At 60.8% G+C, this 57,671-nt stretch carries 50 protein-coding genes (2 of these 50 cut by a window edge); 17 read left to right on the top strand and 33 right to left on the bottom strand.

Features of this window, described 5'->3' with window-relative positions:
* From V5B40_RS13310 to V5B40_RS13320, 3 genes are all read right to left on the bottom strand, one after another.
* Nucleotides 1-1,005 carry the 5' portion of a phage tail sheath family protein gene (locus V5B40_RS13310; protein ID WP_332354955.1) on the bottom strand. 645 nt of this gene lie to the left of the window's left edge, so only the first 1,005 of its 1,650 coding nucleotides appear in the window; it begins with the start codon at nt 1,003-1,005; its stop codon lies off the left edge, out of view.
* 24 nt (nt 1,006-1,029) lie between these two features.
* Nucleotides 1,030-1,974, bottom strand: a complete 945-nt coding sequence (locus V5B40_RS13315; protein ID WP_332354956.1) for a hypothetical protein — start codon at nt 1,972-1,974, stop codon at nt 1,030-1,032.
* 149 nt (nt 1,975-2,123) lie between these two features.
* Complete coding sequence (locus tag V5B40_RS13320; protein ID WP_332354957.1) at nt 2,124-2,765, bottom strand: DUF4255 domain-containing protein; 642 nt, start codon at nt 2,763-2,765, stop codon at nt 2,124-2,126.
* Nucleotides 2,766-3,125: 360 nt separating this feature from the next.
* Between V5B40_RS13320 and V5B40_RS13325 the strand changes: the two genes are divergently transcribed.
* From V5B40_RS13325 to V5B40_RS13340, 4 genes are all read left to right on the top strand, one after another.
* A complete protein-coding gene (locus V5B40_RS13325) occupies nt 3,126-3,716 on the top strand; it encodes a YiiX/YebB-like N1pC/P60 family cysteine hydrolase (protein WP_332354958.1) in 591 nt (196 codons plus the stop codon).
* A 59-nt stretch (nt 3,717-3,775) separates the two neighbouring features.
* Nucleotides 3,776-4,231, top strand: a complete 456-nt coding sequence (locus V5B40_RS13330; protein WP_332354959.1) for a peroxiredoxin — start codon at nt 3,776-3,778, stop codon at nt 4,229-4,231.
* A gap of 43 nt (nt 4,232-4,274) precedes the next feature.
* Complete coding sequence (locus V5B40_RS13335; protein ID WP_332354960.1) at nt 4,275-5,702, top strand: PhoH family protein; 1,428 nt, start codon at nt 4,275-4,277, stop codon at nt 5,700-5,702.
* A gap of 109 nt (nt 5,703-5,811) precedes the next feature.
* Nucleotides 5,812-7,032, top strand: a complete 1,221-nt coding sequence (locus V5B40_RS13340) for a transglutaminase-like domain-containing protein (RefSeq protein ID WP_332354961.1) — start codon at nt 5,812-5,814, stop codon at nt 7,030-7,032.
* Nucleotides 7,033-7,068: 36 nt separating this feature from the next.
* Here the strand turns inward: V5B40_RS13340 and dnaB are convergent, their stop codons facing one another.
* From dnaB to rpsF, 5 genes are all read right to left on the bottom strand, one after another.
* Nucleotides 7,069-8,535, bottom strand: a complete 1,467-nt coding sequence (dnaB, locus tag V5B40_RS13345; RefSeq protein ID WP_332354962.1) for a replicative DNA helicase — start codon at nt 8,533-8,535, stop codon at nt 7,069-7,071.
* Nucleotides 8,536-8,677: 142 nt separating this feature from the next.
* Nucleotides 8,678-9,136 (bottom strand): 50S ribosomal protein L9, encoded by a 459-nt coding sequence (gene rplI, locus V5B40_RS13350; protein WP_332354963.1) that lies wholly within the window; start codon nt 9,134-9,136, stop codon nt 8,678-8,680.
* A gap of 14 nt (nt 9,137-9,150) precedes the next feature.
* Complete coding sequence (gene rpsR / locus V5B40_RS13355) at nt 9,151-9,426, bottom strand: 30S ribosomal protein S18 (protein ID WP_046531352.1); 276 nt, start codon at nt 9,424-9,426, stop codon at nt 9,151-9,153.
* A complete protein-coding gene (gene priB, locus V5B40_RS13360) occupies nt 9,398-9,745 on the bottom strand; it encodes a primosomal replication protein N (protein ID WP_332355216.1) in 348 nt (115 codons plus the stop codon). The genes rpsR and priB overlap by 29 nt, the downstream gene beginning before the upstream one ends.
* Nucleotides 9,742-10,143, bottom strand: coding sequence for a 30S ribosomal protein S6 (gene rpsF, locus V5B40_RS13365; protein ID WP_332354964.1), 402 nt, complete (start codon nt 10,141-10,143; stop codon nt 9,742-9,744). The genes priB and rpsF overlap by 4 nt, the downstream gene beginning before the upstream one ends.
* Nucleotides 10,144-10,487: 344 nt before the next feature.
* On the opposite strand from rpsF, the gene V5B40_RS13370 reads away from it, so the two are divergent.
* The gene (locus tag V5B40_RS13370) at nt 10,488-10,946 is read left to right on the top strand and encodes a bacteriohemerythrin (protein ID WP_332354965.1); all 459 of its coding nucleotides are present in this window, start codon (nt 10,488-10,490) and stop codon (nt 10,944-10,946) included.
* Between the two features lie 96 nt (nt 10,947-11,042).
* Here V5B40_RS13370 and V5B40_RS13375 read toward each other — a convergent pair whose 3' ends face one another.
* Together V5B40_RS13375 and V5B40_RS13380 are read right to left on the bottom strand one after the other, a co-directional pair.
* The gene (locus tag V5B40_RS13375) at nt 11,043-12,086 is read right to left on the bottom strand and encodes a M14 family metallopeptidase (RefSeq protein ID WP_332354966.1); all 1,044 of its coding nucleotides are present in this window, start codon (nt 12,084-12,086) and stop codon (nt 11,043-11,045) included.
* Between the two features lie 10 nt (nt 12,087-12,096).
* Nucleotides 12,097-13,518 (bottom strand): glutamate-cysteine ligase family protein, encoded by a 1,422-nt coding sequence (locus V5B40_RS13380; protein ID WP_332354967.1) that lies wholly within the window; start codon nt 13,516-13,518, stop codon nt 12,097-12,099.
* Between the two features lie 615 nt (nt 13,519-14,133).
* Here V5B40_RS13380 and V5B40_RS13385 point away from each other — a divergent pair.
* Complete coding sequence (locus tag V5B40_RS13385) at nt 14,134-14,955, top strand: formylglycine-generating enzyme family protein (protein WP_332354968.1); 822 nt, start codon at nt 14,134-14,136, stop codon at nt 14,953-14,955.
* Between the two features lie 64 nt (nt 14,956-15,019).
* On the opposite strand, the gene V5B40_RS13390 is transcribed toward V5B40_RS13385, so the two are convergent.
* On the bottom strand, nt 15,020-15,550 hold the full coding sequence (locus V5B40_RS13390) for a low molecular weight protein-tyrosine-phosphatase (protein WP_332354969.1): 531 nt from the start codon (nt 15,548-15,550) through the stop codon (nt 15,020-15,022).
* 496 nt (nt 15,551-16,046) lie between these two features.
* Here V5B40_RS13390 and V5B40_RS13395 point away from each other — a divergent pair, with 496 nt between their 5' ends.
* On the top strand, nt 16,047-17,744 hold the full coding sequence (locus tag V5B40_RS13395) for a hypothetical protein (RefSeq protein ID WP_332354970.1): 1,698 nt from the start codon (nt 16,047-16,049) through the stop codon (nt 17,742-17,744).
* A 124-nt stretch (nt 17,745-17,868) separates the two neighbouring features.
* Here V5B40_RS13395 and der read toward each other — a convergent pair whose 3' ends face one another.
* The 10 genes from der to V5B40_RS13445 form a co-directional block, all read right to left on the bottom strand.
* Complete coding sequence (gene der / locus V5B40_RS13400; protein WP_332354971.1) at nt 17,869-19,326, bottom strand: ribosome biogenesis GTPase Der; 1,458 nt, start codon at nt 19,324-19,326, stop codon at nt 17,869-17,871.
* A gap of 61 nt (nt 19,327-19,387) precedes the next feature.
* A complete protein-coding gene (bamB, locus tag V5B40_RS13405) occupies nt 19,388-20,539 on the bottom strand; it encodes an outer membrane protein assembly factor BamB (RefSeq protein WP_332354972.1) in 1,152 nt (383 codons plus the stop codon).
* Nucleotides 20,539-21,222 carry a YfgM family protein gene (locus tag V5B40_RS13410; protein ID WP_332354973.1) on the bottom strand — a complete coding sequence of 228 codons (684 nt, stop codon included), beginning with the start codon at nt 21,220-21,222 and terminating at the stop codon, nt 20,539-20,541. The genes bamB and V5B40_RS13410 overlap by 1 nt, the downstream gene beginning before the upstream one ends.
* Complete coding sequence (gene hisS / locus V5B40_RS13415) at nt 21,222-22,517, bottom strand: histidine--tRNA ligase (RefSeq protein ID WP_332355217.1); 1,296 nt, start codon at nt 22,515-22,517, stop codon at nt 21,222-21,224. The genes V5B40_RS13410 and hisS overlap by 1 nt, the downstream gene beginning before the upstream one ends.
* The gene (gene ispG, locus V5B40_RS13420; RefSeq protein WP_332354974.1) at nt 22,517-23,761 is read right to left on the bottom strand and encodes a flavodoxin-dependent (E)-4-hydroxy-3-methylbut-2-enyl-diphosphate synthase; all 1,245 of its coding nucleotides are present in this window, start codon (nt 23,759-23,761) and stop codon (nt 22,517-22,519) included. The genes hisS and ispG overlap by 1 nt, the downstream gene beginning before the upstream one ends.
* A gap of 25 nt (nt 23,762-23,786) precedes the next feature.
* Nucleotides 23,787-24,818 (bottom strand): RodZ domain-containing protein, encoded by a 1,032-nt coding sequence (locus V5B40_RS13425; RefSeq protein ID WP_332354975.1) that lies wholly within the window; start codon nt 24,816-24,818, stop codon nt 23,787-23,789.
* Nucleotides 24,815-25,624: a type IV pilus biogenesis/stability protein PilW gene (gene pilW, locus V5B40_RS13430; RefSeq protein WP_332354976.1), complete on the bottom strand. Its 810-nt coding sequence runs from the start codon at nt 25,622-25,624 to the stop codon at nt 24,815-24,817. The genes V5B40_RS13425 and pilW overlap by 4 nt, the downstream gene beginning before the upstream one ends.
* Complete coding sequence (gene rlmN, locus V5B40_RS13435; protein WP_332354977.1) at nt 25,621-26,736, bottom strand: 23S rRNA (adenine(2503)-C(2))-methyltransferase RlmN; 1,116 nt, start codon at nt 26,734-26,736, stop codon at nt 25,621-25,623. The genes pilW and rlmN overlap by 4 nt, the downstream gene beginning before the upstream one ends.
* Nucleotides 26,737-26,758: 22 nt before the next feature.
* Nucleotides 26,759-27,187 (bottom strand): nucleoside-diphosphate kinase, encoded by a 429-nt coding sequence (gene ndk / locus V5B40_RS13440; RefSeq protein ID WP_332354978.1) that lies wholly within the window; start codon nt 27,185-27,187, stop codon nt 26,759-26,761.
* Between the two features lie 251 nt (nt 27,188-27,438).
* Complete coding sequence (locus V5B40_RS13445; protein WP_332354979.1) at nt 27,439-28,452, bottom strand: TRAP transporter substrate-binding protein; 1,014 nt, start codon at nt 28,450-28,452, stop codon at nt 27,439-27,441.
* 352 nt (nt 28,453-28,804) lie between these two features.
* Here V5B40_RS13445 and V5B40_RS13450 point away from each other — a divergent pair, with 352 nt between their 5' ends.
* Together V5B40_RS13450 and V5B40_RS13455 are read left to right on the top strand one after the other, a co-directional pair.
* On the top strand, nt 28,805-30,799 hold the full coding sequence (locus V5B40_RS13450; protein WP_332354980.1) for a sensor histidine kinase: 1,995 nt from the start codon (nt 28,805-28,807) through the stop codon (nt 30,797-30,799).
* Nucleotides 30,796-31,395 carry a response regulator transcription factor gene (locus V5B40_RS13455; RefSeq protein WP_332354981.1) on the top strand — a complete coding sequence of 200 codons (600 nt, stop codon included), beginning with the start codon at nt 30,796-30,798 and terminating at the stop codon, nt 31,393-31,395. The genes V5B40_RS13450 and V5B40_RS13455 overlap by 4 nt, the downstream gene beginning before the upstream one ends.
* Before the next feature lie 20 nt (nt 31,396-31,415).
* Here the strand turns inward: V5B40_RS13455 and tilS are convergent, their stop codons facing one another.
* The 9 genes from tilS to V5B40_RS13500 form a co-directional block, all read right to left on the bottom strand.
* A complete protein-coding gene (tilS, locus tag V5B40_RS13460; RefSeq protein WP_332354982.1) occupies nt 31,416-32,849 on the bottom strand; it encodes a tRNA lysidine(34) synthetase TilS in 1,434 nt (477 codons plus the stop codon).
* Nucleotides 32,818-33,786 carry an acetyl-CoA carboxylase carboxyltransferase subunit alpha gene (locus V5B40_RS13465; protein WP_332354983.1) on the bottom strand — a complete coding sequence of 323 codons (969 nt, stop codon included), beginning with the start codon at nt 33,784-33,786 and terminating at the stop codon, nt 32,818-32,820. The genes tilS and V5B40_RS13465 overlap by 32 nt, the downstream gene beginning before the upstream one ends.
* Before the next feature lie 272 nt (nt 33,787-34,058).
* Nucleotides 34,059-35,669: a TRAP transporter large permease gene (locus tag V5B40_RS13470; RefSeq protein ID WP_332354984.1), complete on the bottom strand. Its 1,611-nt coding sequence runs from the start codon at nt 35,667-35,669 to the stop codon at nt 34,059-34,061.
* Between the two features lie 18 nt (nt 35,670-35,687).
* Nucleotides 35,688-36,368, bottom strand: a complete 681-nt coding sequence (locus tag V5B40_RS13475) for a TRAP transporter small permease (protein ID WP_332354985.1) — start codon at nt 36,366-36,368, stop codon at nt 35,688-35,690.
* A 180-nt stretch (nt 36,369-36,548) separates the two neighbouring features.
* Entirely contained in the window at nt 36,549-37,538 is a 990-nt protein-coding gene (locus tag V5B40_RS13480; protein ID WP_332355218.1) for a DctP family TRAP transporter solute-binding subunit, read from the bottom strand.
* 780 nt (nt 37,539-38,318) lie between these two features.
* On the bottom strand, nt 38,319-38,780 hold the full coding sequence (locus V5B40_RS13485) for a cache domain-containing protein (RefSeq protein ID WP_332354986.1): 462 nt from the start codon (nt 38,778-38,780) through the stop codon (nt 38,319-38,321).
* Nucleotides 38,781-39,003: 223 nt separating this feature from the next.
* A complete protein-coding gene (locus tag V5B40_RS13490; RefSeq protein ID WP_332354987.1) occupies nt 39,004-39,534 on the bottom strand; it encodes a universal stress protein in 531 nt (176 codons plus the stop codon).
* Between the two features lie 241 nt (nt 39,535-39,775).
* A complete protein-coding gene (locus V5B40_RS13495; RefSeq protein ID WP_332354988.1) occupies nt 39,776-41,989 on the bottom strand; it encodes an SLC26A/SulP transporter family protein in 2,214 nt (737 codons plus the stop codon).
* A gap of 266 nt (nt 41,990-42,255) precedes the next feature.
* Entirely contained in the window at nt 42,256-42,534 is a 279-nt protein-coding gene (locus V5B40_RS13500; RefSeq protein ID WP_332354989.1) for a transposase family protein, read from the bottom strand.
* A 488-nt stretch (nt 42,535-43,022) separates the two neighbouring features.
* Between V5B40_RS13500 and V5B40_RS13505 the strand changes: the two genes are divergently transcribed.
* Nucleotides 43,023-43,172 (top strand): hypothetical protein, encoded by a 150-nt coding sequence (locus tag V5B40_RS13505; RefSeq protein WP_332354990.1) that lies wholly within the window; start codon nt 43,023-43,025, stop codon nt 43,170-43,172.
* 29 nt (nt 43,173-43,201) lie between these two features.
* Here V5B40_RS13505 and V5B40_RS13510 read toward each other — a convergent pair whose 3' ends face one another.
* Nucleotides 43,202-45,265 (bottom strand): putative transposase, encoded by a 2,064-nt coding sequence (locus V5B40_RS13510; protein WP_332353452.1) that lies wholly within the window; start codon nt 45,263-45,265, stop codon nt 43,202-43,204.
* A gap of 956 nt (nt 45,266-46,221) precedes the next feature.
* On the opposite strand from V5B40_RS13510, the gene pyk reads away from it, so the two are divergent.
* Entirely contained in the window at nt 46,222-47,634 is a 1,413-nt protein-coding gene (gene pyk / locus V5B40_RS13515) for a pyruvate kinase (RefSeq protein WP_332354991.1), read from the top strand.
* Nucleotides 47,635-47,823: 189 nt separating this feature from the next.
* Nucleotides 47,824-48,681 carry an alpha/beta fold hydrolase gene (locus V5B40_RS13520; RefSeq protein ID WP_332354992.1) on the top strand — a complete coding sequence of 286 codons (858 nt, stop codon included), beginning with the start codon at nt 47,824-47,826 and terminating at the stop codon, nt 48,679-48,681.
* Between the two features lie 256 nt (nt 48,682-48,937).
* Here the strand turns inward: V5B40_RS13520 and V5B40_RS13525 are convergent, their stop codons facing one another.
* On the bottom strand, nt 48,938-50,272 hold the full coding sequence (locus V5B40_RS13525; protein WP_332354993.1) for an alpha/beta hydrolase: 1,335 nt from the start codon (nt 50,270-50,272) through the stop codon (nt 48,938-48,940).
* A 35-nt stretch (nt 50,273-50,307) separates the two neighbouring features.
* Complete coding sequence (locus tag V5B40_RS13530) at nt 50,308-52,836, bottom strand: alpha/beta hydrolase (protein ID WP_332354994.1); 2,529 nt, start codon at nt 52,834-52,836, stop codon at nt 50,308-50,310.
* Between the two features lie 133 nt (nt 52,837-52,969).
* On the opposite strand from V5B40_RS13530, the gene V5B40_RS13535 reads away from it, so the two are divergent.
* From V5B40_RS13535 to V5B40_RS13555, 5 genes are all read left to right on the top strand, one after another.
* Entirely contained in the window at nt 52,970-54,028 is a 1,059-nt protein-coding gene (locus tag V5B40_RS13535; protein ID WP_332354995.1) for an alpha/beta fold hydrolase, read from the top strand.
* Entirely contained in the window at nt 54,025-54,639 is a 615-nt protein-coding gene (locus tag V5B40_RS13540; RefSeq protein WP_332354996.1) for a hypothetical protein, read from the top strand. Before V5B40_RS13535 ends, V5B40_RS13540 begins: the two co-directional genes overlap by 4 nt.
* 106 nt (nt 54,640-54,745) lie before the next feature.
* The gene (locus V5B40_RS13545; protein ID WP_332354997.1) at nt 54,746-55,930 is read left to right on the top strand and encodes a polyamine ABC transporter substrate-binding protein; all 1,185 of its coding nucleotides are present in this window, start codon (nt 54,746-54,748) and stop codon (nt 55,928-55,930) included.
* Nucleotides 55,931-56,037: 107 nt separating this feature from the next.
* Nucleotides 56,038-57,183: an ABC transporter ATP-binding protein gene (locus V5B40_RS13550; RefSeq protein WP_332354998.1), complete on the top strand. Its 1,146-nt coding sequence runs from the start codon at nt 56,038-56,040 to the stop codon at nt 57,181-57,183.
* 8 nt (nt 57,184-57,191) lie between these two features.
* Nucleotides 57,192-57,671, top strand: partial view of an ABC transporter permease subunit gene (locus V5B40_RS13555; protein WP_332354999.1) — the 5' portion only. The gene runs 534 nt beyond the window's last position; 480 of the gene's 1,014 nt are visible here — the first part of the coding sequence; it begins with the start codon at nt 57,192-57,194; its stop codon lies beyond the right edge, outside the window.

Below are 57,671 nucleotides of genomic sequence, written 5' to 3' on the forward strand. Positions count from 1 at the left end.
CGCCAGGGTCACGCCTGTGCTCTTTCCGACGACAACGATGGCGGTAATCGGCACATCGGCACTCGCGACCACCCCCGATCCGTCGCCACTGCTGACGACATCGAAGCCCAAAGCCTGGTTGGACTCCTTCCAGGTGCTCCACGCCGCGGCGATATCCGTCCCGGTCTTGTCCTTTGCGCCCTTGATGGTCAGCGTGCCATCGGTGATCGAGAAGCTCAGAGGGTCCCCTGCCGTGCTTACCCCTACCTTGGGCGTACTGCCGGGAGGACCGGTGAAGCTGACGGCTATTCCCTTGGCACCGCCCAGCTTGTGCGTTCCCTCAACCGCAACCTCGGCACGCGTGACGGAAACCCCGGTGTCGTCGTAATCGTAGTTGATCGATGTTTTCAGGTAGGGATGATAGGCGGCGCCGTACTTGAGATTGGCCGACAGCTTGCTGTCGTTTCTGAAGTCTTCCACCTGGCCGCCAATCACATCGAGGATGGTGAAGCGGTCACCCAGTTTGGCACACTGCTTCAAGGCCTGTCCGCACACGTCGTAGTAGTCGCTGGCCTTCAAGACGCACGCGGCATCGGTGAGCACGATCAGCGTCGGTTCGTCCTCTTTTTCCAGGGCATCAAGGCCCTTCGTGAAATGCGCAGAGCTTGGCGTCAAAGCGTAGTTGCCGACCGAAACGACATAGCACGGTCCACCCCCGTTACGAAAATAGAGGCTCAGCGCGTAATACAGCGAGAACGGATGGGTGGGAGGCGTCAGCTCGACCGCCACAGCGCTGGCAGGATCGGCCAGCTCGGTTACCTTAAACGTGGCCGGCTGCGCGCCGCCGAAAGCGGTGACGAATTCGAGCAGCGTCGCGATGCGCGCGACGCTCGGCGCGGCCGTGTCCGCCGGTCCGACACTCGTGTAGCCGATGAATGCCGGCACTGCGGTCGCCACCTCGGCGACCGACGGCGGCAATGTTGATTTCTCTTCGACATATACGCCGGGTGTTCTGTAAGTGGCCATGTGATGAGTCCCCTGGTTGAGTTCCTAGTGGGTTGGAAGGTACTTGACGACCTGGTGAAAGATGTCCTGCTCCTTAAATCCCGCTCCCGCCTTTTGTCTGATCCTCGACAGGTGTCGGAGCGGTGGATTGGGCAGCGGGCGGAGAAGCTTCTGGTTGCCGAGCCGCAGCTCGATTCCGTTGCGCGTCGCGAGCGAACACGGTACAGCCTCGTCGGACAGGAACCGGACGCGCTGCAAATCGGGGTACTGTCGCGACAGCTCGCTCGCCAGGGGATCGGGATCGGGATCGTCGGGCAAATCATTCAGCGTCGTCCGGTTGGCGGCGCTGAAGCTGATCGACGGGCTTGCCGCACTCGTGTCGACGATCGAAAAATCCCCTTTCTGGTTGGTGATCAGGTAGTAGGCCCAGCGCCCGGTTCGGACCTTGAAGGGAATCTCGAACGACGCGTCGCCTGCTCCCGGAGCAGGCATCGACTGGTCATAACGCAACTCGACGTCGGCGAGGAAGCGCCTGTCCCGATTCGGCCGCACGCGATAGCGGACCGTCAGATCGGGCTGCGCTGCGCCCAACTGCAGCGTGAGTATCTTGGTGGCGGCATCGTAGGCGGTGATTTGCGCCGCTCCAGCGGGCGGCTCGAGGCTGAAGTCAGCAGCCTGTGCTGTCTTGAGCGGATCGCCGTCCAGGGACAGCGGATTTCCGGCGAGGGAGAACTGTCGCTTGGTGTCTCCCTGTGTGGCGACGAAGCTTTCCATGTTCCACGACTGGCGCTCGGTCAGATCGAGCGTCCGACGATCGGATCCGGAGAGAGCTTCGTTCGAAAAGACCGGATCGGTCTTGCCGCTCAGTTCCTGAAGATCAGTGAACAGCGCGAAATCGGTGTTGCACACCCGGAGGTGGAAGGCGAAGATTTCGTCGCGGGGCAACCCGAGCAGCGGCGTCTGGCCGTCGACAGCGAGCGCCGCGAGCACCGTCAGCCCGCCGGGAATTTCCCTGATCCGCAGGCGATAACGCTCGATAAGACGCAGTGTCTCTGGTGTCGGCTCGCAAGCGAGGTCGCGACACGTGGCGGCGCCATGGTAATCGTGTCTGACGCGAAGACCGAACAAGGGGACAAATTTCATGGGGAGGGCACCTTCCCAACTGTCGTCGGCAGCACTTCCTGGATCGTCGCCAGGGGCTGGGCATCTTCGTCCCGGAAGACGACCAGCCTGACCTTGTACAGGGCGCTGGGCTGATAAGCCGTGCGCAAAGCGCCCCAAATCTCGTTCTGCTCGGAGAATGACGGCGCCACGAGTTCCAGGACAAGCTGCGGGATATCTGGATGAAGATCCGGCGAGTTCTGATGATTGAAGACGCGGTGATTCTGGAAGTAGCGAATCACCCGCGACAGATGGTGCAAAGACAGGCTGTAGTCGTCGGGAAAGCGAGCGACGAACAATACGAACAAATTCAACCTGATTTCGGGTTCGACTCTTTGGCGTACGCCGTCGGCGGACACAGTGGCATAGTGGTCGGGCTGACGAAGCGCCGTCTCCTCACCGATTCTGACCAACGCGAGGGACACTGCGTCTGCCTTGAAAACCACCCTCTCGTCGTTGCCGGTACCGGCATAGACGAAGAGGTCTTCGACCGGTACGCCGGAGGATTCTCGAGGCAGGGTGGCGTTCAGGCGACCCCGCAGAAATTTGATGGCCTCGGCAATCATGATGGCAAGCAGGCTGATCAAAAGTCCTTCTGTTATGGCTCGTTTCGGCGCCATGTTCGCATGGCCCCGGCCGGTCTTCAGTGGCTCTTGGCGTGGGTTGTAACGTAGGCGACCGTTGGTGTACTCAGCACAGGGTTTCCACTACGACAACATGGAAAACTATAGCAGGCGCATTGAATTAATGCCCAACTAATTCTTGTGCAGGGAGTTCTCGCCCCAATCAGGCGCTAGGCGGCCGGCCGCGATTCATCCGCTCGCATTGTCCGACAGGCTCAGTGCTCTTGGCCGTCCTCAGTGTCGCCGTGCAGCATTGTTTCGTAGTCCCTTGGCCACCGTAGAACATTTTCGTACGGAGTCGGCAGGCGGTGCATAATGATCTCAGCCCTTACACCTGCCCCTTTAAGGGAGCCACGCATGGCCGATGGCCTTGGCAGCAAAGCAATCGCCAGACTCCCCATCCTCGACTACGATCAGGTTCGCGATCAGCTGCGTACCGGCGACATCGTCTTTTGCTCTGGCACCTACTTCTTCTCGCAGGCCATCCGGTGGTTCACGCGATCCGTCTGGAGCCATGTCGGCATCATCTATCGCGACGACAATCTGCAGCGCATCTTCGTGCTCGAGAGCGAAACCGCCATCGGGGTCCGCCTCGCTCCCTTGTCCAAGTATCTGCGCGATTACCACGGCCGCAACAAGCCCTACAAAGGACGCATGGTGATCGCCCGCATCACCCCCGGGCCGGACGACGAGAAACTCAAGTCGGTGATCAGCTTCGGCATGGACGAACTCACCAGGCCTTACGACAACTGGGAGATCTGCCGTATCGCGATGCGGATTCTCTTCAGGCGCGGCCGCAAGAACCGAGACCGCAAGTACATCTGCTCGGAACTGGTCTACGAGGCTTTTCGCAAGGCGGAGGTCGCGTTCAGGTTCCACCGCAAGTCGATCAGCCCGGACGACATCTGGAACGATGAGCGCGTGATGATGCAGTTCCGTATCATGTGACGGTACTCGTTCCGCCGCCCTCTCCCCATTCCATTGAAATCCTTCCGCGAAAGAAAGCCATGATCGACCAAACCGTCGCCGACTTCAGCCTGCCGGCTACCGGCGGCCAGACCTTCACGCTGTCGGCCTGCCAGGGCAGCACTGTCGTACTCTACTTCTACCCCAAGGACAGCACGCCGGGGTGCACCACCGAAGCCCAGGAATTCCGCGATCTCCACCCGCGGTTCGTCGAGGCCGGCGCCATCGTCGTCGGCGTATCACGCGACAGCATCCGCTCGCACGAGAACTTCAAGGCCAAGCAGGACTTGCCCTTCGCCCTGCTCTCCGATGCCGACGAATTGCTGTGCACTCGCTTCTCGGTGATCAAAATGAAATCGATGTACGGAAAGCAGGTCCGCGGTATCGAGCGCAGTACTTTTGTCATCGATGGCAAGGGCGCATTGCGGCGCGAATGGCGCGCTCTGAAAGTAGCCGGCCATGCGCAGCAAGTGCTGGATTTCGTCGTTCAGCTCTGATCACCAAGCCTGACCGACAAACCCTCATCCGGAAGACCTGCGCATGATCCACCCACCTGCCGCCACCGTCGCCCGCGACGCTGCTGCCAAGCCGAGCAAACTGTTCGTCCTCGACACCAATGTCCTGATGCACGACCCGAGCAGTGTTTACCGTTTCCAGGAGCACGACGTCTTCCTGCCGATCATGACCCTGGAAGAACTGGACAATCACAAGAAGGGGATGTCGGAGATCGCTCGCAATGCTCGCCAGGTGACACGAACGCTCGATGAAATCGTCAGCAGTATGGACGACGCCATCGACCAGGGCATCGAACTCGACGAAGCTTCGCGCGGACTGGCCAGCGGTCGCCTCTTTCTGCAGACCGAGGCGATCGCCAGCGAGCTCCCGGCAGGACTACCGACGGCCAAGGCCGACAACCAGATTCTGGCAGTTGTCATCCACCTGCAACGCCAGCATCCGGAGCGTTCGGTGATCCTCGTCTCCAAAGACATCAACATGCGCATCAAGGCCCGCACGCTCGGCTTGCAAGCGCAGGATTACTTCAACGACAAGGTTCTCGAAGACACCGACCTCCTGTACACCGGCATCCGCGAACTGGGCTCGGATTTCTGGGACCAGCATGCGCAGGGGATGGAGTCCTGGCAGCAGGACGGGCACACGCTGTACCGCCTCAAGGGCCCGCTGTGCGCGCAATTTCTAGCCAACCAGTTCCTCATCCAGGACGGAGAGAGCCCGCTGCATGCGATCGTCCGCGACGCCTCTGCAATGAGCGCCGAGATTGCCACCCTGACCGACTATACGCACAGCAGGAACAGCGTCTGGGGAATCACCGCGCGCAACCGCGAGCAGAACTTTGCGTTCAATCTGCTAATGAATCCGGAAATCGATTTTGTCACCCTGCTCGGCCAGGCGGGTACCGGCAAGACGCTGCTCACGCTCGCCGCTGGACTCACCCAGGTGCTCGAAAGCAGGCGCTACAGCGAAATCATCATCACCCGGGTCACCGTGCCGGTCGGTGAGGACATCGGTTTTTTGCCAGGCACCGAAGAAGAGAAGATGGGTCCGTGGATGGGCGCCCTTGAAGACAACCTCGAAGTTCTCAACCAGAGCGATGAAGACGCTGGCGACTGGGGGCGTGCAGCCACCCACGACCTGATTCGCAACCGCATCAAGATCAAGTCACTCAATTTCATGCGCGGTCGAACTTTCCTCAACAAATTCCTGATTATCGACGAAGCGCAGAATCTGACTCCGAAGCAGATGAAGACGCTGATTACCCGTGCCGGGCCAGCGACGAAAGTGATCTGCCTCGGCAACATCGCCCAGATCGATACGCCCTATCTCACCGAAGGCAGTTCCGGCCTCGCCTACGTCGTCGATCGCTTCAAGGGATGGGCACACGCCGGGCATATCACCTTGCAACGCGGCGAACGCTCCCGCCTCGCCGACTACGCGGCCGAGGTGCTATAATTTTCTGCTATTGGCGGGCCGTGTCTAGGACACGGCCCGGTCGTTTGTAGCCACCGATCCGCGCTACCTGCTCCGTGCGACCAGGATCCTGCGCTTACCGGAGAGTCGATTGAAACGACGCAATTTCCTTGCTGCTTCGGCACTTCTTTCGCTACTGGCGCCGACGTCGGTGTTGGCCGCAAAAAAGAGCAAGACAAGCGCCAAAGCAACGCGTAGAGGCAGCGCAAAGAAAAGCAGCCGGCAAAGCGCGCCAGCCGCCGCCGCAAAGCCGGAAGCGCCTGCCGCGGCCAGCTCGCCGCAGCCAGGAGCCGAGCAGCCCGAGGCCACCGGTCTGCCCGATGAACCAGCGACACCCTGGCGAATCTACGACATCACTTCGACCATCGCCCTCAAGGAGGTCAAGGGCAAGCTTCGGCTGTGGTTGCCGCTGGCGCTGCACCAGGACACGCCCTGGCAGCGTTCGCTGGGCCAGAGCTGGCAAGGTAATTTCACGAATGCCGGCATCTACCGCGACCCGGCCGAGACCATAGTGGTGTTCTACGCCGATTGGAACGAGGGGGTCGATGCTCCGCAGTTGCAAATCAGCAGCCAGGTCGCCAAACGAGACCGTCATTTCGACATTACCCGACGCGGCAACGCCGCTGAGCGCAGCGAAGTGCTGCGCCAGAACCTGCACGCCAGCCATTTGGTCCCCACCGATGGACTCGTACGGCGCACCGCCGAACGCGCCGTCGGTCGCATCCAGGACCCGCTGGCACGCGGCAAGGCGATTTACGACTGGGTGCTGGAAAACACCACCTACGATCCGTCGCTGCCCGGTAGCGGCCGAGGTGATATCGAAGCCATGCTCGATAGCGGCCAGTTGAGCGGAAAAAGTGCCGATATCACGCTGCTCTTCGTCGGCCTGTGTCGAGCCATTGGCATTCCTGCGCGTCCGTTTTTCGGGCAGCGCATCGACAGCTCACGATTGTTCTCTGGCCTCGGCGCGACAGGCAACCTCAGCACGGAACAGCAGTGCCGCGCCGAATTCTATACGCCGGGCTACGGCTGGATTCCGGTCAATCCGGCCGATGTGCGCAAGGCAATCCACGACGAGCGCCTGAGTAGTAACGACCCGAAACTGGTCGTCCTGAGCAAGCTGCTGTTTGGGTTCTGGGAAATGAACTGGGTCGCTTTCAACAGCGCCCTGGATGTCAGGCTGCGCGGCGGCGACGGCAAGGTGCTACCGTTTCTGCTCTTGCCGCAGGCAGAAGTGGCTGCCAACCGCTTCGACAGCCTGGATACCAAGCGCTTCAGCTACACGGTGCACGCCAGAAGCGTCGAAGGCTAAGGCCATCGCCTGAAAAGGCTGCTCCTTGCGCGGCAATCAGTACGAACCTGCGGTGGCGAAATTCTCGAAACGCGTGTATTCACCCAGGAAGGTGAGGCGAACGGTACCGATCGGACCGTTCCGCTGTTTGCCGATGATGATCTCGGCAACCCCCTTCTCGGCGGTATCCTGGTTATAGACCTCGTCGCGATAGATGAACATGATCACATCAGCATCCTGTTCGATGGCGCCCGATTCGCGCAGGTCGGACATCACCGGGCGCTTGTTCGGACGTTGTTCGAGCGAGCGGTTGAGCTGCGAGAGGGCCATCAGGGGAACATTCAGTTCCTTTGCCAGGCTCTTCAGCGAGCGCGAAATCTCCGAGATCTCGGTCGCCCGGTTCTCGCCATGGCCGGTCGCGGACATCAGCTGCAGATAGTCGATGACGATCAAGCCGAGCGGACCGCACTGGCGGCGCAGGCGACGCGCGCGGGCGCGCAGGTCGATCGGGTTGAGCGCCGGCGTCTCGTCGATATAGATCGGCGCTTCGTGCATCTTGCCCAGAGCAAACGACAGGCGTGACCACTCGTCGTCGTTGAGCCGACCGGTACGTACGCGATGCGCGTCGAGCCGGCCCACTGAAGAAAGCATGCGCATGGCGAGTTGCGTGCCGCCCATCTCCATCGAAAAAACCGCCACCGGCAGGCCGACCTCGATGGCGACATGCTCGGCGATGTTGAGCGCAAACGAAGTCTTGCCCATCGACGGACGCCCGGCGACGATCAGCAGATCACCGCCTTGTAGTCCCGAAGTCTTGCTGTCGAGATCATGATAGCCGGTGGGAACGCCAGTGATGTCCGATGGATTGTCGCGGTCATGCAGTTCCTGAATGCGCTCGACGACCTGTGTCAGCAGCGGGTTGATGTGCTGGAAGCCGGTCTGGTGGCGCAAGCCGCCTTCGGCGATGGCGAAGACTTTCCTCTCGGCCTCATCGAGCAAGGTCTTGGGATCACGACCGAGCGGATTGAGCGCGCTCCCGGCGATCTCGTCACCGGCAGTCACCAGTTGCCGCAGAATCGCTCGCTCACGAACAATTTCCGCGTAACGGCGGATATTGGCCGCCGACGGCGTGTTGGCGGCAAGCTCACCAAGGTAAGCCAGGCCGCCGGTGTCCTTGCCCTCGCCTGCCAGGTCCAGGCTCTCGGCCACGGTGACCGCGTCGGCCGGCTTGCCACGCTCCAACAGTTTGCAAATCTGCCGGTAGATGCGCTTGTGCTCGTCGCGATAGAAGTCGCCTTCGGCCATCAGGTCGGCGATCTTGTCGAAAGCGGCATTGTCGAGCAACAGGCCACCAAGAACCGATTGCTCGGCCTCTATCGAGTGCGGTGGCACGCGCAGCGCAGCCAAGGCCGGGTCAATCTGCGGGCTACGGCCGCCGTCTCGCCGCACACCGCGACCGCTCGCGCGTGGCGCACGTTCAGAGTTTTCCGAGGGCGATGAATCTGAATCGAAGGACTTGGCCATGACTGATCAGTGAGAAACACGGGGCGAACGAGGCAGCGAGTTTACCCCGCTGATGAAATTTTCCCGTTGCCCGCACGAAAAAAAAGCCTTACCCCGGGGCAAGGCTTTTTCCGTGGCGCCAGCCAACGGCGCCGGATCAGGCTTAGATTTTGAACTGTTCGGCAACGACTGAAACCGTGATCGTCGCCAGGACATCGCTATGCAGCGCGACCTGCAACTCGGTTTCGCCAATCATCTTCAGCGGACCCGCAGCCATGCGCACGTCGGACTTGTCGACTGCGAAGCCGAGAATACGCAAGCCATCAGCGATATCGAAGTTGCTCACCGAGCCGAAGAGGCGGCCATCGACGCCAGCCTTACGTTCGATGCGCACGACGACGCCCTCGAACTTCTCGGCATAGGCCTGCGCAACCGCCAGTTTCTCGGCTGCCGCGCTCTCGAGTTCGGCGCGCTTGGCTTCGAATTCCTTCAGCGCCATCGGCGTTGCACGCTTGGCTTTACCCGTTGGAATCAGGAAATTACGGGCATAACCCGCCTTGACGTTGACGAGATCACCAAGGCTGCCGAGGTTGCCAACCTTTTCCATCAGAATTACTTGCATTTCCTTGTCCTCGCTTACTGGTGATTGTCGGTGTACGGCAGCAAGGCCAGGAAGCGGGCACGCTTGATGGCCACCGACAGCATGCGCTGATAACCAGCCTTGGTACCGGTCAGGCGAGCCGGCATGATCTTGCCGTTCTCGGCGACATACTCCTTGAACAGGTCGACGTCCTTGTAGTCGATCTCTTCCATCTTCTCGGCGGTGAAGCGGCAGAACTTGCGCCGCTTGAATAGGCCACCACCACGCTTCTTGACGTTCTTGTCATCCTTCTTCTTGAAGAATCTTCCCATTTTGCTTTCCTTCGACAAATTCGATCGTAGTTACATGCAGTCTCGGCTGCTTGCTGTTGCGACTCCTGGCGGCAAGAAAGCCCGTCAGATGGAGGGCAGCGCCAGGAGTTGCCGCTTGCAGCCACTGTGCCGTTGCACCCAGGGCGATGGCCTGGATTTCGCATTCGACACGCCGTGGGCTGCCCGCTTCAAGTTGCTCTGATTGATGCCCGATCAGGCATTCCACTACCGGCACACCGGCCGGTGTAAAACGTTGCGCCTTGCGCTCGATCAGGACACCAACAAGCTCGACGCGGTTCAGCAGAGCCTCGACAATCAGGCGGCCGGTTCTGCAGCCGCTTGCTCAGCGGCCGCTTCAGCCGGTGCAGGCGCGCGTGCTTCCAGCAGCGACTTGGACTTCTCGTCCTTCATCATTGGCGACGGCCCACTGACCGCACGCTTGGTCTTGATCGTCAGATGACGAAGAACCGCGTCGGTGAATTTGAAACCGTGCTCGAGCTCGGTTAACGTAGCGTCATCGCACTCGATGTTCAACAGCAGGTAATGTGCCTTGTGCAGCTTCTGGATCGGGTAAGCGAGCTGGCGGCGTCCCCAGTCTTCGAGACGGTGGATCTGCCCGGCACGCGCGGTGATCACAGCCTTGTACCGCTCGACCATCGCCGGCACCTGTTCACTCTGATCCGGATGGATGATCAGGACGATTTCGTAATGACGCATGAACACTCCTTGTGGTTGAAGCCCCCCGCCATGCAAACGGTGGAGCAAGGTGGAAAACCGAGCATTATAACGGTCTGGCGGCGTTCTCGGCAAACTGCTTTCGCCTTTCCCTCGCAACGAGCGAGCAATCGTTCGCACTACGGCGCATTGCGCGAGCGGGCAAGCGCCGCACAGACCACGAGCCCAGGATCGCCGCTCACGCCGGCCGGCAGCCGAGCGCCCCAGAGCAGGGTCGAGAGCATATTTACCTGAGTTAATGAAAATTTCCTTGGCATTCTGCCCAAAGTCCTCCTATACTTCCCTGATAACTAGAAACCTTTGAACCTTGCCAGAGGAGACATGTAATGGAGATAGATCTTTCCCCGTTTCTGCCAGAGGCTCTGTTGGTCGATTTGCCAGAAATTGACGCCCAGCACGAGGAGGTATTTACCCGCATCGAGTCGCTCAAGGCGGGCTGTTTTGAAAACACCTACGTAGATATCGCCGAGTTCCAAGGCTTGATCGACTACTTCGCGCTGCATTTCGCCACCGAAGAGCGGCTGGCCGATGAAGCCGGAGTGGATTTCACTGCCCATGCCAAGATCCACCGCGACACTCTTGGCCTGCTACGCAAGGCGCTGGATGATGTCCGTAACGGCGGACACGACGCGCATTCCTTCCTGCGTTATGCCGAGTTCTGGTTTGAACGTCATATCAGGGAAGACGACAAGCGGTTCGTCGCCACCCTGCAGCAACGCCGACACTTCACGCTTCCGAGTAGCCACTGGCCTGCCCTCGAACACTATTTTTCCGCCCGGGTCTGAGTTCATGGCTCGCCTGGCGCGTAGGTGACTAGCGCCCGAGAATAATCAGGCGCGGTCCTTGCCGTCCGCCCCAGGCCCACAGTAAGCCATCCTTGCCTATACGCTTGCGCACCAGTGGCGAGCAGCAGTTGCCGAGTGTGGAAAAGGAATTCGCTCCATCAGATAACAAAGGCAGTCCTGCCGCACCACACGCGCATCGAGCGTCAGCATGGCCGGTGTCGAGGTTCGCCGCAGAGTGATCGTGCCGTCGCTGCAGGCGAAATAGTCTTCGCTCACGTCACGCCGTCTCTCGTCGCGGACGTCGAGCGGAAAGGCCAGGCGTGTGCGCCCAAACGCCGTGCCGGGCTCGAGTTGCCGAAAGTTCATGTGATCGAGCCGCGGATCAAAATCGACATCGGCCAGCGCATCGCCGAAACCGAAGGAAACCGCGCCAGGCACCCGCACCGTCGCTACCGTGTGATAAAGATCGATGTCATGCTCGTGGACGTCATGCGACGGGAACTGCGCCAGATGCAGGCAAGCGTCGATAAAGCTCGCGGCGTGCGCTTCGTTGGCCGCTTTGCCGGGCTTGCCACATTCCAGGGTTAATGACGGACACAACGGAGAAAAAGCCGTGGTCTGCGAGCCGGCCAGGCCACGGAACCAGACCACCGTGCGCGAAAATAGCAAGGCCAGATGGAGAACCGCCTGATCGAGGCTATTCACCACGCAGTAGAGCGGATTGAGGCCCGTGTTGTTGTGGACATCGACACTGGCGAAGACGCCGCGCTCGCGCATGATGTGATGGACCTCGCTCATCGCTGCGTGCTCCGGAGCGCCGGCATGCAGCTCGGTACCCGGCCAGACGCGGTTGTAATCAGGTTGATGATCGAGTCGACGCAGGCCTTCTCGTGCCGCCGCGACATTGCCAACCAGGATCGACAGCGCCCGCGGCAGTGGTCGACCGGCGTGAGCACGCAAAACGCTTTGCAGCGCGACGACGCCGCTGTCTTCGTTGCCGTGCAGCAAAACGGAAACCAGGAGCGGAGCCTCGCGTCGTCCGGGCAGATGGATCAAGGTCGGACCGCGTAACAGGCGATGCAGTTCACGGGCAGGGGTTTCGAGAAAGCCCGTAGGCAGGGATTCAAGTACGGTCAGCATGAAGTGGGACTCATATCGGCCACTCGTGCACCGGCACGAGACGGCGTTGATGCTCAAGATAATCGGCGGTAAGCCGGAAGAAATCCTGGTACTTCGCATAATGGGCAAGTTGCCAGGCGGCACCGTTCTGGCGGTTGCGCAGGCGCGCGCTAATCACGTCGAGGTAGCGAGTGATGTCGGCTGCGGCAAGATCGAGCTCGGCCAGTCCTTCGCGAGCCAGCGGCAGCAGTTCGCGCAAGAGAAGTTCGGCCACATTTTGACAGCGCCCATCGAGCCACACCACCTGCGCCTCAAGACCGTAACGTGCGGCACGGTAGAAATTTTCGCGCGCAACGGCAAACGGCAGCCGGGTTTCAGGAGCTTCCGCCTGCCTGGCCAGACAGCGTACCGCGCCATAGTACAAGGCAGCATTGGCAATCATGTCGATCAGGCTCGGACCAGCAGGCATGACGCGCTGCTCGACCCGCAAATGCGGCACTTGCTCTTTCTCGAGGCCGATCAGCAGCCGATTCCAACGCCAGATGGTTCCGTTGTGCAGGCGCAGATGCGCATACGAAGTCACCGGTCCCTCCTCTACATACGGCAAGAGCACCGGATACGATGACAGGTTCTCGGCAAAACACGCCGTCGGGTCCTTGCCGAGATAAGCTGAACCGAAGGTTACCCGCATATGCTCGAGATGGCCCGCTTGGCGGCAATCGACCGCCTGCTCGAACAAGGGTATCCGCGTTTCGTGCCAGAGCGCTCGCCCGAACAAGAATGGCGAATTGGCGGCCAGCGCAACCAAGGGTGCAGCGAGAAGCTGCGACGCATTGTACGTGCGCGCGACCTCGCTGACCGGTGTCTGCAGATGTACCTGAAAGGAGGTGGTCGCCGCCTCAAGCATCACATCGGAGTGGGTCGCAGTGAGCGTTTCGATGCCGGCGATATCCAGCGTCAAGGGCCGCCCACCGCGTCGCCGCAAAACCTGCTCGTTGAGAGCCGCGTAGCGCTTGAAAGGCGACATGCTGCTCAGCGACAGATCACGCTCGCGCAATGTCGGCAAGGTCCCGATGGCGATCAGTGCCACCCCCTCGTCTGCAGCCACCTGCTGGCATCGCTGCCAGGTCGCGATCAGCTCACCTTCAAGCTGTGACAGCGCGGTAGCCCTCAAGGCCTGCGGCGTGCCGTTGATCTCGACGTTGAACAGAGAAAGCTCGGGCACCACCAGCGGGCTGGCCATGCGCTGCAGAAAAGAGACGTTGCGCGGCGCCGGAAAAAAATGCTCGTCAATCAGCCAGGCCTCAAGTTCGAAACCCGCGACCAGGCCGGCATTGGCGAAACCTCCCGCCCTGTACGTCTTGTGGGCATGCGCGGTCTCTTGCTCGAGGCGCTGGCCGAAGCGCGCGAAGTCATCCTCCGTAAAGCCGTCGCTGCCAATCTCCTTGCCCATCGCCCCCCCTTCGAAGTGTGCGACACCAGCCTCCATTTGACAGCCGAGTCTATTCGCCAGCCCTTATGATCGCTTGCTGTAGATCAAGTTCTTGTCACCCCAACACCGTGACGCCGCACCCTCTTGATGCTATCGCCACGCCTATGCTGCGACCGACGACGGCCACCGGTACGGTAATGAGCACCGCCCACGCGATCGTAGCCCGATCGCCGCACTATCGGCAAGCCAGTGACAGCCGAAGGAAGGCGCTTGTACGTCGACGACCGTCGTCACTTTCCTGCCAAGCGCCGGGCCATAGTCAAACACCACACGCCGCCAACGATTCTCTCTCCCTTGCAAATCGCATTTTGTATCGCGCCCTTCCCTTATGGCGAGTGACCTTACCTTGCCCATCCGGCCTGTGCAATTTATTGCTCAATCGGCATCAGCAGCACTTATCACCATCGCCAGCCGCGCCAGGAGACGAGCGGGCAGCCCCTGGGAAAGCGCCGAGCATAACGAAAATGACACCAGAAACGCCGTTCTTCGCGGTATATTGCTGACTCCGACCCCCCTGTCTGTGACCTTGCACATGCCCTTCGCCCGTACCAGCAGTCATTCTTGCGAAAGCTCTTGATGCCCGCTATCCGCCCCGAAAACGCTGAAATCCTGCTCGCTGACCCGTGCCCCGCGCTGTTGACGAGTGACTTCGTCGAAGACCCGTTCGGACGCTCGCTGGTGTTGCGCGTCGGTCACGCGAGCCAGGTCTTTCGCTGGATCGAAGCGGGAGAGTTTCTGATGGGTTCGCCGGCCGACGAAGCCGAGCGTGGGCACTCCGAAAAGCTGCACGAAGTAAGGCTCAGCCATGGTTTCTGGCTCGCCGACACGGCCTGCACACAAGCCTTTTGGCTGGCTGTGTGGCCGGTCAACCCGAGCTGTTTTCAGGAGCACGCCGACAATCCGGTCGAGAACATCAGCTGGCACGATGCGCAAGGGTTTATTGGCGAGCTCAACCGGCGCCTGCCCACCTTGCAGGCGCGCCTGCCAAGCGAAGCGGAATGGGAATACGCCTGCCGCGCCGGCACGACGACCCCCTTCGTATTCGGCCAGCAGATCACCCCTGCAGAGGTTAATTACCACGGCGGCTATCCCTACGCCGATGGCCGACAGGGGCCGTATCGCGAGCAAACGGTTCCCGCCGCCTCGCTGCCGGTAAACCCGTGGGGCTTGTTCGAGATGCACGGCAACGTATGGGAATGGTGTGCCGACTGGTACGCCGAATACCCGGGCGAAAGACAGGTGGACCCGCTCGGCGCAAAATACGGCAAGCAACGAGTACTGCGCGGCGGCACCTGGAGCGACCCCGGCCGCTACGCACGTTCGGCCAACCGTAGCCGCATCGAACCAGCCTACCGGCCGCGCAGCAGTGGCTTCAGGATCGCTCTCACCCAGCCCTGAGCAATTTCGACGCGCGACACCTCGCTGCGATCCGCCAGGTCAGCGTGCCAGGCGGATGGGCCCGTCAGCCGGTACTGTCGTGGTCATTCCGCATCGCTTGTTCGCTATCGGCGCTGGCCTCAGCGAGCAAACGTTGCTCGAGGCTCTCGATCAAGCCGTCGGCAGCATCCTCGACCATATCCAGGACCAGATCGAAGCCGTGGCCAAGACCGTAGTAAGGATCCGGCACTTCGTCGTCGTCGAAGTTCTTCGAATAACTCATGAACAGTCCCAGCCGATCGTGCTTTTCAGGCGGGCAGATGCGTTGTAGAACCGAGAGGTTATTGTGATCCATGGCCAGAATCAGATCAAAATAGTCGAGGTCCTGGGCCACCACCTTGCGCGCGCGCATGTCGGATAGATCATAGGTGCGAATGGCAGCCGCTCGTTGGGTGCGTTGATCCGGCGCCTCGCCGACGTGATAGCCGTGCGTTCCGGCCGAATCCACCTCGACTCTGTCGTCCAGTTCCTTGCGACGCAACATCTGCCGAACAACGCCCTCGGCCGTTGGTGAGCGGCAGATATTCCCCATGCAAACAAATAGAACCTTGATCACCTTGCATCTTCCAGATACGTTCGTTTTTCGGCCAAGTTTGAGCCCCAAAAGTGGGCACCGGGCAGGCGTGTCAGGCCAATTTTTCCCGCCCCGCCCCGCCACTGCATCGGCAATCGCCTTATTCCTTGCCCACCGCCCGCTGGCGCACGACACGCGCCCAGCACCGCAGTGGCCTTCATCATCCGTTGAAAAGCCGGTCAGCGCAACCGGAGTGCAGTGATTGTAAGGATCTAGGCTTTTCCCAAGACTGCGCTTGGGAAAAGAGGTTCTCCTGCGGAGAACAGCCGAGAACTGAGGTGTCGGAGTGGTGTTGAGCTTTGACGCCAGGGGATGGGCATTTTGTGATGGCACGCAGACCCTGCGACGGGTGCCACACGCAGGGGTAGTTGCGGGCAAACGGAGGGTCACACCCCGACGGGCGAAAGAAAAGAATCCCGTTCGCGCCGCGCCTGTCAAAGGATGACGGGATTTTCCGGTGCCCACCGAGGTTCTTGCGATGAAACAAGCCGATGACTTGTCCGCGTATTACGAGGAGCTCCTTGAAGGTCGTTATGACTGCATCGATCGCATCGTGCTCAATGGCTACTTTCCCCTCGGCCAGCAAGGGGGCGCTTTCCGTACCTGGTGGCGAGCGCTCACCGGATCGGACGCGACCCTGGATGCGGATCACCTGATGCAGATGGCCGGGCGCTTCAGCCGTCGGGTTCATGCCTGGGCCAAGGAGCACAGCATTCCCCTGATCCATTGCCCGCCCGATCTGCGCAAGCACGAGTTGGCCGAGAAATACCTACCCGCGGATCCGCAGTTTCGTGGCCTGTTCCTGATCCTCGTCGCCAAGGCACCTGCCCTGGTCTGGGAGGTGACAACCTGCAAGAACGGTTCGCCCCACCTGGCGCGCAAGAAGCCCTGGCCCTACGTCAATCATTACCACTTTCACCTCATCGACCCCGAGTGGGGTCACCTCACCATCAAAATGAGCGGACATCCGCCTTTCGGTGTCCAAATCATGCTCAACGGTCACGAATGGGTCGAACGGCAAGCCCGCGCGCAGACCATCTCCTTGGAGAAGGAGGGTAACTGCTTCGTCGGGGGTTCGTTCCAGGCTTTGGATCAGCTCGCAGATACCTTGTGCGATGAGCACGCCATAGGGCGACTGGCCGAGGTCTGTGACCGTTGGGTGTACTCGAGCTGCCTGTGCTTCGCTCTGACGATCGAGGAGCAAGAGCGCAGCCGCTTCCGGTACCGCTACTCGGTCTATCAGATCGAGTACAGTCGCAATCTCTTGTTCGTTCGTGGCAACACCCTGGATGCGATCTTCCAGGGCTTGATCGATCGTACCCGGTGTCTGCTCGACGTGCCGGTCCTGCGCACGCTATTCGGCCGCAAACAAAGACCCCGCTGGCGTACCGACAGAAGCCACGGCGTGGCTCGTATCGTGGATCAGTCTGCCTACGACCTGACGGTCTTCAAGGTACATTTCGGAGCGCTGACCCTCAAGCTCTACGACAAGGGAGCGCGCGTGCTGCGCGCCGAGGCCATCGCCCACAACATCAAGGAACTGCGCTGCGGGCGTTCGCTGGAGAAACTCTCGATCATGCTGGCCAAGCTCCAGCACATGGCGATCGACTTTCTCAACGCCATGCAGGCCGCACATGTCAGCTTCCTTCCCGATGGCGTGCTCGACTCCCTCATCGAACCGACCGAGCGCGGCAATCGCCGCTTGTCCGGCGTCGATCTACAAAAGCCGCGCATGCGCTCTGTCGCCGAAGCCCTCCTGCATCTCGCGCCCAATCCCGACGGGTTCACGGTACAAGAGCTTGCTGACGAAGTGCGTCCTTCGCTACCTGAAGTCGCCCGCAACGGCTACACCGGGCGTCAGGCCGCCTACGATCTCATGAAGTTCCGTGGCAAGCAACTTATCGAGCGCGTCGCCAAAACGCGTCGCTACCGGCCCCATCCGACGGGCATCAGCATTCTCGGTGGCTGGCTGATCTTGCGCGAGAAAGTCATCAAACCCGTTCTCGCCGGCGCCGGCAAACCCCACCTGGGACCCCCACCCAAGAACATCCAGGCCCTTGACCAGCATTACGAAAATCTCCAGCGCGAGTTGCGCAGCACCTTCGACACCCTGCACATCACCATTGGTCCTGGCACCTACACTAACACCAACATGTTTGCGTCAACATCCGCTTAAGCGCTTAATGTGAAAGTCGCGCAAGCGCCCAGCGTGCCGCGCGGTCCCGGGGAATCGCCAAGGCGCGGCTAATGACGGTCGGCCATGCCGCGACGCCGATCGGCTTAGCCGCGGCGAGTGCCGCTCAGCGAGCGACGGGTGGCCTCTTCGACTTCGCGGCGACCGCTTCCTTGCGCATGGACCCGGGCCTGGCCGGATTTCTCGCCGCAGCTTTGGGCTTGACAACAGATTTGTGCTGCCTCCGCCCCTCATCAGGCGCCTTTTTGTCGGCAAAGGGGTTGCTGGAGACATTGAACTGGATGCGCAATGGCGTCCCCTGCAACTTGAACACCTCGCGAAAGATGTGCTCGAGATAGCGGCGATACGATTCCGGCAATTTGTCGAGGGCATTGCCATGGATCACGATCAGCGGCGGATTGCGCCCGCCCTGATGCGCGTAGCGCAGCTTCGGCCGGAACAGCCCGGCGCGCGGTGGCGCCTGCCTGGCCACCGCGTCGATCAGTGTTCGGGTCAGTTGCGGCGTCGGCAGATCGGCGATGGCCGCCTTGTAGGCCGCATCGACCGAGCGGAAAAGCCCTTCCAGCCCCTGTGCATGCAATGCCGAAACGTAGTGGAAGCGGGCGAAATCAATGAATGCCAGCTGGCTTCCCAGAGACCCCTTGATCTGTTCGCGCACATAGGAGTCCAGCCCATCCCACTTGTTCACGGCAAGCACCAGCGCACGACCCGATTCGCGGATGAAACCAGCAATGTGCGCATCCTGCTCACCGATATCCTGGCGTGCGTCAACAACCAGGACCACCACGTGTGCCTCCTCGATGGCTTGCAGCGTCTTGATCACCGAGAACTTCTCGATGCTCTCGAAAACCTTGCCGCGGCGCCGCAGGCCGGCCGTATCGATGAGCGTATATTTTCTACCGGCACGCTCGAAATCGACGTGAATGGCATCGCGCGTGGTTCCCGGCTGGTCGAAGGCGATGACCCGCTCTTCGCCGAGCAGCGCGTTGATCATCGTGCTCTTGCCAACGTTCGGGCGGCCGACGATGGCCACCCGAACGATGTCACTCTCTGCTTCGTCGTCCGCTGGCTCGGGAAAAGGCTCCAGCGCCAGGTCGAGCAGCGCCCGCACCCCCTCGCCGTGGGTCGCCGAGATGGCCACGGGCTCGCCAAGGCCAAGTTCATGAAAGTCCGCAATCACCAGACCGTGCTGCATTCCTTCGGCCTTGTTGACCGCCACGAAAACCGCCCCCCCCGACTGGCGCAGCCGCCTGGAGATTTCCTTGTCCAGCGGCGTGATGCCGGTGCGTCCGTCGACGACCAGGATCACTACATCGGCCTCGTCGATCGCCTGCTCGGTCTGGCGCGCCATCTGGCGCATGATGCCGTCCTTGGCAAGCGGTTCGAAACCACCGGTATCGATCACCAGATAGGGTTTGCTGCCCAGTCGTCCGTGACCGTAGTGGCGATCTCTGGTAAGACCGGGGATATCGGCAACCAGCGCGTCACGCGTTCTGGTCAGCCGATTGAAGAGGGTGGACTTGCCGACATTCGGGCGCCCGACGAGGACGATGCTCGGCTTCATGGGCAACGGCCCTCATCTGGAAGCGCGCCGGGCAAGGCAGGTGCTGCTGATGGTCTCTCGATCACTGGACGCCAATCGCGTAGATGCCACCACCCTGGGTCTGCAACAACAACTCGTTACCGAGCTTTTGCAAGGGTGCCCGTACCGGGCTGTCATCGGTACTCAGACGCGCAGCGAAAGAACCATCGTCGCGATTGAGCAGGTGCACCACTCCCTCCACGTCGGCGACGGCGACCAGACCGTCGCTGGCCAGCGGCGAAGTCAACTGGCGCAGGAAGAGCTGGTCCTGCTTCCAGATACTCGACCCGGTCGCTTTGTCGAGCGCATGCACGGCCCCCTGGTCGTCGGAGACGTAAACATAGCGACTATCGATCGACAAACCCGCCGAACTGGAAATGTCGCGCCCCCACATCAGGTTCCCGGTGCCAAGGTCGAAACAGGAAGTGCGCCCCTGAAAAGCGACCGCGCAAATCATTTGTCCATCGATGACCGGCAGGCTGCTGACGTCCGCGATGCGGTCGAGTTCGGTGGCGCCTTTTGGCAAGGCGACCGTCCCCTCCCAGAGCGGTGCACCATTGTCGGCGTTGACAGCAATCAGTTTGCCACCGGGGAAACCGACGAAAACATACTTGTCAACGACCACCGGAGCCGCCATCACACGCACCGATAGCGGAGGCGTCGGACGTTGGTAGATCCACTTGCGGCTTCCGTCGACCGCGCCGTAGGCAGTCAGGCGATGATCGCCGCTGCGCACGATCACCAGTCCGCCAGCCACCGCTGGCGGCGCCAATACCTCGCTGCTGGCCTTGGCCTCCCACAGCAGTTTGCCATCGGCGGCGTCAAATGCCAGAACCTCACCCTTGACGGTGCCCACCGCCAGCAGCCGTTGATCCGCACCAACCCCCCCCGAGAGTTGTTTCTCGGCCTTGATTCGCCACACTGGCCGGCCATCGTCGAAGCGCGCAACCGTGCCGTCGCGAGCTGCCGCGTAGACAGTGGACCCGACCACCGCCGGAACGAAGGTAAAGGGCTTGCCTTTGCCGACATCGTCCCGCCAGACCACTCGCGCCTGCGCTGTCGCCTGGATAGGCTGCAACTCCGCCATTTTCGGTCCGCTACTGGCAAACGGATTCAGCGCATCGAAGCTCGAACAGCCGGCCAGCAACGCTGGCAGCAGTGCCGGCAGCACTGTCGCGACAAACATACGCCTCATCAACTGCTCTCCCCGAGCGCGTCGAGCTTCAGCTGCAGCACTTCGCGGTAGGCGGCATTGGCCTGAGATGCCTGCAGGGTGTTTCTTCCCTTGCCGCTCGGGTCGCCTTGATCGAGCCTGGCCAGGGCGCCCTGGTAGGCTTCACGCGCCTCTGTCTTTTTCCCCGCGGCGCTGAACACGTCGCCACGCATGTTCAGGTACAGGGCCGAGAAGCCGGCACCGCTACCCCCTTCAAGCTGGCGCAGCGCTTCGTCGTAGGCTTTTTCGTCAAGCAGCACGGCCGCCAGGCGCAAGCGCGCCAGATCACGCAGCTCATGCTCGCCGTTTTCGACCACCCACAGCAACTGCAACTTGGCTGTCTTCGTATCCCCGGCGTCGACCATGATCCTGGCTGCCGACAACGCCGCCAGCGGCGCGTAAGCCGTGCCCGCGAATTTCTCGAGCAATTCCCCGCTGGCCGTCTTGACGCGCTGCGAATCGTCTTCAGCCACCGCCTTCTGCAGCACGCCATAGACCATCGATGCCTTGGCCGCCTGACCGCGCTGATACCAGTTCCAGCCTTGCCAGGCGATAACGCCAATCGAGACGGCGGTGACAATGCCCACCATAAGATTGCCATACTGCTTCCACCAGGCCTTGATCTCCGCGATCTGTTCCTGTTCTTCGAGGTCGTAGGTAGCCATTACGATTCGTCCCAATCCAAAATGGAGTTCATGATTTCGTCGGCGACAGCATCGACGCTGACCCGCTTCTGTTGGTTCGCTTGTTCGCCGATCGCGCGCAGCGGCTTCAGCGTCACTTCGCCAGCGCCGGCCTCGTCATCGCCGATAATCACCGCAAAGCCCGCCCCCGAGGCGTCGGCTTTCTTCATCTGCGACTTGAAACTGCCGCCACCGCAATGGAAAAGCACATCGATACCACGGTCGCGCAGGCCCTCGGCGACCCGCGCGGCCAAGCGCGAAGCCGCAATGCCCTGGTGCACCAGATAGACATCGACCGCTGCCGCCCTGGTCTCGCCCCCTGCGTCGCGAATCAGCGCAATCAGCCGCTCGACTCCCATCGCGAAACCGCAGGCCGGCGCCGGCTTGCCACCCAGCTGTTGCACCAGACCATCGTAGCGACCGCCAGCGCAGACCGTCCCCTGCGCACCCAGGCGATCGGTCACCCATTCGAAGACGGTAAGATTGTAGTAGTCGAGTCCGCGCACCAGGCGCGGGTTGATCGCGAAGGGCTGTCCGGCATCGCGCAAGACCTGCTGCACGCCTTCAAAATGGGCCATTGACTCGCTACCAAGATGATCAATCAGTTTCGGCGCGCCGAGGATCAGTCCCTCTAGCGCCGGATTCTTGCTGTCGAGAATGCGCAAGGGGTTGCTATGCAGGCGCCTCCTGGCGTCATCGTCGAGCAGGTCGCTGTGTTGCTCCAGATAGGCGATAAGTTCGGCACGATGACTGGCCCGTTCCGCTGCTTGTCCCAGGGTGTTGAGCTGCAGACTGATGCCGTCGAGCCCCAGGTCATCCCACAGGCGAGCACCCATCAGGATATGTTCGGCGTCGATGTCCGGCCCGGGAAAGCCGAGCGCTTCGACACCGACCTGGTGGAACTGGCGATAACGCCCTTTTTGTGGCCTTTCGTGACGAAACATCTGGCCCATGTAGTAGAGCCGCTGCGGCTGCTGGGCAATCAGATTGTGCTGGATCACGGCGCGCACGCAACCGGCGGTTCCCTCGGGGCGCAGCGTCAGCGGCTCGCCACTGAGGCTATCGACGAAGGAATACATCTCCTTTTCGACGATGTCGGTAACCTCGCCGATGGCACGCTTGAAAAGCGGCGTCGGCTCGACGATCGGCAGGCGCAGCGGTCGGTAAGCATAGCTCTTCAGCCACGAACGAATGGTCTCGTCGAACAAATCCCAGAATTCGGCTTCATCGGGCAGGATGTCGTTCATGCCACGAACGGACTGTAGCTTCTGACTGATCATTCGGCGGCACGCTTCCTCTGATAGCTGCGTGCCACGTAGGCATCGACAATGGCGGTGAATTCTGCGGCAATATGCTCGCCGCGCAGGGTCACCGTCTTGGCGCCATCCTCGAATACTGGCGCCACCGGTGTTTCGCCGGTACCGGGCAGGCTGATGCCGATGTTGGCATGCTTGCTCTCGCCCGGTCCGTTGACCACGCAGCCCATCACCGCCAGAGTCATGTTCTCGACGCCGTCATACGCGCTACGCCAGTGCGGCATGCGCTCGCGGACATGCTCCTGAATCGACTGCGCCAGTTCCTGAAAGAAGGTGCTGGTCGTACGGCCGCAACCGGGACAGGCGATGACCATTGGTGAGAAGGCGCGCAGGCCCATGGTCTGCAACATCTCCTGGGCGACGACCACCTCCTGCGTGCGCTTGCCACCCGGTTCCGGCGTCAGCGAAATGCGGATGGTATCGCCAATGCCTTCCTGCAGCAGCACCGCCATCGCCGCGGTAGACGCGACGATGCCTTTGGAACCCATACCGGCCTCGGTCAGACCGAGATGCAAAGGGTAATCGCAGCGGCGCGACAGCTCGCGATAAATGGCGATCAGGTCCTGCACACCGGACACTTTGCACGAAAGAATGATCCGGTCGCCCGGCAGACCGATTTCTTCGGCGCGAGCGGCCGACTCCAGGGCCGAGGCGACCATGGCCTCACGCATCACCTGGATGGCGTCGTGTGGCTCGGCGCGGCGAGCATTCTGGTCCATGATGCGGGCCAGCAGATCCTGATCGAGACTGCCCCAGTTAACACCGATACGCACCGGCTTCTCGTAGCGGCAGGCCATCTCTATCATCTGCGCGAACTGTTCGTCACGCTTTCTGCCGTGACCGACATTGCCCGGGTTGATCCGATATTTGGCCAGCAGCCGCGCGCAATCCGGCTGCTCGGCGAGCAGGCGATGACCGTTATAGTGGAAGTCGCCGATCAGCGGCACATCGACGCCCATGCGCTCGAGCTGCGCCCGAATCGCTGGCACCGCCGCCGCAGCCTCAGGCGTGTTGACCGTGATGCGCACCAGTTCCGAACCGGCACCCGCCAGCTCGGCACACTGGATTGCCGTACGCACGACGTCAACGGTATCGGTGTTGGTCATCGACTGGACGACCACCGGCGCGTCACCGCCGACCGAGACCTGGCCAACGCTGACCGCACGCGTTCGCCGCCGCGCTGCCACGGGCAGCGAATTGCTCATAGCGAGCCCACCGTTTGCCAGATTCTCATTTGATCGAGAGCCGCGCGACGCCCTTGCTGATATGCGGCCCCAGCTCGACGGGCTTGCCCTGGTACTCCACCGCCACGTACTTGGCGTTGCCGAGCACCAGCGAGAACGGCGGCTGCCCCTTGATTTCCTGCTGACTGCCGGCCGGCTTGACGCCGAAAGCGACGACCTCACCGCGCCCGTCACGCACCTCCACCCACGCCGCCTGGGCAAAACTGAGCTTGAGGCCGTTCGCTGGCGTGGCTTCCGTTTTGAGCTCCGCAGCCGACTTCGGCGTGCTAGCTGAGGTGGTCTCGGCTTTGGGCTCCGCCTCGGCCTCGGCCTTGGGCTTGGCCACGGGATCAGCGCCCATGGCCACTGGGGTCCGCCCGTTAAGTGGCACGGTCGCGCTCGGGACGGTCGCTGCGCCAGGCTTTTCTGCAGCGCTCGGCGCCGGGGCCACTGTGCTCGGCACCGTCAGCGGAGCCACTCCGGTCGCCGCAGGCTCGCTAACGCTTGGCTGCAGCTCAGCAGCAGTGCGCGGGGTTTCGCTACCGGTCAGCGCCGCCAACTGCTCCCCCCAGAAGTTCTGTGGCACATAAAAATAAGCCAGCAGTGCCAGTACCAGCAATACCAGACCACCCACCACTGCCAGGTAGTCGCGCCTTTGAGCCTGATCGCCAGCCTGTGGTAAGTGCGAGCTGGTTCCGGCTGAAGCCTCCAGTTGCAGAGTCCGTTGCATGCGCGTCGCATCAAGCCCGCGCATCAGGGCGTCGGCGTCCAGGTTAAGCACGCGCGCGTAGTTGCGAACAAAGCCGCGAATCATCGTGTTGCCGGGCAAGGCGCCCCAGTCCTCGCTCTCGATCGCCGCCACCTGCCTGGGGGCGAGCTTCAGAGACTGCGCCACTTCGGGCACGCTAAGTTTCCTGGCTTCGCGCGCAGAACGCAGCTGCTGCCCGACGCCACCGGCATCGGCAAAGCCCTCTATCGAGGCGTTTCCACCCTGCACACTCGGCTCGCCATCATTTGAAAACACGGATTGTTTACTCATTCGAAGTTGCCTTTCAGCAGTTCCTGAGCCTCGGGTGAAAGCGGGAATTTTCGCTTCAACTGGGCGCTATAGCGGGCTTCGGCCAGGCGATCGCCCAGCTTCCGCTCGACTCGCACGGCTAACCAGAGAGCCTCAGCATTGGGCTCGGTTTTGAGCAGCAGATCCGAAAGTTGCTGACCGGCAAGCTCTACCTGGCCGCGTCGGTAATTTATCTCCGCAAGCTGCAAAAGCGCCTGCGGATTGTTCGGTCGGATGAGCAGACTGTGCTGTACGAAACCCTCGGCGGCATCCAGATCGCCGAGCTTTACGTAACAGGCACCGGCGTTCAGATAGGCCCGATCCGGGGTCTCGTACAAGGCGTTTTTCATCGCTCGTTGCAAGTACGGAATGGCTTCCTTCTCTCTGCCCACCTGACAGAGAAACCAGCCATAGTTGTTGTTCAACTCGGGATCGTTCGGATCAAGATTCAGGGCCTGCTGAAAGTCCCGGTCGGCAAGCGCCATCTCGCGGATGTTGTAGAGCACCAGTCCACGCGCACCATGCGCCGGCGCGTAATCCGGATCGACGACGATGGCCATGGTCAGCTCTTCGAGTGCCACAGAAAAGTTCTGGTTCTGCAAATAGAGCGAGCCCAACTCGGTATGCAGCTTGGCACGCGTGCGATTGTCGCGTGGTGGCGTCGGCCGTCGCGAGTCCGGCTCCTCCTCGGCTGGCTTTTGCTGCGTGCTCGGCGAAGACGAGAAGAGTCCCGACGAACAGGCACTGACGCTCAGCAAGGCAATGATCCCGAGGACGGCTCGCCTCATCCGCAAACCTCATGACGATTCTGGTGCAGAACAAAGCTTCGCCGGGTCGTGCGCTGCGTGCGGTCGAGAACCTGCCCGGCGAGCTGACCGCAGGCGGCATCGATGTCGTCGCCGCGCGTTTTGCGGGTCGTGGTCACCACCCCGGCAGACATCAGCAGCTCGGCGAAACGCCGAATCCGCGGTGCAGGCGAGCGGCGATACGGCGATCCCGGAAAAGGGTTGAAAGGAATCAGGTTGAACTTGCAGGGGACGCCTCGGGTCAGCGCCAGCAGCTCCTGGGCGTGCGCTTCGGAGTCGTTGATGGCGTCCAGCATCACATACTCGAAAGTGACAAAATCACGCGGCGCCTTTTCCAGGTAGCGCAGACAGGCCGGCATCAGTTCACGCAAAGGGTATTTCCGGTTGATTGGCACCAGCTCATCGCGCAAGCGGTCATTCGGCGCATGCAGGGAAACCGCCAAGGCCACCGGACATTCGTCACGCAATCGGTCCATCGCCGGCACCAGACCCGAGGTGGACACCGTGACCCGACGCCGTGACAAGCCATAAGCATTATCGTCGAGCATCAGATGCAAGGCCATCACCGTATTCTCCAGGTTGGCCAGCGGCTCACCCATGCCCATCAATACGACATTGCTGACCACCCGTTCGACAGGGTTTGCCGCTGGCGGGTAAGCGCCAAGCGCATGCCGTGCCTGCCACAACTGCCCGATGATCTCGGCCGCCGTCAGGTTGCGATTGAAACCCTGCTTGCCGGTGGAACAGAAAGAGCAATCAAGCGCGCAGCCGGCCTGCGTCGAGATACACAGCGTGCCGCGGTCGTCCTCGGGAATAAACACCGCCTCGATGGCGTTGCCGCCACCGACATCGAAGAGGAACTTGCGCGTACCGTCGTCGGCAAGGCGATCGGCGACGACTGTCGGCGGCGCCACCGTGGCCAGCCCTTTGAGCTTTTCGCGCAAGCTTCGCGCGATGTCGGTCATGGCCTCAAAATCAGCCTGCCCGAAACGATGCATCCAGCGCAACACCTGCCTGGCGCGAAAGGGCTTCTCGCCGTGGATGGCGAAAAAAGCCGTCAGGCTGGCGGCATCGAGATCGAGCAGATTGACCATCGTGGGTGCAGAGACCTGCGACCTAGCGACCCGAGTAGACGGACATGGCCGGGAAGAAGAAGGCGATTTCATTCTTCGCCGTATCTTCGCCATCGGAACCATGCACGGCGTTGGCGTCGATCGATTCGGCAAAATCAGCGCGGATCGTTCCAGGCTCCGCCTTCTTCGGGTCGGTCGCGCCCATCAACTCACGGTTCTTGGCAATGGCGCTCTCGCCTTCGAGCACCTGGATCATCACCGGCCCGGAGATCATGAACGAGACCAGGTCCTTGAAAAAGGGACGCTCCTGGTGCACCGCGTAGAACGCACCCGCTTCCTGCGGCGACAGCCAGGCCAGCTTGGCGGCGATCACCTTCAAGCCGTTGGTCTCAAAGCGGGAGTAGATCTTGCCGATGACGTTCTTGGCGACAGCGTCAGGCTTGATGATGGAAAGAGTACGTTCGATGGCCATAAATGATTCTCCAAACGGAAGATGGTAGAAAAAACAACAGCAAATCATATCGCTAGAAACACAACCTCATATTATACCAACACCCGGGTGCAAATCCGAAATTGCCGGAGCACGAAATTGAGGGGCTGGGAGAGGGTCAGCATCGTCAGCCAAGGCTGAAAGCGGGGTGCTGCGCGCCAGGTCAACTCGGTGACGCACTCCCGGCTGACGGGTGCCGACGAGCCAGATTCCGAGCGGCTCCGACCCTCGCTCTAGAGCTTCGTCGGATCGAAACCGGTCTCCCTGTACACCGACTGCAGGAGGTCCTCGCCGATACGCGACGCCATTTCCTGGTGCACCGGGATGAGAGCCTTCTTGAACGCCCGGCGCTGCTCTACCGTCGGAACATGGATCGCGATCTTACCGCTCAGGCGCAGCGATTCGAGGTCCTGGTCGTTCTGTTGCTTGGCGATCTGGTTGGTGTAGTCGGTCGCTTCCTGCATTGCCAGTTCGAGCTGACCACGAAGGTCCGTCGGCAAAGCCTCCCAGAACTTCTGGTCGACGATCACCACGTAACCCAGGTAGCCATGCTCGGTCATTGTCAGGTGCGACTGAACCTCGAACATCTTCTGTGTGTAAAGGTTGGAAATCGGGTTCTCCGTGCCATCGACAATGCCCATCTTCAACGCTTGATAGACTTCCGAAAACGCCATCACACGCGGAATGGCATCGAGTGCCCGCATTTGCGCTTCGAGCACCTTCGACGGCTGAATGCGCATCTTCTTGCCTTTCAGGTCAGCGGGCATGAGGATCGGCGTGTTGGCTGAAAAGGACTTGAACCCGTTGTCCCAATAGGCCAGGCCGACGATGCCTTTCGGCTCCAGCTTCCTGAAGAGACTCTTGCCGATCGGCCCCTGCGTCACCTTGTGCAAGTCGGCATAGCTATCGAAGATATATGGCAGGTCGTAGATTTCGAACTCCCTGACGCCCAGCAGGCCAAACTTTGCCAGCGACGGCGCAAGCATCTGTACGGCACCCAGCTGCAGCGCTTCAAGTTCCTCCTTGTCCTTGTACAGCGTCGAATTGGGATAGACTTCGACCTTTACCTGGCCATTGGTTCGTTCGCTGACGCGCTTGGCAAAGAACTCTGCGCCCAGTCCCTTGGGCGTATCCGGGGCCACGACGTGACTAAACTTGATGAGCATCGGATCTTTCGCCAGCGCCGTGAGCGGCGTGCTGAAGAGCATGCCAGCGAGCAGGGCCAAGAGCAGACTGCGGCTGGTCATATAAGCTTCTCCGTTCGAAAACTGGTTTCGCAATCAATCGATTACTGCTCTTGGTGAGCGCATACTACAAGAATCGGTGCCGCCGAATATTGTGGAAATCCGTGATGCGAAGCATCCGTGCGCCGTGCTGCGGAAATTGCGCTCCGATTGCCTACAGCGCCTCGCGCCTTGAATGGGTAAAGCGATTACCGGAAAAAGGCCGACCCGGGTGGCGCCGGATTTTCGCTCGTCGTCGCAGCGCGGCAACAGGCACATCGTCGACCTGTGTACGGGTTGTTACAACGGCGAAGATGGGCAAAAAGACAAGCACGATGGCTTGTCCTTTGACAGAAATCGCCTAAGATGGCCCGCCATGAAAGAGACCCATCTCCCTTCCCAGAGTGAGCGCCGACATCCGCTGGCTCAGAACTGGTCGCACTGGTATCTCTCGATTCTCAGGCTGGCCGTCGGCTTGCTGCTGATCCTGCTGATCGCACTGCTCTGGCTGTTGCGCCAGAACGAGATTGATGAGCAACGTTCAACCTTGATTGCCGACGTCCTGTGGCTAGAGCAGAGCCTCCGCTTTCACCTTGAGAGCAACTCCGAACAACTGCGGCAACTCGCTCTGGATCTGACCCGAACCAAGGACGACGGTCCTCTGTTCACGCTGCGCGCCAGGCATATCCTGAAGAGCAACCCGGAACTCCAGCAGTTGCTGTGGCTGGACGCGGCAGCAGCCGCGGTGCACGGAATGCCGACGCGAAACCTGCCGCGACGGGGCTCGAAGGACGCTGGCGAGAGCCCGGTCAGCCGCGCCATCGAACTCGCGCAACTGGGTAAGCCAAGCTACAGCGATGCCTACCGGGCAGAAAACGCAGCACACGTCGAAGTCTACGTACCGCTCTTCGACGGTGATCAGTATGCCGGCGTGCTGCTCGCTGTTTATTCGCTCGATGGCCTGCTCACCCAGCACGTCCCCTGGTGGTTCGCCAAAAAATATCAGGTGCGCATTATCGACGGCAACGGCAAAACACTGGCCAGCAAGTCGAATATAGACGCCGCGCCGACGACCATCAGTTACCCGGTCATTTTCGACCCACCCGGCTACGGCATGGTGCTCCAGGTCACCGCCTACCGGGGCGCCGACAATCTGGCGCAAACCCTGATCGCCGCCCTGATCGTCATCCTTGCCGCCGCTGTTTTCTGGAGCCTCTGGGCGGTACGCGGGTTAATCCAGCGGCGCCTCTACGCCGAACAGGCACTGCGCTCGGAGTACGCTTTCCGCAAGGCGATGGAGGACTCGCTGATGGTCGGCATGCGCGCGCGCGACATGGAAGGCCGGGTAAGTTACGTCAACCCGGCCTTCCTGCAAATGGTCGGCTTCAGTGCCGACGAGCTGATCGGTCTGGCGCCACCCATGCCCTACTGGGCACCGGAAGAAATGGAAAGAACGCTACAACTGCATAATGAGGTTCTCGAAGGCAAGGCGCCGCACGAGGGTTTCGAAATCCGCCTGATGCGCAAGAACGGCAGCCGCTTCGACGCGCTCGTCTACGAGGCGCCTCTGATTGACGCGGACGGCCAGCAGACTGGCTGGATGGCATCGATCATCGATGTCACCGCACGCAAACACGCCGAGGAACTCGCTCAGCAACAGCAGGAGAAACTGCAGGTCACGGCACGCCTGGTGACCATGGGCGAGATGGCTTCGACCTTGGCGCACGAGCTGAATCAGCCGCTGGCAGCGATCACCAGCTATAACACCGGCTGCCTGAACAAGCTCGAATCGGGCAACTTCAGTACCGACGAGCTGAAGGAAGCGCTCGGGAAACTGGCCGTTCAGGCGCAGCGCGCCGGCCACATCATCCGGCGCGTACACGACTTCGTGCGCAAGAGCGAACCCAAACGAGTGCCCTGCGATCTCGCGGAAGTGATCGACGACAGCGTCGGCTTCATCGACGGCGCAGCCAAGGCGCGCGGCGTGCGTATCGTCCGCGAGATTCAGGGCATGCGCCCCGAACTGCTGGCCGACCCCGTAATGCTCGAGCAGGTGCTGCTCAACCTGATGCGCAACGGCATCGAAGCGATGCGCCACACCCCGTCCGAGCGACGGCGATTGACCGTCAAGCTCAGCCAGCTCGACAGGCAACAAATGGAAATCCGGGTCATCGATCATGGCCCCGGTATTCCACCTGAAGTCGAAGACAAGTTGTTCACCCCCTTGTTCTCCACCAAGGCCGAGGGCATGGGCATGGGCCTGAACATCTGCCGTTCGATCATCGAAGTCCACCACGGCCGCCTGTGGGTTGAAGCAAACCCGGACGGCGGCTCGATTTTTATCATCACCCTCCCGATTGTCATGCAATGAATGCACACGCCTACCTCGTCGACGACGACGAAGCCATCCGCGACTCACTCGGCTGGTTGCTCGAATCGCGCGGCGTACCCTGCCTGAGCTATCCCTCGGCTGAAGACTTCCTGGCCGCCTGGAACCCCTCGCTGCCGGGCTGCATCCTGCTCGACATCCGCATGGACGGAATGAGCGGGCCAGAGCTTTTTGATCTGCTTGGCGAGCGTGGCAGCACACTACCGGTGATCTTTCTCACCGGCCACGGCGACGTACCAATGGCCGTCTCGGCCCTCAAGCAAGGCGCTTTCGACTTCGTCGAAAAACCCTGCAACGACAACGAACTGGTCAATCGCGTCATCGAAGCCCTGCAGCTCGATGCAAACCAGCGCCTCGCCGCCGCCGACAGCGATTCGGTCAACAGCTTGACCAACCGCCTGACGACACGCGAGAAACAGGTCATGGAACGGGTTCTGGCCGGTACCCTGAACAAGGTAATCGCCGACGAACTGCAGATCAGCATGCGTACCGTCGAAGTGCATCGGGCCAATCTTTTCGAAAAGATGGGCGTCCGCACAGCCGTCGAACTCGCGCAACTCCTGGCTGGCAAGCGCTGAGCCGCGGCGCGGTCAGCATTTCACCTGGCCAATGGCGGCAGCCGCTTCTCCGCCAACACGAAGCCCGCAGGCGCGTGGAGATCACTTCTCTCCCAGAGCAGCTCGACACCCTCCTCCCCAGCGGCGCAGGCAAAAGCGGCGTCAACGCCGAGTCCGGCAACCCAGGCCAGTCGCTCGCCGCAGCACAGCATTGGCAGGCGCGCTCGTTCCCAGGGGGGCACGGCAGCTTCCTGCAACAGCTTGCGCAAAGTCCTTGCGGGGCGCCGAGCGTCGGGCCGCAAGCGCTCACCACCTTGCCTGACGTGCAAAAAAACTGGCGCAGCAGCCAGCAAACGGCGGCTGATACCTTTTCCGCTACGGCGAACGAAGGACACCCGCCCGTCGCCCCAGGGCAGTGCCAGCTCGCCATTCCAGCTCACGGAGAGATCCGCAACATCCGGGCGATGCGCAAAAATATACAACTCGCCCCGATAGGTATGCACTTCGCCATCCGCAGTGGCAATGCAGGTCTGCGAAGCCGCCGCCGCTGTCTCCAGCTGGCGCAACGCTTCGTCAAGCCAGCGCGCCTCCGGGGCGCGAAAGCCGCTCGCCAGAAGTTCCGATCGCAACAGGTTGCGTGCTCGCGCTGGCGAAAGCGCGTTGAAGCGCGCCAGATCAATCCGCCCACCCTCACCAATCAGGGCAGCCCGATCGGCCTGCGCCAGTTCATCGAGAAGCTCGGCCGCCTCGGAAAAATGGCGCGCGGCACGCGCCAGTGCCTGAGCAGCGCCGGGAAAATGCACCGCGATGCGCGGCATGACTTCACGTCGCAAGTGGTTTCGGCGATAGTGGCAATCGGCATTGCTTTCGTCTTCGATCCAGGCCAGCGAATGCATTTCTGCATAGCGCAGGATCAGCGACCGCGAAACATCGAGGAGTGGGCGAATCAGGCGCGGGCCGCCTGGCTGCGGTCGCTCCGCAGGCATTCCAGCGGCGCCGGCAACACCCGCTCCGCGCAACAAGCGGAAGAGAACCGTCTCGGCCTGATCATCGCGATGGTGGGCCAGCGCCAACCATTCGGCTCGACAGACGGCAAACGCCGCATGACGCACGCGCCGTGCGGCGGCTTCCAGGCCCTCACCGCTGGCACGCGGCACCACGACGCGATGGATGTCCAGCGGCACCTGCAGACGCCGACAGAAGTCGACGCAGAAAGCTGCCCAGGCACCGGCATTGCTGCTCAGAGCGTGATCGACGTGCACCGCCGAGAGATCGACCTGCAGCCCGGAGCGACGCAGGCAGTCGAGCGCGTGCAGCAAGACAACGGAGTCGACGCCCCCGGATAGACCGACGCACAGACGAGACCCGGGCAGCAGCCGCCCCTCGAGAAACGCCGCAAGCGTCTGCAGAATCGGGGCTGCCGACGCTTGCGCCGCGCTGGTCTTAGCGGCGGGCCAGCTCTTTGACCCGGCCATAGGCCATCAGGCGCTCAAGGCGAGTCTTGAGCAAGTCGCGGGTCGGCACCGGTGCCAATTTCTGCAAAGCATTCTGCAAGGCCTCCTTGAGGTTTTTCGCCATCGCCTGATGCGCACGATGCGCACCACCGGTCGGCTCTTCGACGATGGCGTCGATCAAACCCAGCGCCAGCAAACGGGGCGCGGTGATACCCATGATTTCTGCGGCAGTGCTTGCTTTTTCGGCGCTCTTCCAGAGAATCGTCGCGCAACCCTCGGGCGAAATCACCGAGTAGGTCGAGTACTCCAGCATCTGCACCACATCGCCAACACCGATGGCCAGCGCGCCGCCCGAACCACCTTCACCGATGACGGTGACGATGATCGGCACTTTCAGCTCGGCCATCACGTAGAGATTGCGACCGATCGCCTCGGACTGCCCACGCTCTTCGGCGTCAATACCCGGGTAGGCGCCAGGAGTATCGATGAAAGTTAACACCGGAATACGAAACTTCTCGGCCAGTCGCATCAGGCGTAAGGCCTTGCGATAACCCTCGGGACGCGGCATACCGAAGTTGCGGGCAATCTTCTCCTTGGTGTCGCGCCCTTTCTGGTGACCAATCACCATTACCGGCTGACCGTCGAAGCGGGCCAGGCCACCAACGATCGCATGGTCGTCGGCAAAAGCGCGATCACCGTGCAACTCCTCGAAGTCGGTGAAGATCAGCGACAGGTAATCGAGCGTGTAGGGGCGCTGCGGATGGCGTGCCACCTGCGACACCTGCCAGGCCGAAAGCTTGGCATAGGTGTCCTTGGTCAGGGTCTGGCTCTTCTTCTCGAGGCGACTGATTTCGTCAGAAATGTCGACCGCAGAATCGTCCTGAGCAAAGCGCAGCGCTTCAATCTTGCCTTCGAGATCGGCGATCGGTTGTTCAAAGTCGAGGAAACTGGTTTTCATCAGGCCCAACCGTATTGGTGAACATGTGGGTTTGCAACAACCCGTAATTCTACCGCGAAAGACCGCGCCGCAAGGCCGCAAGCCGCACCGGGCGGCGGGCCCACTGGCAAGAAGGTCCCTACCCAAGAGAAAAGGGACGCCAGTGACAATGGCCGTGATAAAAAAGACGCCGCCGCTGGCCTCGATGAGGTCAGCGGCAGACGAATGCTGCGTTCGGGCGGTGCGAGTCGTCAAGCGGTGATTCAGTGACTCCGCCCAGAGAGGCTACTTGCCTACTTGATGACCAGTTCCGGTCCCATCAGGGCGTAAGGCAAGGCGGTGGAGATCCACGGGATATAGGTCACCATGACCAGGAACAGCATCAACACGCCGACAAAAGGCATCGCCGCCTTGACCACCGACGCCAGACTCATGTTGGTGATGCCCGAGGTCACGAACAGGTTCAAGCCGATCGGCGGCGTAATCATGCCGATCTCCATGTTCACCACCATGATGATACCCAGATGGATCGGGTCAACGCCCAGTTCCATGGCAATCGGAAAGACCACCGGCGCAACGATCACCAGCAGTCCGGAAGGCTCCATGAACTGGCCACCGAGAAGCAGCAGGATGTTCACTGCAATCAGGAAGGTAAACCAGGTGAAACCCGCTTGCAGCATCCAGGCAGTAATTTCCTGTGGAATTTGCTCCGCCGACAGGGTGTGGGCAAAGAGCAGCGCGTTGGCGATGATGAACATCAGCATGACCGTCGTGCGGGTCGCATGCAGGATGGTCGCGCGCGATTCGCTGCCAAACAGCGCCGGGAAGAAGTTCTTGACCAGCAAGAGCAGGTTTCGACGCCAGATGCCCATACCACCCGTCAGGCACTTGCCAACTGATCCATGCTCGCGGCCCACCTTGACCAGATAGCCGACGAAAATGGCCAGCGACATGACCAGGCCCCACACCGCCCGGATCTTGCCGGTCGCTTCCATGCCGTCAGTGGCGAAGAAGGACAGGATCATCCAGACCATGAAGAACGACACGGCGTAGACACCGGCGTTGAAACCAATACGGGCCGACGCGTGGTCGGAGGCGAGAACCCAGGGCGTCTCCTTCAGCGGCCCCATGTCGCGATAGACAAACAGCGCCACCAGAATGGAGTACACCGCGGCGACGACGGCGGCTTCTGTCGGCGTGAACACCCCCCCGTAGATACCGCCCATGATGATCACCACCAGAAACAGGCCCCAGCCCGCTTCCTTGGCACCGTCCAGGATCGCGCCGAAGCCCTTCCACTCTTCTCTCGGCAGACCCTTGATCCGGGCAACGATGTAGATGGCCCCCATCAGCATCAGACCGGCGACCAATCCCGGAATCACACCGGCCAGGAACATTCGTCCGACGGACACGTCCGTTGCCGCCGCGTAGACCACCATCACGATCGACGGTGGAATCAGGATGCCGAGCGTCCCGGCGTTGCAGATGATGCCCGCCGCGAACTCTTTCGAGTAGCCCACCTGGCGCATACCGGCAATGGCGATGGTACCGATGGCCACCACTGTCGCCGGTGATGAACCCGAAAGCGCGGCAAACATCATGCAGGCCAGCACCGAGGCCATGGCCAGTCCACCCTGGAAATGCCCGACACTGGCGATCGCGAAATTGATCAGTCGCTTCGCCACACCCCCTGTCGACATGAACGCCGAGGCCAGGATGAAGAACGGAATGGCCAGCAGCGTGTAGTTCTGCCCTGCACCAAAAAGCTGAATCGCCACCGACGACAAGGAGTCGTGGGAAAAGAAGGTGACGAAAAGAATCGACGACAAGCCCAGCGAGACGCCGACCGGAACACCGATAAACAGCAGTCCAAGCACCATCGCAAAAAGAAAGAGAGAGTTCATCTTTGGTTCCTTAGTCGTTTAATCTTTTAAGATGTGCTTGTTCTCTTCGACCATGTCTTCTGCTTCATGGCCACTGATGAGGAGCTTTCGGCGGCCGGCTGCGATATCGACAAAAGCCTGCAAGGAGCGGAATACCATCAGCGCCAGACCAACCGGTAAGACCAGCAACAGCAGCCAGCGGTGGATACGGGCCTGGATACCAAAGGCATCCTGCACGAATCCGGGGTAGTGCAGTTCCTCCGAACCAATGCCGATCTTGTACATCTTCAGCCAGTAGTCGATGGCCCCCCCCCTGGTATCGACCCCGAACAAGGCCACCCAGGACGAATCGAGCAAAACCAGGCCGTAAAGCAGGCAGCACGCGGCGCCGACCAGGGACAGCGTTTTGGTCATCGGCGCAGGTACGGCCTTGATGATGATGTCAACGCCGAGGTGCAGACTGGTACGCAGGCCGTAACCCATGCCCAGAATGATCAGCCAGGAAAAAGCCGTGGTGTTGTATTCCAGCGCCCCCGACCAGCCGGTATTGAATCCGTAGCGGGCGATCACCTGGAAAAATGATACCAACATGATCGAGGTAATCACCACAACGAGAAGGGACTCCTCGGCTTGCGCCATCGCCTTCGGGAACTTCTTTTCGAGAGCCCAGAGGATTACTATGAAAATAAAGAGGTAGACGTGAAACCAGTAAGCTCCCATGGCAAACACCTTTAGTCAGATTCTTGAAAGAATGCCATCGCCCCCAAACAGCGAACTCCCTGCGGACAACGCCGTAGCGAGCAAAGCTCAGGGACATTCAGGCGACCCAATTCACGATGATTTCCCTCGCGGGGCCAAGGAAAAGGGCCAGAAGAACCTGGCCCTTTTCTATCTGCTGAGCTAGGAACCCGCCGCGGCCTTGATGGTGTCCGCGCCAATCTCCTTCTCGAACTTCTTCCAAACCGGCGTCATGGCGTCCACCCATTTCTTGCGTTGCTCGGGAGTCAGCTTGTTGACCTTGCCGCCGGCCTTGATGATGTTCTCACGGTTCTTGGCTTCGTCGGCCTTGACTGCCAGGTTGGTTTCGTTGGACACCTCGTCGACGATCTTCAGGAACTGATCGCGAACGGCGGGTTTGAGGCTGTTGAGCCAGTCCGCCGAAGTCAACAAAATATACGCCAGCAGCTGATGGTTGGTTTCGGTCGTGCTATCCTGCACTTCGAAGAACTTCTGGGTATAGATGTTCGACCAGGTGTTTTCCTGGCCATCGACGACGCCGGTCTGCAGCGCGCCATACACTTCAGCGAAAGCCATTGGTTGCGGCGAGGCGCCCATTGCAGCAATCATCTCCTTCGCCACGTCCGAAGTCTGCACGCGGAACTTCATGCCTTTGGCGTCCGTGGGCGCGATCAGCGGCTTGTTGGCCGAAAAGTACTTCAGGCCCGACATCCAGTAACCGAGCCCGACAAAACCGACGCCCTCCATCGACTTGAGCAGCTTCTTGCCCTCAGCCGAGTTGGTGAAGCGGATCGCCTGGTCAATATCGACGAAGATGAACGGCAGGTCAAAGACGCCAAGCTTGGGCGTATATGAGCCGAACTTGGACAGCGACGGTGCCAGCAGCTGCACGTCGCCAACCAGCAGTGCCTCCAGTTCCTTGCTGTCGCCGAAAAGCGTGCTGTTGGGATAGACCTCGATGCACAGCTTGCCCTTCATCTCTTTGTTGACACGTTCTGCCAGCTGGTTGGACGCCACCACCTTGGGGTGCGTCGAGCCGCCGGTCACGTGGCTGAGTTTGGCGACAACTTCACCCTTTTCACATTTCGCCAATGCCGACGTGGCAGCAAAGGCCATGGCCAGAGCTGTCAGGGCAACGCTGATCTTCTTCATATGCTTCATGCGATCTCCTCCTAAGGAAAGTTACTACGTGTGAATATTCTGTCTTTTCGATGCGGCAAGTTGGCTGCCGCTGGCGCCAAGAATAATCATTCTGGTCCCGCAAACGCAAGCATCTGCGCTCTTCACCTGCTCAAGCAAGCGCCGAATTGGCGATCGCATGGTCGAAAGTTCCTGAAGTCCGCGACTTCTCGATATGGCGCAGTGGCCAATCCTTGCGCGGACGCTGGCAAGTGCATTCCCGGCCCCCGGCTCCCGGCTCCCGGCTCCCGGCTCGCGGAACGCGCCAGCGCGTCGGTATCGAGGAAAAAAGTTGTTCGTCGACAAGCATTTGTGTGATTGACATCCCCCCCGGGTGGAGGCTAATTCTGACCGATCAGCGTCGCAACGGCCATTGTGGATTTCCGCAAGGGAACACGCTGAGCCAGCATCCTCAGCAAAGATGCGCGTGGCGATATACCGTCCAAATCGCTCTTGCGTTAGCACGTGAATCCGGAAACCGTGGGTGGCCGTAGCCAACTGGCCGTGTCGTTCCGCACCGGCGTGAGCTGCGGCCGAATGGAAGTGCTCGACACGCGGCAGGAACAATTCGCTCGTACTCCACGCCGCTTGACATCCCCTTCTTGCCAACTGGCGCACCACAAAGAGGTTTACCTGCAAAGGGAGTACTCACGTCGACGCGCCTGTGCTCCAGGACAGCCGCGACTTCGGACGTGGTCTTGCCGTGCTGATCGCTGGTACTGTGATCCCTGAGCCAGCCCGTCTGCAAAGCCATTACTTGTAATAGCCAACCGCACACACCTGATCGCCGATCCTGGTCACGTAGGCAACCTTTTCCACTGGATCGGTCTGACCGGGACGCGGCCACATGTACGAAACCTCGATAAAACGTCCTTCCTCGGCTACGTTGTAGAGTTCTTTGCCCAGAGGCTTGCCATCCTTGTCCTTGAGATCCTTGAGGCTCATGCCAAGAAGTGTCGGATGGGCGGTGAAGTACCCATCCGGACCACCGCAATACGGATACAGGTCGTGATCCATGAAGCCGCTTTCACCCTTGGTGAACATCACGAGCGCCCTGGCCTTGTCAGCCTTTAACGCAACAACCACCTTTTCGAGCATGGCTTTGGCTTTGGCTTTGGCTTCGGCTTCGGCTGGAGTCCAAGATTGCGCTGACGCGGCGATACTGACAAATCCGAAAACTGCGAAGGCTGAAGCCAAGATTGTTTGACGCAGCATCGAAACTCTCCTTGTCAAGTCATCAGACTGTAAACGACTTGCTTCCCCACCACGAGCGATGGGCAACGCCGTCTGCAAGAAAATGGTGACGCCTGCTGCCACCAGCGAGGATTCATGGGCGTTGTACCGGCAATGACCAAGGGACTGGCGCCGCGAACACGGCGTAGCGGGCAGTGTCTGGGTGCCTGTCGGAGTGAGCCATCCCTCGCGACCGACCTCTCGCTCATGCCTTCTTGCTGCCCTTTTCGCTGTCTGCTTCCCCAACTCTCTCTTTTTCCTTATGGTGCTTGTGGTGACTAGCGTGCGCCTTCGGCGCACGAAAGACAAGGACTGGAATATTCGAGTGGGTCAACACGCGGTAGGTTTGACTGCCGACCAGTAGCGAGGACAGACCCCCTCGGCTGTGCTTGGCCATGAAGATCAGGTCGCAGTTGTTGTCCTCGGCAACCTTGACGATCGCTTCCCACGGGGTATCGCTGACCACCGCGAGCGTTGTACTCTCGACGCCGGCCTCCTTGCAGAGTTTCTTGATGGCACCCAGATACTCCTTGGATTTCCCGTCGGAACCCGAGATCAGGCGCTGGATCGCGGCGGGCTGAATCAGATCGCCGTAATTTTCCGCGTGCCCAACCGGTGCCTTCGCGTATAACGCCGTGATCTTGGCATTGGCCGCCTTGGCAAACGCCACCGCGCGCTCCGCGGTTTTTTGCGACAGATGGCTGCCATCGGTCGGCACCAATATGTGCTGGAACATTGTTGTTCTCCTCTGGTTAGAGCCACTCAGTGCCGTTGAGCGTACCGAAAAATGGCAACCGAATTCCACACCGCAATGGCGGATTTTGGCGAGAAATATCGCGTTGCCTACCGAACGGATGACCTTTCCGGCACCTTGCGGAAAGTTGCAGCCATGCGGACTGCACAGGCCGCCTTGAAGCAAGCAGTTGGAGTAGTGATCCCGAGAACAGCCCGTAGCCCACGTGCTCCCTCTCCTCGACCTACTCCTGCATGGCCATGAGTTCCTTGTCAGCATAACGCAACCTCAACGCCAGCACCTTGGCGACCGCCTCGAGTATCTCGAACCCCAGCCGCTTGTGCTCCTCCTTGAGTCTTTCGAACTGTTCGCGCTGCAACACAAAGAGTTCGGTATCTTCCACCGCCGTACCGTCGTTGAAACGGCTCGTTCCCGCAATGAAGGCAATACCACCGAAGAAGTCGCCGCGCCCGTACGTCAAGGCGTGATGAACGTTTACTGTTCCCTTGATCGGGAACGTGATCCGGACTGCACCCTTGCGGATCAGGTACAGCTCATTGGCCACGTCGCCAAGAGAAAAGACCTTCTCATCCTTCCCTACCGAGCGTCGCTCAAGAGCTTCCACCAGGGCGATCAGCGTCTCTTCCTTGTAGTGCTTGAACATTTCGAGCTCGTATACCTCGAGCGGTGGAAGCTCGAGCGCCTCCTTGAGATGCTCGCCGAGGATCTCGTCTTCAGTCCATTCGAGCGCGTCGTCAAGCGCAGGAAACACCTTCACATGCTCGGTCATGGTCGTAAGTTCCATCTGATCGAAGAGTTCGGCGATATTCCGGCCGTTTGGCAGGGTCCGCGTCAGGTCGCTGAAAATAAGGTAGGCGCCACGTTCGATCAGCGAGTCCCTGATCTGGGTCAGCAGATGCACGGCCGTGACGTCGACCGACTGCACGCGCCGCATGTCGACCACGATGTAGGTGCGCCTGGTCAACTCCGGTTCAAGTGCCGAGTAAAGCTGGTCCTTGGTACCGAAAAACAGGCTACCCTGCAGCTCCACTATTGCGGTCTTATCCCCACTCTTTACCAGCAGCTCCATATCCTGCCCCAAGCGCACCCTCTTCGAAAACCTGTGACTGCCATCAAGCTTGTTACGAATGATCGTGCTACCCAGTTGCTCGCGGATGAACAGCAACATCGCCAGAGCAATCCCGACGCCCGACGCGGCGATCAGGCTGTAACCGAGCGCCACGCCCACCACCACCACGATGACGGCGAAGTCCAACATGGTCCACGGCGAACGCAACAGATTGAAGCTGTGCCGGTCGATCATCCGGAAGCCGACGACGATCAGGATGCCGGCCAGCGCGCCGACCGGAATCCAGGCAATGAACGTCCCCAAGGCGAGAAACGCGATCAGCGACAACACACCTTCGACGACCCCCGAGACGCGAGTCTGGCCACCGCTGTTCAAATTGACCAGCGTCGCCCCCATCTGCCCGGCTCCCGGCATGCCACCGACGCAGGCCGAAGCGATGTTTCCGGAACCCTGGGCGATCAACTCACGGTTTGGATCGTGGCGGCTGCGCGTCAACGCGTCGAGAACGACCGCTGTCTTGAGGGTATCAATCGACAGCAACACGGCCAGGGTCAATGCCGTTCCAAGCAGGCCGCCAATATGGCTAAGCTTCAGTTCGCCGATATCCCGCCAACGGCCAGTGATTGCGTCGAGCATGCTTGACGCAGTTCCGCCAAGCGGGCCGATGATCAACTTGTTGCCCTCGATGACCAACATCGACTGGTCTACCGCGTAGGCCAGTCCGAAATAGGTCAGCACCCCGGCCAGCAAGCCGAGAATGGCCGCCGGCACGACGCGCGTGACCAGGGCTGCGCCGAGCATAACCGCCGCCGTCACGGTACCGATGACCGCGCTCTGCCACTGCCAGAGTTCCGGTGAGATCAGCACCCGCCACAACGAGTAGTTTCCGAAAACGCCGAGAAATTTCGGGATCTGGCTGGCGATGATGATCAGACCGACGCCGGTGAGATAGCCGCTGACCACCGGAAACGGGATGTACTTGATCAGGCTACCGACACCCATGGCACCCAGGAGCAACTGAAGCAGGCCCGCAACCAGACCCAGGGCCGTCAACATCAGCACGATGAATACGGGTTCAACCTGTTGCTGCACGAGCCCTATGGCAAAGGCCGAGCACACCGCCGCGGCCGGCGCACACGGTGCGGTAATCAGGCGATTGGTGCCACCCAGGGTCGGCGCCACCAGTCCGAGAGCGACAGTACCGAGAATCCCGGCCAACGCTCCCATACCGGCGTAAGCCGGGCCAATCGAGGCATAGATGGTGACGCCAAAGGCGATCGCCGACGGCAGGGCAACCAACATGGCGGCAAGACCGCCCCAGAAGTCACCGGCCAGCTTGTCACTCTTGAAATTGGATGTCAGTTCCACGACCACAGGCCTCCACTCTCGTAGGAAGAAATGGTCCTGCTACGGACGCTTGGTCGGCAGCAGGGCCAACAACACGTAGCCTACCGAACAGCCTAGGCGACGCGGGGTGTTATGGCAAGCACGGCTTGTTCTCATCACCCGAAGGACGACAGCCGCCGCGCGACTCGGCAGCCTCCGGGCGAAGCTTGAAACGACCGTTCCGCAAGGCCTCGGTCAACCCATCGGGCGACAGGTCGACGCGCCGGCGCCCAGCAATCCGTGCGAACTTAACCGACGCGGGCTGTTAGGCGGACCATGCGGCTGCCGCGGAAATCAAGGTCGACGCGTTCCGCATGTTCCGCGAGACGATCGAGTTCCTCTACCAGTCGCACCAGCCTTTTCTTGGCCCAGGCCTCGTTTTCGACAACGGTGTCGGCGCCTGCCCGTACCGCGCAGACCGTGACCAACAGCAACTCGACCAGATCGTGTTCGACGTTCGCGGTCTGTTTCGGATCGCGCACGCCACCCCGTATGTCGATCAGCGGAAACCGGTTTTCTGCGCTCATGGAAAAACTCCAGGAAGACAGAAACCTACACCAATCCATGAGTTGTGAACGGCCCTTTCGTAATTTCTTGAGCGTAAACGACTATTTTTGGGGGTTCACGACGTTGGCATTACGCGACTGCCCTGGCGTTTCCAGCGCACCGTGTCGACCGTCGCTATGCAGCACCCTCTCCAGCAGGTACCATCAATCGCATGCGGTTGTTGTGCATGGTTATCGAGAGCGGCGCCCATAGTTTGCGGCGCGGAACGCGGCAGCTCCTTGGACTGATGGCGGCCGCATGGCTAAACCGTGGCACCAGGAGGAAGCGCAATGCTTGATGCTGAAACGATAGACAACCGCAGCTCGCCCGACGCAATGGAGACCACCCGGAATCTGGGCCGGCGCGAGCACCCTGCGTGCGAAACCAAGCGCCGCGCGTGCCTGCCATCACTCCCGCGTCAGAACAAGTTGCGCTGTAGCCTCGCCCAGTTCGCGCATCGGGCCGGGACATGATTCTCTTCTTCTTCATGCTGCTGATGCTGGCCATGGCCTGGGGCGTTGTTGACCACTTTCAGAGCATCGTCAGCAACGCACCACCGCCAAAGCAAGCGCCCGTCACGCTTGCAGACCTCCCGGAATCCCCGGCGAACGTGGTCTAATTTTGGACAGTAGGTCGGCGAAGGCCGTCTCATAGCGGAGACTGGCCGACCTCGATGCGCAGCCATTTTCCGCCGGGAATTCTGGCGCCGAGACCAGTGAGCTTACGGCACAGCTGTTCTTGGGCATAACGGCGGGCGGGTTGCTGTAGCGGCTCCAGGCGAACGACCACCCAGTGCTCGTCACTGCGTACCCAGCCATGGCAGTTGAAGATCGCATAGAGCAGGTCCACCCGATCGCTATCCTTGGCATAGCTGTCGTTAAGCCAATCGAGAAGCTGGCGGCGCACGTTCCATACGGAACTCGTGACGAAGTCGAAGAGATTCTTGCCCTCGTTATCGATGGCGTTGAAGGAGCGGTAATCGGACAGCCCCGTGACATTGACGCGCTCGGGCAAGCGAGCCTTGTCAGCCTGGAGTTGTTTGAGTTGCGTTTCGCTCACGGCGATGGCCGCAGCAAGCCGCCGATGCCGACTGTTGTGGCGCTCACTTCCGTCCCGATTGAAGCTGGGTTGAGTCTTGGCCTGTTGCTTGTAAAGCTTGGCAAGATGGCCCTGGGTGCTCGCGATCTGCTGCGCAAGCCCTTTGATCTGGGGATTGGCGATGTCCTGTTTGTCGCTCTCGGCCAAGCCGAAACCCGGATGGTAATGATAGGGATGACGCCCCTTGAGGTGTTTGAAAGTGTTCTCCGAGGCGCCCCAGCGACTGAGCATCGCGGTCAGCACCTCTTGCGGCGACCACTGAAGGTCAGCGTCCCAGCAGAGCACGCTGATGCGGTGATTGGTGCGCAAATTCCACAACACCACCCGGCGCAGGTCGAACGTATGCACCGACTCGGCCGTGCCGGTGTCGGGATCGGTTTTAGGTGGGTAGACGCACGTCTTGGTCTCTTCGAACAGGCGATAATCCGTGCCGTTCATCGCTACGCTGTGCGTGAAGTCTGCGGCCGGCAAGGCCATGAGCCGCGCAGGATTGGCGTTCTTCTCCCAAGTGATGAAGGGCGTGCGGCTGCGCACGAGTTCGCTGAAAAAGCCCAGTCCATCGCCCTCACGGTCGAAGACCTGTACCGGCGGGGTTCCCAGGGACTGTTGTCGCGCATACTCGCCAAGCCTCAGAATCTGGGCGCGCAGGTCTCCCTTGCCCTCCTGAATGTCGAAATAGACGATGCGCCCCTGTTCGTCACAAGTGACCAGATTGGTCTGTCCGGGCATCGGCATCCGCCGCTGTGTATTCCACGCCGCATGCACCTTGTCCTGTCCGGTATAAGGCAAGAGATGACCGTCCGTAAACCACAGCCGGGTGGCGACCAGGCCGCAGCGGATCTGATCGGCAAAAAACGCCTTCAGCAGCGCACCGGCCCGAGACTTGCCGGCGACGTCATGGAACCAGGACCACAGCGTGTCGAGAGCGGGTAGCCGCCCCAAGCCCAGGAGCCGTCCCGCCTCCTCGCGCCGCTCATGTTTGAGCTGCTCGATGGAGCGGATGTTACGCACCGCCATCAGCACGAACACCTGGAAGATGCGCCAACCGTTCCCGAACAGCTGGGAGAGCCGTTGCATCCACTGCCATTGGCTCATCAGGACCAGCAAGACAGGGAAAATGCCGGCATAGCGGCTGGCTTCCCAGTCATGGTGTTCCGCATAGGGAAGCTCGATCACTGCGGCGGGAACCTGTTCCGGTGAGGCCTGCTCCGCGACTGTCTGGCGGCTCGGCTGATCGACACGCACGACCTCTTCGAGGGGCGCTTCCTCCAGCGCACACCGCGCCGCGGCTTCGCCATCCCACGCGAGTTCCTCTTGGGTCACTTCCGCAGTCAGCCGCTTCTCGACACGCCGCAAAGCTTCGAGTTCGCGGGCCTTGGAGCCGGGGCGGCGTTTGTCAACATGCAGCCGACCTTGCCGTTCTTCGCTCACGCTGCGGCTCGGACTATAGCCATGCAGCAGGCCGGTCACCCCAAATAGCCGATAGCACTCGCGATAGTTGTGCAGCGTCTGGCGACTGAGATTGAGCACCTCGGCCAAGCGCGTCTGGTTCAGCTTCCTCTGTAATAACTCAACCACCAGGAGGCGCCGCTCGGCCTTGTCGGCAAGATTCACCCGTTTGCTCAGACTGCCATGATGATAAAGGTCACCCTGGCTGCGAGGGCCACGCGGAAGGTGCAGACAATAGCCTCTGCCCAAGTCGAAACGGCCTTCCTGCTTAACCGCTGGTTCCAATAACTCGCTCTGCGTCACCCCTCACCCCCAGGTCCCCGCTGCCTGACGCGATTCTAGCATGAGATTTATGCTTATTGCACTTGTTATTGCGTATTTACAATAGGATATAAGCATCGTTGTCCAATAAACGTTTTCCGTTCCCGGCGTGACGAAGGTCCAAAAAACGACGATAAGGCTTTTGAATCACGCGGTTAGCGGGGCGTCTGAGTCGCAATTCCGGGAGGTCTGGCTTGAGGCCGCACACGGGCAATCGCCGCCAATCGTGCCTCTCGCGATTGCGCCTGCGCCAGACAAGGATTCAGCCGACGACGCCAGCGCCCCCCGCGCTGCGGCGTACGATCCCGCCGGCCAGGCGAACGCTGTCGATAAGACAGGGGAGAAACCCTGATCCTGCGCGCACAAGCGCTGCTAACGCGGGTCTCGGCTGGCACCTCCGTCATTTCGGTCGCTTCACCGCGCTACTCGTCGCAAGACTGCTGATTGACGGCAGCTGCGACCCCTACCTATACTGCCGGCCGTTCCCGTGGATGCCCTGCCCCGCGCCTGCGGATCGCACACGCTGGCCGGCCGCCAGGGAAGCCAGACCAAATGTCGAAGTATTTGGGTGTGGTTCTTTTCGGCCACGAAGGATCATAGGCACATCAAATGGTTAACGTATCAATGACTTAAAAAATTGCTCCAGTGCGGTACGTAAGGAACGCGGACGGCATTACCGAGCCTGCAGCCACCCTATTCCGATAGCGGGGAACGAACAATGAGCCAAAATCTGCCGATTAGTAGCCGCGAAAGCGTGCCCGACGAAAAGAGCCGCACCCGAAGTATTTGAGGAGCACCTGATGCGCCGAACAAAAATAGTGGCCACGATCGGCCCCGCCACCGCGACTCCGAACGCCTTGCGACGACTCCTGGAAGCGGGTGTTGACGTCGTCCGCCTCAACGCCGCGCACTCAGACATGAAAACGCACAGCAACAACGCGCGTCTGGTACGGGAACTGGCCGGCGAGCTTGGGCGCAGTGTCGGAATTCTCGTTGACATGCCCGGCCCGAAGATCCGGAGCGGTCTCGTGGCTAACGACGAGGTGGAACTCGAGAGCGGCCAGGAGTTCGTCTTGAGCGGCCGCGAAGACAGCATCGGCGATGCGCAGCACGTTTCCACGACGCTGCCCGATCTCGCGCAATGGGCACGACCAGGTGACGAGGTCTACCTCGCCGACGGGGCGATCGTTCTGCGCGTACTCGAATCAATCGGCAAGGACGTCCGTACGGAAGTCCTTCGCGGCGGCCCCTTGCGCTCGCGTAAAGGCATGCACCTACCGCGTGCCGAAGCACACGTCGAACCTTTCACCGCTCGCGATGGGCTGGCGCTGGAAATGGCGATTGCCGCCAAAGTCGACTTCCTCGGACTCTCCTTCGTACGTCGCGCCGAAGATGTAGAACGGGTACGCGCGATGCTCCCCAAGCGCGGCATGCGACCAGCGCTGGTTCCCAAGATCGAGACCGCGGCGGCGATCGACAATCTTGCCGGCATCATCGAAGCCGCCGACGCGGTGATGGTGGCGCGCGGCGATCTCGGCATCCAGATGCCGGCGCGGCGCGTGCCGCTGCTCCAGAAGGAAATCATCCGTGCCTGCAACATGGCCGGGAAGCCGGTGATCACCGCCACCCAGATGCTCGAGTCGATGACTCGCTCCCCCTTACCCACTCGCGCCGAAGTCAATGACGTTGCCAACGCCGTGCTCGACGGCACCGATGCCTTGATGCTGTCTGAAGAAACCGCGGTTGGCCTCTTCCCCTGCGAAACCGTACGCATGATGAGCGAGGTCGCCGAGTCGGCCGAGGGCTCGCCACGCGAGCACGGCCATCCAGAAGCGATTACCGCCGCCATCACCGATCGCGTAGCGTGGGCCGTCGCACACGCCGCCGTGCAAGCGGCCGAGGATCTCAACGTCGCCGCGATCCTCTGCCCGACACGCAGCGGCCTGACCGCGCATCGCGTCGCAGCCTTCCGCCCAAAAATGCCCATTGCCGGCATCTCGACGTCACCGCAAGTGCTCGGCGGGCTCTGCCTGGTATGGGGCGTGCAACCACTGCTGGTCCCCGACAATTCCGAAGCCGATCAGTTGCGACAGGCAATTGCCGCCGCGCGCGCTGCGCGACTCGTCCGTGACGGGGATCTGGTGGCAGTCGTCTTCGGATCAACCGGACCGCGTGCCGGCAGCACCGACAGCGTGCGCATCGTCCGCGTTTGAGGAGTGCAAGGAACATCAGGCGCCTCCGGAGCAAACCGCGCTCGGCAAGAGATCGAAACCGGCTTCGGGGGGTGGCGACTCCTGGCCCGGCCTTACCGTTCAGGCTCATACCACAGTGGACAAGGCTGAATGTAGCCGCCCGGCCGGCGCCGGCCTATAATGGCCCGACAATTTTCCGAGGAGAGCACCATGCCGCGCATCCAGGCCGGAGACATTTCCCTCAACTACATCGAGCATGGCAGCGGCGACAACATCGTCCTCGCGATCCACGGCAACCTCGGCTGCCTCAACTGGCTCGAACTGGCCCTGCCGCTGCTGCCCGACAATATCCGTATCATCGCTGCCGAATGGCGCGGCTGCGGCGACTCCGACAAGCCGGAGCCGACGCCTGACTACTCCAACTACAAGATGGACGTCCATGCGCGCGACCACCTCGCCTTGATGGACGCGCTCGGCATTGAGAAATGTCATCTCTACGGGCACTCGACCGGCGGCATCATCATCTCGCACCTGCTGACCATGGCGCGGGAGCGCTTCGGCAAGGTGCTGATGCTCGACCCGGTCAGCCCGCTCGGCCTGCAGATGAATGCCAGCCAGGTCGGCGTCATCACGGCAATGAAGACCGATCCCGATGTCTGCTTTGCCGGGCTGGCCAGCGCGGCGCCGACGCTGTTCCGTCCGGAAACGCTGGTCGCCGGCCAGATGCCGCAATTCGCCAATGCCACCAGCAACGCCCAGCGCGAGCTGTTCAAGACGATCATCGAGCGCACCCGCGTGCTGTCCGATGGCATCTGGTTCGGTACGCCGCACAACCTCGGCCTCGAATGGGATTCCGGCGAACTGGCCGCGCGCATGCCGGAGATGATCCACGAGCACCTGATACTGTTCGGCAAGGTCGACTACTGGATCCCGCGCGAGCATCTCGACATGATGGCAGAGACACTGCCCAACGCCCGCCTCGAGATCTTCCCGTATGTCGGCCACTCGATGAACATCGAGCAGCCGCTGCTCTTCGCGCGAATCTTCGGCGATTACTTCCGCGCCTGACGGACCTTCCTGGCGTTTTTCTGTAACTCGTTGATATGGAACGATAAATCACGAACCAGACTAAATATGCCGGCATGTAAATGTTGCCATACGACTTTATTCATAGAGCTCTCTGCTGTCGCCCCATCCTCCGTTTTCATTCGCCGCCGCGCGACCGGGCGTAGCCGGCTGCTGCGAACGACGTCCCGCGTGGAGCAAAATTCAACCCAGAAGCTGAAAGGCCGCCATAACAGCGGCCCTTCTTCCCGGAACCGTGCTACTTCGCCAGCCCCGCTGGTTTCGCCGCCGGTGCCTCAACGGCGCCACCCCCGCCGCCACCTCCGCCGACACCCGGCAAATTGGTCGTGAACGTATTCTCCACAAAAGCCTGGATCGTACTCTTGAGCACGTTCGGCGCCTTGAACACGCCGTAGTGCGCCGTCGCATCCGGGAAACTCGCGAAGTACGCCCCCTGTACAGCCTGCGCTGCCTTCTTTGCGTTCTCGACCATCAGCCATTGATCAGTATCGACGTGCACCACCAGCGTCCGCGCCTTTATCCGCTTCAACTCCTTGTTGATGTTGTAGTTGAAACCACTCTCGTTGCGGTACCAGTAGTCGACCATATCCTCGTTCTTGGTCCGGTTGATGTAGGTCAGCGTCTCGTCGCCCTTCGGTTCCCAGTAGAAGACTTCTTTCTGCAGCGTCGACCACGGGGTCGACGAACGGACCGGGAAGGTATAGCCGGTCAGTTGCAGGATCGACCACATGAACTCCAGCCCCTGCTTGGGGTGCTGGTCAAGCGGCAGATCGTAGTAGTTGCCATTGGTCTTGCGCCACACTGGATCGCTCTCGATAGCCGCCTGCCCCAGGCGGAAAGTCCACTGACCGACCGCATCGTCACCATCGGAAGCCGTCGTCCCACCGATCGGCATGATCGCCTTGACGAAGCCGCTCGGCGAATGCATTACGCCCCATACCCAGCTTTGGGTGGCACCCATCGAGACACCGGTCGCCACCTCGACCTGACCGATATTCAGGTGCTCGCGCAGCATCCGGTAGTTGGCCTGGACCATGTCGAAGTAACTGTACTGCGGGAACTTGCGGCCCAGACCATCCGACGGCTTGGACGCACCCCACAACCCGAGCGCATCGAGGAAGACCACGTAGTAGCGGTTGGTGTCGATGGTGCGACCCGGGCCGACAACGGCGCCGCCCGAGAAGGCATTCAGCGGCTGCCCTTCGTACCAGGTGTTGTACATCCAGGTCGAGTCGCCCGAATAGTAGGTGTTGATGATCACCGCATTGACGATCTCACCCTTGTCGTTACGCTTGGGCGTACCTACCGCAATGTAGGCGGCCCGCAGCGGCGCAGCGCCGAGCGACTCAAGCGTCGTGCCGCCCTCCCCGCCGTTGCGCCAGGACTCCGGATCGGCGTCGAGGTTGTACTTGCCCCCGATACGGAAGTTCGGAATCTCGTAATACTTCTTGAGCTGGTCCTGGGCCATGACAGCCGACGGCGGCGTAATCTGTACCTTGCCTTCGGCAGCCCAGGTCGCACCGGGCAGTACGAAGGCCGCCGTCAGTGCCAGAACGATGATCTGCTTTTTCACGTCCGATTTCCTCATGTTTTTTTTCATGGCGCACCTCACTTGGCAAGGCCGGACGGCTTGCCGGACGAGGCAGCGGCCGGCGCTGCCGCACCCTCACCAACCGGGTTGATCAGGGCCTCGATGACGTCAGCTGACATCAGGTCCACCTTGCCGCTGCGCATGAAGTCCACCGTATCCTTGGCGAACTCGTAAGGCACGTCGGTATGGATGAAGTGCCCGACGTTCGGATAGACCTTGATGGTCGGCGGGTTGCCGGCGAAGGTCATGCGCTGCTTGAACGGAATGACGATCGTCTTGGCCATGTCGGTCAGCCCGTTCAGCGCAGTACCCGGGATGAACGGTTCCTTGGCCCCGAAGGTCAGGAAGATCGGAGCCTTGATCGTCGGCAGGCGCTTGTAGATCGAGTTCGGGTCTTCCTTAACGTTTTCCGAGCAGATCGAGTAGAGGTCGTAGGTAAACATGAACGCCCACTGCTCGAACTCGCGCTTGTTGCCGGTCATCATGGCGATGCGCTGGTTGGTATGCAGGCGCGCATACTCGGTGTCGTTGAAGAAGTAGCCGGCCGGACTTGCCGTCACGTTGCCGGCGGCGTCGCGTTTGCGGAAGTAGAAGAAGTCTTCCACCGCCTGCGGCGTCTTATTGATCTCACTGGACACCAGGCCCATCGGCTCGTAGGCCGCGTTCCAGGCCTTGAGATCGTAGGCGATAGACGGGTCGCAGATCGGATACGACTTGCCGTTCATTTCGATGGACTTCGGATACTCCTCAAGGCCGGCCGGACCTTCAAGGATCAGGCCCTGCACGGCATTGGGATAGAGCATGGCATAGCCGATCACCGTCTGGCCGCCCAGCGAATGGCCGTGGTAGAAGGCCTTATTGACCCCCAACTTGCCGACCACCAGCGCATGGAAAGCATCGCGCACATCGTTCAGGGTGCGAGTCATCGGTTTGTCGATGTTGCCCGGACCGGACATACCCCACTGCGGCATGTCTGGTGCGATCACGCGGTAACCGCGCTCAACTGCGTACTTGATCAGGTAGCCGTAGTGCGCACCGAAAGCGCCCTTGCCATGGACGACGACCAGGGTCGGCGGATTGCTCGCCTTGCCGCAGTATTCATCCATGTAGCCGATTTCCCATTCGACGCCGCGCTTGTCCTTGACCTTGGCGTACTTGACCGGGAACGGCGACACCATCTCGTCCTTCCAGAAGGACTTGTTGGGGTCGGGTTTCATGTTGATCTTCGGCGAACGGTAATTCTTCGCTTCGCAGACGATCGTCTTGTCGGAGATCACCCCGATATCGCGCATGAAGGTGTCGAATGTCGGGTTGGTCTTGAGCGAATTCGGCGCCTTGAACACGGCGTAGTGGGCGGTCTTGTCCGGGAAGCCGACATACTGCCCGCCGGGGATCAACTGCGCTGCTTCCTTGGCCTTGTCGGAAATCAACCACTGGTCGTTGTCGATGTGCACCACCAGCGTGCGCGCCTGCATGCCCGGCAGCAGTTTGTTGATGTTGTGGATCTCGCCGACCGTGTCGCGGTACCAGAGATCGACGCCGTCGAACTGACTGGCCAGGCGCTTCAGGTTGGCACCCGCATCCTTGCCCATGCGCGGGTCATCCTTCCAGGTGAAGACCTCCTTCGAAACGGCCTCCCAGCCCAGCGACTGGCGGTAGTTCAACTGGTAGCCGGTGAGTGACAGCATCGACCAGTGAAACTCGACGCCCTTGTTCGGGTGCTGGTCCTTGGGCAGCTTGTAATAGTCGCCCTTGGTCTCGACCCACACCGGGTCGGATTCGAGCGCTGCCTTGGCCAGCTGGAAGGTCCAGGCTGCGACCGGGCCTTCGCCGTCGGTCGCCGAGGCGCCGCCGATCGGCATCACCGCCTTGACGAATCCGGGATACATCAGACCCCAGTAGTAAGCCTGGGTGCCACCCATCGAAGCACCGGTAGCGAGCACAACCTGGCCAATGTTCAGCTTGTCGCGGAGCAGGCGATAGTTGAGCTGGACGACGTCGTAGTAGCTGTAGACCGGGAACTTCATGCCCAAGCCGTCGGATGGCTTGGAGGCGCCCCACAAGCCGAGCGCGTCGACGAATACGACGTAGAAACGATCGGTGTCGAAGAGCAGCCCGGGGCCGACCAGCGCGCCACCCGAGAAGGCATTGCCAGCCTGCCCTGCGTACCAGTTGGTGTACATCGCCGTTGCATCGCCGGAGTAATACGAGTTGATGACGATGGCGTTGATGATCTCGCCCTTGTTGTTCTTCTTGGGTGTGCCGACCGCGATGTATGCGGTCCTGGCCGGCCCGGCACCGAGCGACTCAAGGGTCGTGCCGCCTTCTGCACCGTTCTCGAAGGACGTGGCGTTGGCCAGGTCGTACTTGCCGCCGATCTTGAAGTTCTTGACCTCGTAGGTCAGCTTCATCTTGTCCAGCGCGTCGTTTACCGAACGCGGAGTCAAGGGTTGCTGGGCATACGCTGCACACGTCAGCGACAGTGTCAGCATCACCGACACCGCACCACGCACAAAGCTTCGCCAACCCGCCAGTTTGTTTCTCATGAGTCGATCCTCCGTTTTCCCTCGATAACTTGGCGGTAATTCATTAACTACCCCCCAGACGCGCTATCATCATAGCCAGTTTCCATGGGCAGTAAAGACCTTTTTCCACCGACTCATTCTGGTGCATCGCAACATGTCCACAGCTTATTTCGGCCATCACCAAGTCAATTTCGAACTGGCGGGCGACCTCGACAGGCCGGTCATCACCTTCCTCAACGGCCTGACCCAGAATGCCAACCTGTGGAAAAGCTACGCCGAGTATTTCGTTCCGCGCGGCTACCGCGTTCTGGCCTACGACATGATCGGCCAGGGGCGCTCCTCGAAGCCGGTCATCGACATCCCGCTGGCGGCGCACGCCGACATGCTCGCCGTCCTGCTCGATGAGTTGAAGATCGACAAGACCCATCTGGCCAGCATTTCCTTCGGCGGCATCATCGCCCTCGATTTCGCGATCCGCTACGGCCAGCGCCTGCACAGCCTCGTGGCGATGAGCACCTTCGCCGAACTGACGCCGCAACTTGAATTTCTCGGCACAGTGATGACGCAGGGCCTGACCGACGTCGGCCTGCCCTACATGCAGAGCATGCTCTACCCGATGAACATGAGCTCGGCATGGATCGCCGCCAACCGCGAGCGCATTCCGGCCATGAAACGCGCCGGCTACATCGGCAACGATGCTTACGCCATGCAGAACCTGATGGAATCCTTCACCGCCTTCAAACCCCTGACGCCTGACCTGCACAAGATCAAGGTACCGACGCTGATCATGAACGGCGAGTTCGATTTCTTCACACCACGCGAGTGCCACGAACTGATGCGCAGCAAGATCGCCAATTCGCGACTGCTTATAATCCAGCATGCCTACCATGCCTTCACGCTGGAAATGCCGACGGTGACCATGCGCCAGATCGAGGTCTTCCTCGAGCAGGTCGATACCGGCGCATGGAAAGGCGACCAGAGCGTGTGGATCGCCAATGAGGACCCAGCCGCGCCCGAACAGTGGCTGCCCATCGCCGGCGACTGGATGCGCGCCGTTCAGATCGCCGCGCCGGTGAAAGCACCAGAGCCGGTGCTAGCCAGGACCCCTGCAAATTCCGCAGCCAGGCGTCCCGCCAAAAGTCCTGCCGCAACGCCGGCACCGCTTCCCGTCGCTGCCGTCCGCAAGACCGTTACCCGGAAGACAAAACCATGATCGACCCTGTAGGTTTCGACCAAGCCCGCGACCGCATCGCCGCCACCGGCTTCACACCGGAAATCCAGTCCAAGATCGCGCTCGTGCTGAGCGCGGCCAAGAACGGCAACCTGATGTTCCAGGCCAGCCTGCAATGGATGCCGGGCCTCGGTCTGCTCCAGCAGTTCCTCATTTCGCAGTCGGCGCGCGAACTGGAAGCCGTGACCTTGCTGGCACGAACCACGCAGTGGGCAAGCAACCCGTTGCTGGCGCTCGAGGCGAACCGCATCGTCACACCACTGCTCACCGCCTGGGGCCAGATCATGATGCCGCCGGGGCCGATGTTCAATCCGCGGGCTGTTTACCGCGGCATCTCGCTCGGCCATGCACAACTGGCGCGCATCCGGCTGCTCCCGATCATTCCGGACAATGCCGACCCGCTCGATCCGTACGTCGTCGCCCTGAGCCGCATCGAACAGGAAAACGGCCGCATGCTGCAAACGCAGATCCGCCTGTTGAAAAACATCGAGGCAGACATGCCGCTGGCCGAACGCGAAACGCTCGTCGAGCAGGACCAGGAGTTGGTAGACGGCGTGTTCAGCGCCTTTCTCGCCTGGCTCTCTGCCACCTGACCAACCCTGCTCACCCGCCCGCCGGGCGTGCATTGATCTGCCTCTTGGCCTATAGCTGGCACTGGGTTACGCTTCGGCCATCGCCCTTTGCAGGAAAGAAAACGCCATGCACATCCGCTCGCCTTTACGCCCCACCGGTGCCGCCAGACTTGCCTGTCTGGGCGTCGCGGCAATCCTGCTGGCTGCCTGTGGCGAGGAAGCGGAAGTTGCTGCGCCGCCGGCAGCAGCCGTTGCCGCCGCGCCCGCTGCTCCCGGCGCCACCGACGCGGAGAAGGTGCTCAACGTCTACAACTGGTCGGACTACATCGCCCCGGAGACGGTCAAGAACTTCGAAGCCAGGTACGGGATCAAGATCAATTACGACGTCTTCGATGCCAACGAGGTGGTCGAGACCAAGCTTCTCGCGGGCAATACCGGTTACGACCTGGTGATGCCTTCGGCACAGTTCATGGAACGTCAGATCAAGGCCGGCGTGTTCCAGAAACTGGACAAGGCCCTGCTGACGAATCTCGGCAACATGGATCCGTCGATCATGCAGCGCGTCGCCTTGCACGACCCGAACAATGCGCACGCCATTCCCTACATGTGGGGAACCGATGGCATCGGCTACAACGTCGACCAGATCAAGCAGATCATGCCCGATGCGCCACTGGACTCCTGGGCGCTGGTGCTTGATCCGAAATACGCCGCCAAATTCAAGGATTGCGGCATCTCGATCCTCGATGCCGCGTCCGATATCCGCAGCATTGTCCTGATCTACCTCGGCAAGGATCCCAACAGCCAGGACCCCGCGGATCTGCAGCTGGTCGAAGAGCAGTTGATGAAAATCCGGCCCTATGTGCGCAAAATCAATTCATCGCAATACATCGAAGATCTGGCCAACGGCGACCTGTGCATTGCGGTCGGCTACAGTGGCGACGTGCTGCAAGCGCGCGATCGCGCCAGGGAGGCCGGCAAAGGGGTGAAGGTAGCCTATGCCTTGCCCAAGGAGGGCAGCATCATTTGGTTCGACATGATGGTGATTCCCGCCGACGCCAAACATCCCCGCAATGCGCATCTGTTCATCGACTACCTGATGCAGCCGCAAGTGGCAGCGAGCAACTCCAATGCGGTGCACTATCCAAACGGCAATCTTGCTTCCGAACAGTTCATCGCTCCTGAAGTAAAGAACGATCCCAGCGTCTTCCCCAGCGCCGAGGCGAAAGCCAAGCTGTCCCCTGAACTGGCAGTGGGTGACGACTACAACCGTCTGTTGACCCGCAGCTGGACGCGCTTCCAGACAAGCCAGTGATGGCGGGCAATGACGGCCGCCGAGCACGCGCCGCCCCGATCACTCGCCGCCTGCGGGCTCGCCTCGTGCCTGGTCGTGTTGCCTGGATATTTCAAGCTGGAATCTGAATGGCTTCGTCGGCACCGGCCCCCAGCCACCCAGCTCGCCCGTGGAACGATCCCGCAGTCGAGCCTTACATCCGCATCGAGCGGGTAAGCAAAAGCTTCTCCGGCTTTGTCGCCGTCGATGATGTCTCGCTGAATATCTATCGCAGCGAACTGTTCTGCCTGCTCGGCGGATCGGGTTGCGGCAAGACGACGCTGCTGCGCATGCTGGCCGGATTCGAGGAACCCAGCAGCGGCAAGATCTACATCGACGGTCTGGACATGAGCGGTATCCCGCCCTACGAACGTCCGGTCAACATGATGTTCCAGTCCTATGCCCTCTTCCCGCACATGAGCGTCGACCAGAACGTCGGCTTTGGTCTGCGGATGGAGCACCGTCCGCGCTCCGAGATTGCCGAGCGCGTGGCGCAGATGCTGAAACTGGTGCGTCTTTCCGAGTTTGGCAAACGTAAGCCGGACCAGTTGTCGGGCGGCCAGCGGCAGCGAGTCGCGTTGGCCCGGGCACTGATCAAGCAACCCAAACTGCTGTTGCTCGACGAACCGCTGGGCGCACTCGACAAGAAGCTGCGCGAGCATACCCAGTTCGAACTGGTTAACTTGCAGGAAGAACTGGGGGTGACCTTCGTGGTCGTCACCCACGACCAGGAAGAGGCGATGACTCTCTCCTCACGCATCGGGGTCATGGACCACGGCCGGATCGTCCAGGTGGGAACACCCCAGGAGATTTACGAGTCGCCGGGTAACCGCTTCGTTGCCGAATTCGTCGGCTCGGTAAATCTCTTCGCAGGCCAAGTGACGGCCAGCGAGTCCAGCGCCCTCCGCATCCGCTGTGCAGAGCTCGAACGACCGGTCGAAGTGTTCAGCGCCCGCTTTTCAGCGCCACAAACCAGGCTCTGGGTGGCGATTCGGCCAGAAAAAATCCAGCTCTCCGTGCAGCCGCCGCAAGGCGCAGCCAACTGGACGCGCGGCGTGGTGAAGGAGATCGCCTATCTGGGGGATCTGTCGGTCATGCTGATTCGGCTGGAGTGCGGCAAGATCGTCCGGGTCACCCGCCCCAACGTCTGGCGTCACGACGAAGAGAGCATCACCTGGGAACAAGCGGTCTATTTGCATTGGCACGCCAGCAGTCCGGTGATCGTCAGCGAATGAAACCAAAAATGCAGCCAGGCCTGGCCGCTGCGCTTTTGGCCGAACGATTCGCAGGCGGCAGCCGCCGCCTGTTCGATGCCATCGGCAAACTGCCGCCCTGCCGCTGCACACAAATTCTCCTGATACGCTGGAGAATCAGCGCCCGCACTGCAGTGATTGCCGTGCCCTACCTGTGGCTCTTGCTGTTCTTTGTCGTACCCTTCGTGATCGTGCTGAAGATTTCCTTTTCGGAAACGCAGATCGCGATGCCGCCGTACCAGCCCTTGCTCGAATGGGCTGGCGAGCAGCTGGCCGATATCCGCTTGAACGTCAATCCCGGCAATTTCCTGTACCTCTTTGAAGACAGCCTGTATCTGCGCGCTTTCGTCAATTCGCTGCAGGTAGCCGCTGTGTCGACCGTGGCGGCGCTATTGATCGGCTATCCTTTGGCCTACGCCATCGCCCGCAGCGCTCCTCGCTGGCGCGGCATTCTTCTGATGCTGGTGATT

The sequence above is a fragment of the Candidatus Accumulibacter meliphilus genome (assembly GCF_036625345.1).
Lineage (GTDB): Bacteria > Pseudomonadota > Gammaproteobacteria > Burkholderiales > Rhodocyclaceae > Accumulibacter > Accumulibacter meliphilus.

What these genes read in the sequence shown, in the direction of transcription:
- V5B40_RS13425 (WP_332354975.1), bottom strand. Translation starts at nt 24,818, where the DNA reads ATGAGTAAACAATCCGTGTTTTCAAATGATGGCGAGCCGAGTGTGCAG.
- V5B40_RS13500 (WP_332354989.1), bottom strand. Translation starts at nt 42,534, where the DNA reads ATGAGCGCAGAAAACCGGTTTCCGCTGATCGACATACGGGGTGGCGTG.
- dnaB (WP_332354962.1), bottom strand. Translation starts at nt 8,535, where the DNA reads ATGGCCAAGTCCTTCGATTCAGATTCATCGCCCTCGGAAAACTCTGAA.
- V5B40_RS13550 (WP_332354998.1), top strand. Translation starts at nt 56,038, where the DNA reads ATGGCTTCGTCGGCACCGGCCCCCAGCCACCCAGCTCGCCCGTGGAAC.
- V5B40_RS13445 (WP_332354979.1), bottom strand. Translation starts at nt 28,452, where the DNA reads ATGACCAGCCGCAGTCTGCTCTTGGCCCTGCTCGCTGGCATGCTCTTC.
- V5B40_RS13470 (WP_332354984.1), bottom strand. Translation starts at nt 35,669, where the DNA reads ATGAACTCTCTCTTTCTTTTTGCGATGGTGCTTGGACTGCTGTTTATC.
- V5B40_RS13375 (WP_332354966.1), bottom strand. Translation starts at nt 12,086, where the DNA reads ATGCTGACCGTACTTGAATCCCTGCCTACGGGCTTTCTCGAAACCCCT.
- pyk (WP_332354991.1), top strand. Translation starts at nt 46,222, where the DNA reads ATGCGCCGAACAAAAATAGTGGCCACGATCGGCCCCGCCACCGCGACT.
- V5B40_RS13410 (WP_332354973.1), bottom strand. Translation starts at nt 21,222, where the DNA reads ATGGCTACCTACGACCTCGAAGAACAGGAACAGATCGCGGAGATCAAG.
- rpsR (WP_046531352.1), bottom strand. Translation starts at nt 9,426, where the DNA reads ATGGGAAGATTCTTCAAGAAGAAGGATGACAAGAACGTCAAGAAGCGT.
- V5B40_RS13505 (WP_332354990.1), top strand. Translation starts at nt 43,023, where the DNA reads ATGATTCTCTTCTTCTTCATGCTGCTGATGCTGGCCATGGCCTGGGGC.
- V5B40_RS13480 (WP_332355218.1), bottom strand. Translation starts at nt 37,538, where the DNA reads ATGAAGAAGATCAGCGTTGCCCTGACAGCTCTGGCCATGGCCTTTGCT.
- V5B40_RS13325 (WP_332354958.1), top strand. Translation starts at nt 3,126, where the DNA reads ATGGCCGATGGCCTTGGCAGCAAAGCAATCGCCAGACTCCCCATCCTC.
- ispG (WP_332354974.1), bottom strand. Translation starts at nt 23,761, where the DNA reads ATGAGCAATTCGCTGCCCGTGGCAGCGCGGCGGCGAACGCGTGCGGTC.
- V5B40_RS13385 (WP_332354968.1), top strand. Translation starts at nt 14,134, where the DNA reads ATGCCCGCTATCCGCCCCGAAAACGCTGAAATCCTGCTCGCTGACCCG.
- V5B40_RS13320 (WP_332354957.1), bottom strand. Translation starts at nt 2,765, where the DNA reads ATGGCGCCGAAACGAGCCATAACAGAAGGACTTTTGATCAGCCTGCTT.
- V5B40_RS13475 (WP_332354985.1), bottom strand. Translation starts at nt 36,368, where the DNA reads ATGGGAGCTTACTGGTTTCACGTCTACCTCTTTATTTTCATAGTAATC.
- V5B40_RS13395 (WP_332354970.1), top strand. Translation starts at nt 16,047, where the DNA reads ATGAAACAAGCCGATGACTTGTCCGCGTATTACGAGGAGCTCCTTGAA.
- rpsF (WP_332354964.1), bottom strand. Translation starts at nt 10,143, where the DNA reads ATGCGTCATTACGAAATCGTCCTGATCATCCATCCGGATCAGAGTGAA.
- tilS (WP_332354982.1), bottom strand. Translation starts at nt 32,849, where the DNA reads ATGGCCGGGTCAAAGAGCTGGCCCGCCGCTAAGACCAGCGCGGCGCAA.
- der (WP_332354971.1), bottom strand. Translation starts at nt 19,326, where the DNA reads ATGAAGCCGAGCATCGTCCTCGTCGGGCGCCCGAATGTCGGCAAGTCC.
- V5B40_RS13465 (WP_332354983.1), bottom strand. Translation starts at nt 33,786, where the DNA reads ATGAAAACCAGTTTCCTCGACTTTGAACAACCGATCGCCGATCTCGAA.
- V5B40_RS13380 (WP_332354967.1), bottom strand. Translation starts at nt 13,518, where the DNA reads ATGGGCAAGGAGATTGGCAGCGACGGCTTTACGGAGGATGACTTCGCG.
- bamB (WP_332354972.1), bottom strand. Translation starts at nt 20,539, where the DNA reads ATGAGGCGTATGTTTGTCGCGACAGTGCTGCCGGCACTGCTGCCAGCG.
- rplI (WP_332354963.1), bottom strand. Translation starts at nt 9,136, where the DNA reads ATGCAAGTAATTCTGATGGAAAAGGTTGGCAACCTCGGCAGCCTTGGT.
- V5B40_RS13535 (WP_332354995.1), top strand. Translation starts at nt 52,970, where the DNA reads ATGTCCACAGCTTATTTCGGCCATCACCAAGTCAATTTCGAACTGGCG.
- V5B40_RS13520 (WP_332354992.1), top strand. Translation starts at nt 47,824, where the DNA reads ATGCCGCGCATCCAGGCCGGAGACATTTCCCTCAACTACATCGAGCAT.
- V5B40_RS13485 (WP_332354986.1), bottom strand. Translation starts at nt 38,780, where the DNA reads ATGCTGCGTCAAACAATCTTGGCTTCAGCCTTCGCAGTTTTCGGATTT.
- V5B40_RS13540 (WP_332354996.1), top strand. Translation starts at nt 54,025, where the DNA reads ATGATCGACCCTGTAGGTTTCGACCAAGCCCGCGACCGCATCGCCGCC.
- V5B40_RS13545 (WP_332354997.1), top strand. Translation starts at nt 54,746, where the DNA reads ATGCACATCCGCTCGCCTTTACGCCCCACCGGTGCCGCCAGACTTGCC.
- V5B40_RS13370 (WP_332354965.1), top strand. Translation starts at nt 10,488, where the DNA reads ATGGAGATAGATCTTTCCCCGTTTCTGCCAGAGGCTCTGTTGGTCGAT.
- V5B40_RS13330 (WP_332354959.1), top strand. Translation starts at nt 3,776, where the DNA reads ATGATCGACCAAACCGTCGCCGACTTCAGCCTGCCGGCTACCGGCGGC.
- V5B40_RS13335 (WP_332354960.1), top strand. Translation starts at nt 4,275, where the DNA reads ATGATCCACCCACCTGCCGCCACCGTCGCCCGCGACGCTGCTGCCAAG.
- V5B40_RS13490 (WP_332354987.1), bottom strand. Translation starts at nt 39,534, where the DNA reads ATGTTCCAGCACATATTGGTGCCGACCGATGGCAGCCATCTGTCGCAA.
- ndk (WP_332354978.1), bottom strand. Translation starts at nt 27,187, where the DNA reads ATGGCCATCGAACGTACTCTTTCCATCATCAAGCCTGACGCTGTCGCC.
- V5B40_RS13455 (WP_332354981.1), top strand. Translation starts at nt 30,796, where the DNA reads ATGAATGCACACGCCTACCTCGTCGACGACGACGAAGCCATCCGCGAC.
- pilW (WP_332354976.1), bottom strand. Translation starts at nt 25,624, where the DNA reads ATGAGGCGAGCCGTCCTCGGGATCATTGCCTTGCTGAGCGTCAGTGCC.
- V5B40_RS13450 (WP_332354980.1), top strand. Translation starts at nt 28,805, where the DNA reads ATGAAAGAGACCCATCTCCCTTCCCAGAGTGAGCGCCGACATCCGCTG.
- V5B40_RS13530 (WP_332354994.1), bottom strand. Translation starts at nt 52,836, where the DNA reads ATGAGAAACAAACTGGCGGGTTGGCGAAGCTTTGTGCGTGGTGCGGTG.
- rlmN (WP_332354977.1), bottom strand. Translation starts at nt 26,736, where the DNA reads ATGGTCAATCTGCTCGATCTCGATGCCGCCAGCCTGACGGCTTTTTTC.